This is a genomic window from Tropicimonas isoalkanivorans, from assembly GCF_900112335.1.
Classification (GTDB): domain Bacteria; phylum Pseudomonadota; class Alphaproteobacteria; order Rhodobacterales; family Rhodobacteraceae; genus Tropicimonas; species Tropicimonas isoalkanivorans.
This window is the reverse complement of record NZ_FOLG01000019.1, coordinates 1-57,671: the sequence shown is the minus strand read 5'-3', so window position 1 is coordinate 57,671 and position 57,671 is coordinate 1. Positions and strand designations below refer to the sequence as shown.

The following is a 57,671-nucleotide window of genomic DNA, read 5'->3' as shown; positions in this document are numbered from 1 at the left end:
CCACCTTCAGAAAGTCGTCGAAAGAAAGGTCGCTCACTTGCCCAGCTCCCGGCTTCTGTCCGCCGCGGCCCCGACCGCCCGGCACATCAGCACCGGCAGGCCGTCCTCCTCGCTCATCAGAACCTCCAGCGCCGCCGCCGTCGTCCCGCCCGGCGAGGTCACGTTGATCCGCAGCTGCTCGGCGTTCTCCTCCGAGGCATCGAGCAACGCCCCCGCCCCGGTCACCGTGGCCCGCGCTAGGTCCATCGCCAGCCCGCTCGGCAGACCCTGCGCCTCCCCGGCCAGCGCGAGCGCCTCCACCATGTGAAAGACATAGGCCGGCCCCGACCCCGAAACGCCCGTCACCGCGTCCATCTGGGTCTCGCTCTCGAGCCGCACCACCTGCCCCGTCGGCTCCAGCAGGCGCTCCGCAAGGTCCAGCTGCGCGTCGGAAACCCGCGCGCTGCCGATGATCGCCGTGATCCCGCGCCCCACCGCAGCCGGGGTGTTCGGCATGGCCCGGACGACCGGAGTTTCCGCCCCCAGCGCGTCCTCGAACCGTTTGATCGGAGTCCCAGCCGCCACGCTGACCACCAGCGTTTCCCCCCCGCCGAAGCGTGCGATGCGCGGCAAGGCCTCCTCCATCATCTGCGGCTTGACCGCCACCAGCACCACCGCCGGATCCGCCGGCATTTCCTCGTTCAGCCGGACGCCTTGTGCGTGCAGCCAGTCGGACGGGTGCGGGTCCAAAACGGTCACGGCCTCTGCCGGAAGTCCACCAGACAGCCACCCCTGCAACATGGCCGATCCCATCTTGCCACAGCCCAGAAGCATCAACCCGCGGCGGCGCACGTCTTCGTTGTTCATAAAGGTCCCCTGTCAGTTTCCGCCGGAGGGTATGTCCGCCCGGCGCAGGCTGCAACGGCCTGTTGCGATGGCAATCTCGCCCGCAGGATTGGCAACAGAGGAAAGAGGCGTGACCCTTCTTCTCAGCTCACGCGCGGCCGTAGGCTTCCGCGATGGCAACGTCGAGCGCCACCGCGGGATCCTGATCACCCCACACCACAAGTTGGAACGCCGGGTAATACCGCTCGGCGGCCATGACAGCCGTTCCGATCAGCCGGTCGATCTGGTCGGCGGAAGCGAGTTGCCCACCCGAGAGCAGCAACCCGTAGCGATAGGTCATCAGCTTCGAGTCACGCCAGTACGTGAAGGCGCCCGCCCAGCACTTGTCGTTTACGAGGTTCAGGATCTCGTAGAGACGCGGCAACTTCTCTTCGGCGGGCTCCATCTCGAACGTGCAGATCAGCCGCAGAGTTTCGTCGTAGGCCGACCACGCGAGGGTGATCGAATATGTCCGCCACTGCCCCTCGACGGCCATCGCGATCTGATCGTCGCCGATACGGTCGAAGTCCCAGGCATTGGTTTCAGCCAGGTCTTCCACGATGTCGATGGGATGTACGTCGTCTGTCAGAAACTCTTCGGAGAGTGACATGCCTGGCCTCATTTGTTGTCACCCTAGCCATCTTGCGTGCAACTAGGGCTTGCTGCCTGCTCTAGGTTCGGCGGACTGGGCCGCCGCCCTTACAATATATGGTGCGAGCAAAGCCCCGCCTGTGTAAAGAACATTTTTCGCAACCGCCAGCGAACCGTTGCAGCGGAACCGGCAGCATTTCGCTGCCGAACAAGTGCCGTTGCTGTTCAGGACACCATTCCGACCGTGGCGGCGTCGCATCGCATTCAAATGCCGGCTTGTGCGTTGTCGGCCGGCGACGTCGAACAGCTCGGCAGAAAACAAGCAGGGCGAATTGCCGCGCGATCAAGAAAAAGGCGCCCCGGACATGGCGCGCCTTCAACCCCGGTTGTGGCACAAAAAAACGAGAGAGGTCAGACCCCTTCGGGCGCCGATTTCGCCTGCGCCGCTTCCAGTGCTTCGATGCGGGCCTTCAGGGCCTCGTTTTCCTCGCGGGCCTTCTGCGCCATGGCGCGGGCGGCGTCGAACTCTTCTCTCGTGACGAAATCGCGATCCGCCAGCCAGCGGTCAATCATGGATTTGAAGGCGGTCTCGGCTTCGTCCTTCGCGCCCTGGGCCACACCCATTGCGTTGGTCATCAGCTGAGCCATATCGTCGAAGATCTTGTTCCGGCTTTGCATGGGGCACCCGTTTGTTAGCTATGACGTCTATATGGCCCGCGGGTGCCGCGGCCTCAAGGTTGACTTCGCCTCAAAACGACGGGCATGAGCGATACCGATGAAGGCACTCATTCCATTTCCCGAGCCGAGCCCGGAGCTGTTCTCCTTCACCCTGTTCGGGATGGAGTTCGCCTTGCGCTGGTACGCGCTGGCGTACATCGCAGGTCTTCTGATCGGCTGGCGGGCGATTGTGGCGCTGGTGAAACGCCCATCCCTCTGGGCGCAGGACACTCCGCCGATGACGCCCCGACAGGTCGAAGACCTGCTGACCTGGGTCATATTGGGAATCGTGATCGGCGGCCGATTGGGCTTCGTGCTGTTCTACCGCCCGGATTACTACCTTTCTTACCCGCTCGAGATCTTCGCGGTGTGGCAAGGAGGCATGTCCTTTCACGGTGGACTGCTCGGCGTGGTCATCGCGGCATGGCTGTTTACCGGCCGCAACGGAATCCCGAGGCTCTCTGCAGCGGATTCACTGGCCGTCGCCACGCCGCCGGGGCTCTTCTTCGGCAGGCTGGCCAATTTCATCAACGGAGAGCTGTGGGGGCGGCCGACAGACGTTCCCTGGGCGATGAAGTTTCCGACCATGTGCGCCGACCCTGCGCTTCAGGGCTGTCCTCAGGCGGGAGACTGGTTCTATTACGGGGACGAACTCGCCCGCCACCCCAGCCAGCTTTACGAGGCCACGCTGGAGGGGCTGGTGCTCGGAACGTTGCTCATCTGGCTGGCCACCCGATGCGGCGCGCTGAAGCGCCCCGGTCTGATAACGGGGGTGTTTTTTGCCGGGTATGGGACCGCGCGCTTCATCGTCGAGTATTTCCGGCAGCCGGATGCGCAGTTCGTTACGCCCGACAATCCCATGGGCTTCGTCATTGGAGAAGGGGCTGTGGGCGTCACGATGGGGCAACTCCTGTCGCTGCCGATGATCCTGCTGGGGGTAGCGCTGGCCATTCACGCGGCGCGGCGGAGACGCACGCCGGAATGACGCCGCTTGCGGATCTGCTCACACGGCGCATCCGGGAGGCCGGGCCGATCTCGGTGGCAGACTTCATGGCTGAATGCCTGCTGCATCCGGTCCACGGCTACTATACCACGTCCCCGGTTTTCGGGCAGGACGGCGATTTTACGACGGCGCCGGAGATCAGCCAGATGTTCGGGGAGGTGCTGGGGCTTGCCATCGCACAAAGCTGGCTGGACCAGGGCAGGCCGTCCGGCGCGGTGCTGGCGGAACTCGGCCCCGGGCGCGGCACCCTCATGGCGGATGCCTTGCGCGCAACGGCGTCCGTGCCCGGATTTACCGAGGCCGTCCGCCCGCACCTGGTTGAGGCCAGTCCGCGGTTGAGAGAGCTGCAGGCGCAAACCCTGGGCGACCGCGGGGCCGCGTGGCACACCCGTGCTTCGGAGCTGCCGGAGGGGCCACTCTTCCTTCTGGCAAACGAATTTCTCGACGCCCTGCCGATCCGGCAGTTTCTTCGTACCCCGGACGGGTGGCGGGAGCGAATGGTGCCGATCGTCGAGGGGAACCTGTCCTTTTCCTTCGCGGACCCCCTGCCGCCGGAGGCGCTGCCGCATCGGCGCGGCGATACCAGGCCGGGAGACATAGTCGAAATCTGCCCGGCGCTGCCGACGATCGTTTCGGACGTCGCCCGGCGAATTGCCGAGCACGGCGGCATGGCCATTTTCGTGGATTACGGCGGTTGGCGATCGCTGGGCGACACGTTGCAAGCCGTGCGGGATCACGCGCCGGTGGATCCGCTCGCCACTCCCGGTGCGGCTGACCTGACCGCGCATGTGGACTTCGAGGCCGTCGCCACCGCTGCCCTTGCCGCAGGTGCCGCCGTCACGCCGATGACCCCACAGGGGGTCATGCTGGAGCGGCTGGGACTCACATCGCGCGCGCAGGCGCTTGCCGCACGGATCACCGACGCGGCCCAGCAGCAGTCCCACATCGCTGCGCATCGGCGCTTGACGCACCCGCAGGAAATGGGTTCGCTCTTCAAAGCAATCGCCCTTTATCGCCCCGGTACCGCAGACCCCCCCGGATTTGTCACATGACACTTGAAATTCTGACCTCAGACAGCCTTTCGCCCCTGCGGCACGGGTTCTTCACCCGGCGCGGGGGCGCGTCGTCCGGCGTGTTCGAGGGACTGAACTGCGGCCCCGGCTCTTCGGACCAGGCAAACAGCGTCGCGATCAACCGCTTCCGCGTGGCCACGGCGTTGGGCGTGGACCCGAAGAACCTCGTCACCGTGAACCAGGTTCACTCGGCGGATGTCGCCGTCATCGACGAGCCGCCGGCGAGCCCTCCGGCCGCCGATGCCCTGGTGACGGACCGGCCCGGCCTTGCACTTGCGATCCTGACCGCTGACTGCCAACCGGTCCTCTTCGCCGACCACGCGGCCAACGTCATCGGCGCAGCACATGCCGGCTGGCGCGGTGCGCTCGGCGGGGTGCTGGAAGCCACATTGGAAGCAATGGAGCGGCTCGGGGCCGACCGGTCGCGGACCGCCGCCGTCATCGGCCCGTCCATCAGCCAGAGCGCCTACGAGGTCGACTGGGACTTCATGGACGATTTCATCGCGGACGACCCGGAGAACCAGCGGTTTTTCGCGGGAGGCGGCGAGAAGGTGAAGTTCGACCTGCCGGGCTACGGGCTGCACCGGTTACGACGCGCGGGCATCGGCGACGCGGTCTGGACGCGCCATTGCACATATTCGGACCCATCGCGATTCTATTCCTACCGCCGATCCGTGCACCAGAAAGAGGCCGACTACGGTCGCCTGATCTCTGCTATACGTCTGTGAACGCCCGCGGATTTTCACGCTGTTGCCGCAGAGGCGCCTCAATCGGTTCGCATTGTCCAGACAATAGGAACAATACGTTCCCCAGGATTGGAATAGCCCGGAAGGAAAGCCCATGCCGCACACCAGACGCTGGATGCAATCCGTCTTCGCAACCGTCGAGATGCTGGACACCCAACTGCCGTGGGAACGAGGGACCCGGCGGGCCGAGTGGATTGCGCGCCGCACTCATATGGAAGCGTCTTCCGACGCCATGAGCGCCTGACGCTCGGTCGCCTGGCGCCCGGACTGTCGTTCCACTCCAACGCCCGCCGCCGCAATTCGGCCGCGGGCGTCACGATTCCACGGGCGTCTCCACGGAATTGTGTCGGCCTTGATCAGGCAATGGAAACAAATACTTCTCTGGACCCGACATTGGCCCGGTCCCGTGATCCCAGCCGACGAACTCTTTGACAATTTCTGGACCGACTGCCAATTATCGAAGGCAAGGAAAGACCTTCTGCATGCGGTGGGGCCCGCAGAAGCGACCGGCCTAAAGGATCGATTGCTTGGAACGCCACCGCTATTCCGACGCAGATATTGCGTCGGCTTCTATGGGCCAGACGGCCACGGTCCCCGAAAGGGCCACTCGTTCGGATCGGCAACCTCGACGCGCGCTGCCTCTCACGCGTCGCTATGAGGTTGCCTTTCTGACTCCACAAGACACCGTCGAGGAATTTTCCCGGGTCGCGCCTGCGTTGCCGGCCTTCGAAGAAGCATTCTCTGCATTCGGGAGAGGCGCGCTTGTGTCTACGCCCGAGGGGTTTGTCGCCGTCGAGGACCTCGTGCCGGGAATGCAGGTCGAAACGGCCGACAACGGCCTTCAGACGCTGCTTTGGGTCGGCTCGATCACCATGGTTCCGCCTGCTGGCGACATCGATGGTGTGGAGGCGCCGCGGTTGACGCGCATTTCCACGGAGGCGTTCGGACCGGACAGACCCCTGCCCGACCTCATCCTCGGCCCGTATGCGCGGCTGCTCTACAAGAACGTCAGATGCATGGACGTGCTGGGCACGGCGTCCGCCTTCGTCCCGGCGGAGGCCTTCCGCGACGGGCTCAGCGTCATCGCAGTCAGCCCGATTGCTCCAGTGCGGGTGTATCACCTCGGTTTCGCGGGGCAGCAAACGCTTCGGGCGAATGGGCTCGATGTCGAAAGTTATCACCCGGGCCCGCAGTTCGGGGCGCGGATGGATCGTACGACGCTGCAGCTCTTCCTCAGCCTGTTCCCCCATGCCTCAGGTCGTGAGGGCTTTGGCCCGATGAAGATCCCGCGCATGACCAGCTACGAGTTCGAAACTCTCGGCGAGCTATAGAGCGTCCCGCAAGCCTTACTCGCTTTGCTCCAGCTCCAGTTTCGGGGATGGCGCCGCGAGATCCTGCGTGCCGAGCTGCGTCTTTGGCCGCCCCAGGCGATACCGTGTGACCCAGATCAGCCGCTCTTCGGCGCGCGTGATTGCCACATAGGCGAGCCTCTTCCACAGGGGAATGCCGGCCTCGGTCCGGCCCGCCCGAGCCGCTGCCCACAGGTCCGGTGCAAAAACTTGCACCGTCGGCCATTGCGAGCCCTGCGCCTTGTGGATCGTCACCGCTGCCCCATGCAGAAAGGCCGCGCCCATGTTGGCTGCGAAGGGTATGAACGGCTCTTGCTCGTCCGGTTTCTCGATCTTGATGATCGAGGCGGCGGACAGACGCGGGTCTTCCGCACCGATGACGTGCAGTGTTGAGAATCCGGCCTTTCGCCCGCGGCCCAGATAGATGACCTGCGCTCCTTTAATGAGGCCGCGCGCCTCCAGGTCGAGGCGTTTCTTGCGGTGCTTGAGCGGCAATTCGATGCCGTCGCAGATCAGCGGTTCGCCCGGCAGCAAGTCGTCCTCAGGCGCCCCGTGAGCGGCGCGGAAGGCGTGGATCAGGCGAATCCGGGTCACATTGCGCCAAACGAGCACGGGAGACCGCGCCATCAGATCGGAGTCCACCCGCTGGCCGATTTCCACCCGCGGATCGTCCCGCGCAGCGTCTTCCACCATCCGCTCAAATTGCTGGAAGTCGAGCGCCGGGTCGGCCAGAGCGTGGGCAAGATCGAGGATCGGGTTGTCACCCGCCTGCCGGTGGACCCGGTGAAGGACCATCTTTCGGCCGTCCGGCAAGCCGTCGAAGACCATTTCGCCGGGGCTGTTGACCGGGGCGAGTTGGGCCGGATCGCCGAACAGGATCAGGGTGGGAAAGATCTCTCGCAGGTCCTCGAACTGCCGCGCGTCGAGCATGGAGCTTTCGTCGACGAAGCCGATGTCCAGCGGCTCGTCGCGCCGCTTCCAGCCGCTGATGAAGTCCGATCCGCGCAAGCCGGCCGCCGCCAGCGCACCAGGGATCGACTTGTGAACCTGGTAGAACGCGTAAGCGCGGTCCAGCGCGGCCTCTGTCAATTCCTCGATCTCGGGCCGTTCGCCCTGCCCGGCGAGCCATTCCGCGATCCGCTCGTATTCCGGATCGTAAACCGGAGTATAAAGAATGCGGTGAATTGTTGTGGCCGGCACGCCGCGCCCGCGCAGCACGCTGGCCGCCTTGTTGGTGGGCGCCAGGATGGCGAGCGTTCGCCGCTCCCTGCGTCGCCGCCCTTCCCAATCGCCCGAGACAATGTCCACGCCAGCCGCCTCAAGCGCTTGCGCCAGGCGTGCCAGAAGCAGCGTCTTGCCGGAACCGGCCTTGCCGACGATCGCGAGTGTCGCCGACTTTCCTTCCGCGCGGGGCGTCAGATCTTCGCTCATCAGATCGACGCCGGCCGACGCCAGGACATCGGCAACCCGGTCCCAAGCGTCGGCCTGATCGTCCGACAGCGCTAGCGAGGAAGCATTCATGGCCCGACCCTATAGGCCGGGCCCGCAAGGTTCCAGAGACCGCAGGCCGATGGTCAGGCGATTGCGGCGAGCGGCATCGGATCCGGCACACGACGGTTGAACGAGAGGTCGAACCAGGTCTGCGAGGTGTGGCGGTCGATGCCGAGCCGCTTCAGGGTCGGCGCCCATGCATCCGGCTTCATCTCCCACAGGCCAACGCCGATGCGATCCTTGCCTTCGCCCGCAGTCCCGATGACATCCGGGTCGACGTGATAGAGACGGTAGATCCGTTCCATGCGCGGGTCGAAGACGCCACAGAAGTGCAAGAGCTTGAAGTTCGCCATGATCTCGCCGCCCCCGAGGACAAGCGCAGCAGCGGCACGCCGATCCGCACGCGGGGAGATACAGAATCGGGTGCACTCCCAGATCAGGGGCGACTCGATCTTCGTACCGCCGATCAGGTGGGAGAAGTGCTCGTTGATCATGGTCCGACCGACCGTCGGAAGAAATCGCATGGACCCGCCATGGGACCCGTCTTCCAGCTCCCAAATGACGTATAGCGGGTTCAAAACGTCGTATTGATCCCGTTCCTCGCCCTTTTCGTTGACTTTCACGTCCCAGCCGAGGCGGCGGCTGAATTGCTCAGCCCGATCCTCGAACATCGAGTCGCGCAGGATAGGAAAGCGATTGAGGTTGTTCCCGTAGACATAACGCAGCATGACGATTGGCTCCTTTCCGTCGAATAGGGAAAGGATTGGCGACATATGGTTAACAGAGTCCTACGATGATCCCTCTTTGTTGAATAAAAGGCGCAGAATTAATTTGTGGTCAACATTTAGACCACGATGAGTCCGCGACTTAGGGCACGGGCGACGGCGTGCGTGGTATTCATGGCACCGAGTTTATGCCGCGCGGCTTCGATGTAAACCCTGAGGGTATGCTCCGAAATGTCCATCTCCTGCGCGGCTTGGGCCCGGCTGAGGCCCTTGGCGAGGTATGTCATCGCGGCCAGTTCACGCGGTGACAGCATCGGTGAATGGGCCGAATCCCCGCCCCGTTCGAATTCCAGAGCCTTCTTGTTGAATTCATGAGAGATGATCATCAGGTCTCTCATGTTCTCGTCCACGAAGGCCGCCCAAGCGCAGTCTTTCGCATTGTCGGACGCGGTGAAGAGCGCGAACTGCCCTGCCGGACCGCGGATCGGGATGCTGAGGCCCTGGTTGCCGACCCCATATTCCACCGCTTCGCGCAAGAACGCCCGGGCGGCGCGGCTCGTCCAGTCCAGTTCCCTCCAGTCGACCGGATTGAACCGTTGAAGGCAGCCCAGAATCACCGGGTCCATCCGGAGGTAGTCCTTCTCGACATACCGATCGACCCACTCCTGGCTATAGGTGCCGGCGCCGAACCGTTCTCCCTTTGAGTTGACCCAATGGTAAACGATATGAGCGACCCCGTAGTGATCGCGCAGGCACTCGGTCGCAGTTTGCAAGTCGCTCACGTCAGCGGCGTCCTGGACGAACTCACAAAGCGCTTCGAGCTTCTCCTGCATCGGCTGCCGAATTCGGCTCCCTAAAATATCGTCTTGCGGGGTCTGTCACCGTTCCCCGCGCCCATTCCGCTCACGCGGCACATTTTGCGCCGTTCAGCCTCTCCGGCAGAGCCCCGGTATGATGCGCGGGCACATGCGCTCCGAGGTCATCCAACACATCCACAATACGCGTATGACTCATATCAGAATCTCACGGAGGTTCATTAGCGAAAAGTTAGGACAACCCTAGCACGAATAAACCCGTGCAAAATTTGCACAGTGTCGACCGGCCCACACGGCGACATAACCTACGCAAGTCATTATTTTTTAAAGATTATTTTTTTAATCGAACCGGTCAGCGGCTCCACCCACTCCGCCACCCGGCAGAATGTTTCTCGGGAGGATGCCAGACGTCGAAATCCTGCTGATTGAACGTCTTTTTGCGCACTCCTGCCGGCGAGATGGGTCCACGGAACGCCGGCAGGGCCAAAATCGCGGTCATCTCCGGAGAAAACCGGGGCAGACCGCCTGCGTCAATTCGTCCCTCAGCGCCGAACCGAAAGAGCGTCCTCAAGGGTGCGCAAACCGGTTGTCGGCGCCTGCACCAGAACGGCCATGTTGCCCGGCTTGTGCTCGTTGCGGAGCATCTTCATGTGCGCCGTCGGGATGTCATCCCACGGGAAGACCTCGGACATGCAAGGGTCGATCCGTCGCTCTACCATGAGCCGGTTCGCCGCGGCGGCCTGCTTGAGGTGCGCGAAGTGCGAGCCTTGCAGGCGCTTCTGGTGCATCCACATGTACCGCACGTCGAAGGTGCAGTTGAACCCGGACGTGCCGGCGCAGATCACGACCATCCCGCCCTTCTTGCAAACGAACGTCGACACGGGGAACGTGGCCTCGCCGGGGTGCTCGAAGACGATGTCGACATTCTTGCCCTTGCCGGTAATGTCCCAGATCGCCTTGCCGAACTTGCGCACTTCCTTGAACCAAGCGGCATATTCCGGCGTGTTCACCTTCGGAAGCTGACCCCAGCAATTGAAATCCTTGCGGTTGATGACTCCCTTGGCGCCGAGCGCCATGACGAACTCGCGTTTGTCCTCCTCGGAAATCACACCGATCGCGTTACCCCCTGCCGCGTTGATGAGCTGGATCGCGAAGGAGCCGAGCCCTCCGGAGGCCCCCCAGACGAGAACGTTCTGACCGGGCTTGAGCTCGTGGGGATGGTGACCGAAGAGCATCCGGTACGCCGTGGCCAGGGTAAGAGTGTAGCAAGCGCTCTCTTCCCAGGTCAGGTGCTGCGGGCGCGGCAGGAGCTGCTGCGCCTGGACACGGGTGAACTGGGCGAAGGAGCCGTCCGGCGTCTCATAGCCCCAGATCCGCTGGCTGGGCGAATACATCGGGTCGCCGCCATTGCATTCCTCGTCGTCGCCGTCGTCCTGGTTGCAGTGGATCACGACTTCGTCGCCGACCTTCCACGTCTTCACCTTGGAACCCACGGCCCACACGATGCCCGAGGCATCGGAGCCCGCGATGTGATAGGGCGCGCCGTGCCCGTCGAAGGGAGAAATCGGCACGCCAAGACCGGCCCAGACCCCGTTGTAGTTCACGCCGGCGGCCATAACCAGAACCAGCACATCATGGGTGTCGAGCTTCGGCGTGTCGACGACCTCGACCTGAAAGGACTTGTCGGGCTCGCCGTGGCGCTCGCGCCGAATCGCCCAAGCGTACATCTTGGGCGGCACGTAGCCCATCGGCGGTATCTCTCCGATCTCGTAGAGGTCCTTTTCCGGCGCCTCGTAGGTTGCGTGAGTCATGTCGTCCAGAGCCATCTGGGCCTCCCTACAGTTCTGTGCCGCATTGCAGAATCACCGCGGTTCAGAGGATTCAATACGTAAGCCTGCGCAACATTGCAATCCACATAGATTATCTTTTGAAACTTTATGTCCCTCCGGATTCCGAGGGATGTGGTTATTGCCTTAAATTCTTAACAAAGGTCCTCCCACGCAACTGCAGCAATATCAATGCTGCGCGCCGCGTCGCAGCGAATTGACACGGCCACAAAGTTTCCCATATGACACTTCAGATGGAATTTTGTTGCTGAACACTTCACTCGCGAGGCCCTCTATGACTGCCGCCAAGAAAGACCGCCCCTGGCTGTTCCGGACCTACGCCGGCCACTCGACGGCCAAGGCCTCCAATGCGCTCTACCGTTCCAATCTGAGCAAGGGACAGACCGGCCTATCCGTCGCTTTCGATCTGCCGACGCAGACCGGTTACGACAGCGATCACGTCCTCGTGCGTGGAGAGGTGGGCAAGGTGGGCGTCCCGGTCGCGCATCTCGGGGACATGCGGTCGCTGTTCGACCAGATTCCGCTGGAGCAGATGAACACCTCCATGACCATCAACGCGACAGCGCCCTGGCTGCTGGCGCTCTATGTCGCCGTCGCGGAGGAACAGGGAGCGGATGTCTCGAAGCTTCAGGGCACCGTCCAGAACGACATCATCAAGGAATACCTCTCCCGCGGCACCTATATCTGCCCGCCGAAGCCGTCGCTGAAACTGATCACCGACGTCGCCGAATATTGCTATCGCGAGATCCCCAAGTGGAACCCGATGAACGTCTGCTCCTACCACCTGCAGGAGGCGGGGGCGACGCCGGAGCAAGAACTCGCTTTCGCGCTCGCCACGGCCCAGGCGGTACTCGACGGGCTGAAGGACAAAGTCGCGGACGAGGATTTTCCGAAACTCGTTGGCCGTATCTCTTTCTTTGTGAACGCGGGGATCCGGTTCGTCACAGAGATGTGCAAGATGCGCGCCTTCGTCGATCTGTGGGACGAGATCTGCGTCGAGCGTTACGGCGTCGAAGATCCGAAGTACCGCCGCTTCCGCTATGGCGTGCAGGTCAATTCGCTGGGGCTGACCGAGCAGCAACCGGAGAACAACGTCTACCGCATCCTGATCGAAATGTTGGCCGTGACCCTCTCCAAGAAGGCCCGCGCCCGGGCGGTGCAACTGCCCGCGTGGAACGAAGCGCTCGGCCTGCCTCGCCCGTGGGACCAGCAATGGTCCCTCCGGATGCAGCAGATCATGGCTTACGAGACCGACTTGCTGGAATACGAAGATCTCTTCGACCACAACCCCGCCGTCGACGCAAAGGTGGAGGCGCTCAAGACCGGCGCGCGGGCGGAACTGGCCAACCTTGAAGGCATGGGCGGGGCCATCGAAGCGATCGAGTACATGAAGGCGCAACTCGTGAATTCCAATGCAGACCGGCTCAACAATATCGAACGCGGTGAGACGGTCGTGGTCGGGGTCAACCGGTGGACGGAGGGCGAAGCCTCCCCCTTGGTGGATGAAGAGGGCGGCATTCTTGTGATTGATCCGGCCGTGGAGCAGGACCAGGTCGACCGCCTCAACGCCTGGCGGGCGGAGCGTGACGACGCGGACGTGAAAGCCGCTTTGGAGGCGTTGCGCAGCGCGGCCGCGTCCGGCGCGAACGTCATGGAGCCGTCGATTGCGGCGGCGAAAGCCGGAGTAACGACCGGCGAATGGGCTGGCGTCATGAGAGATGTTTTCGGCCAGTACCGCGGTCCAACCGGCATCTCCCGCTCCGTGTCCAACAAGACCGAGGGCCTCGAAGACATTCGCACCGCCGTCGATGCCGCCTCTGACAGGCTCGGTCGGCGCCTGAAATTCCTGATGGGAAAGCCCGGCCTCGACGGCCATTCCAATGGTGCCGAACAGATCATGTTCCGCGCCCGCGACTGCGGGATGGACATCGATTACGAGGGCATTCGCCTCACGCCTGATGAAATCGTGGCCGCGGCAGAACGGGAGGCACCGCACGTGATCGGCCTGTCAATTCTCTCGGGCAGCCACATTCCCCTGGTGTCCGACCTGATGGAAAAGCTTCGGGCCGCAGGATTGGGAAGCATCCCCGTTATCGTCGGTGGAATCATTCCAGAAGAAGATGCCGAAAGATTGCGTCGGATGGGGGTCGCGAAAGTCTACACACCGAAAGACTTCGAACTGAACCGCATCATGTTCGAGATCGTGTCGCTGGCGGCTCCCGAGACGATAGCAGCACAATAGGCTTTTTGTACAAGTTTCGGTTATTCGCCTTACAGGCGAATTGCATTCTTCTGATTTCTATGTCTTTGAGGAATCTCAAGCCTTGAAATTGGAGACGAGATGTCCACCGATCTGTCAAAAATGTCACGAGAAGAATTGTTGCAGTTGGCCGAAGACGTGCAAACCGCGCTGGCAGATCTCGCCGATCGAGAACGGCGCGAAGCGTTGCAGGCACTTGAAGAGACTGCAAAAGCTCACGGATTCCAACTGGAGGAACTCACGGGCGGCGCTGCTGCGGGAGCAAGATCAGGTGGGCGCGCGAAGGGCAAGGCGAAAAATCCGCCGAAATACCGCAACCCCGAAAACCCGAAGCAGACTTGGACCGGGCGCGGCCGCAAGCCAGCCTGGATCAAGGATGCCGAGACCTCGGGCTCGGACCTGGCTGCATTCGAAATCTGACCGAGACGAAACGGCCAGTGAAATTAGACGGGTCGCGCTTCGCGGCCCGTTTGTCTTGGAGGACTGAATGACAATACATATTGGAGCCGCCCCCGGCGAGATCGCTGAAACGGTTCTTATGCCCGGTGACCCGTACCGTGCCAAATGGGCGGCCGACCGGTTTCTGGACGATCCCGTCTGCGTGAACGAGGTCCGGGGAATGCTGGGCTTTACCGGAACCTGGCGCGGGCAACGTGTGACCATTCAAGGTTCCGGAATGGGAATGCCGTCGCTGTCGATCTATGCGAATGAGTTGATCCGCGACTATGGCGCCCGCACGCTGATCCGAATTGGGTCCGCCGGTGCAATGCAGGACTCCGTCAATGTGCGCGATGTCATTCTGGCAATGACGGCCTCCAGCGTCTCCACGCCGTCGCGCGGCATCTTTCGCGACCTGAACTTTGCGCCTTGCGCCGACTGGTCCCTGCTGTCTGCCGCCGCTGCCGCCGCGGAGACGAAGGGCGTGACGGCCCACGTCGGCGGCATCTATTCTTCCGACGTCTTCTACGACGAACGACCGGACCTGAACGAGCAACTCACGCGCCACGGGGTACTGGCGGTGGAGATGGAGGCGGCAGAGCTCTATTCGGTCGCCGCGCGCCATGGGCGTCGCGCGCTGGCCGTGCTGACGGTCAGCGACCACCTTCTGACCGGAGAGGCGTTGCCGAGCGCCGATCGCGAGACGAGTTTCTCCGACATGGTCGAGATTGCGTTGGAGGCGGCGTTCGCCTGACGGTGCCGCACTCGCGATCCGCATCTTAATCCTGAAGCGGCGATCCGCTTAAAACAGACTGCCCCCTCGCGTAGGGGGCGGTCTCTTTCGTCTGGCCAGCCGCACGAGGTCGTCCGCAAGCGGGGCTTCGGGCGAACGGCGACGCCCATCCGAGTGACCATCCGCACACATGACTGGCGCGCATTTCTGCAGCGATTGCCCCGCAAACGTTCCAAATGTGCGGCAGCACGCCCACACGGTCGGTTTTTACGACTGTGAGCGCATGCAACGCTCCGAGAGAAACAACTCTGCCGGGTAAAAATATTGGAACAAACTGCCGGTTCGCGAAAATGGGCGTCGCGGTGGACGCCACAGTCCGATGCAGCGCCCCGCCTCCGGATCGGCTTGAACAAAAAAGACATAGGGGACAGCTCATGTTTTCAGCGTTCTGGCGCGGTGCACCGCCCATCCGAATGATAGCAACCGTCGCGACACTGTTGGGGACCGTGCCGGCATTGGCGCAGGACGGCCCCTGCGCGCGGCTGGACGCCGAAGCAGAAGCCGCAACCGACCTGCAGCGCTTCTTCGATTTGATGGCGCAGGCTTGTGACGCGGCAATGTCGGAGAAGGCCATGTCCGAAGACACGGATTTCGTCCGGTCAGCCACTGCGCTGGTGGACCGCCTCGATGCCTACACCGACGCGGTGGACGCATACGGTGGGCCGTCAGAGTTCGGTGAAGTGTCGCGCTATCTGATCGCGGACGAAGTCGGTGTCATGGATGCAATGAAAAGCTGGGTCCTCGCCCATCGGTATGCCGAAGATGCAACGCGGCGCGTCGATGGTTAATCCGAACCGCCCTTGAGGTTGCGTGCAGGCCGGACGCGCACCCTGTCTGAACTCTCGCCTTGAAGGACGGCGCCCTGCGGCACGTGGAGTCTCAGACTTCGGGATCGAAAAGGACCCGCAGGAAACTGTCTTAAAGGGCCCGATGGAGCGGGTAGACGGAATCGAACCGACATAGCCTGCTTGGAAGGCAGGGGCTTTACCATTAAGCTATACCCGCAGTGGAGATCGGATTAGTCGAAGGCTCCCCGGTCGTCAACATGGATTGCATTGGGGCCCGGTGAAACGCTCTTTTCCGCCGGGGCCGCGTGGCCACGCCCCTACCTTATTTGGGGACGAGACGTTCGAAGATCGCCTGACACGTACTCGCCGCAGTCTGCCAATTCATCGAACCGAGGACCTTGCTGCGCGCTTTGACACCGAGTTTTTCCGACGCCACCGGATCTTCCACCAATCGCAGCATGCTCTGTGCGAACCCCTCCAAATCTCCGTTCTCGACGATCAAGCCGGTCTTCTCGTGTTCAAGCACTTTTGCGGAGCCTCGGTATGCGACAATGGGCATCCCGGCGGCCATGTAATTGAGCAGCTTCTGGGGAATTCCGTCGCAAACCGAACGCGGCAGGACGGCGATTGCCCCGCGGGCGAGTCGGTTCGGTAGATCTTCGAAAGTATCGGGTTCGACGTCGATGGCTCCCCGTATGCCGAGCGCTTCGGCCTGCCGGCCCAAAGGCCCGAAATCAGCGTTCGTATACACCTTGAGCCTGAGCTGCGGGCAGGTTCGGATCGCGATGAAGACCGACTTCAACAGATCGTCGAAGCCCTGATACTGGGACAAGGTGCCGGTGTAGACGACCGTGTAAGGCTCAACCGCGTTCCTGACGATCGGCGTGAACGCCTCGACCTCGACGCCATTCATCGCGACGGAAACGCCATTCGGATCGAATCCGTGACGCTCGATCAGCGCGCTTCGAATATCTTCCGTTACCGTCACCACGTGTTCGGCGCGGGCCGGTATGGCCCGGTCGAGGTATGAGCCCAAGCGACGCGACGCGGCCTTCAGCGGACCGGATTGGTAGGTCGGCAGTTCGCTCGCCAACATCGTATGAGCGTCGTAGATTATGGGAATGGGGCGACGGCCGCGCGCGGCCAGAGCAACGAGCAGCCCCTCGAAATGGTGGGCGTAAATGACTTCCGGCGTTCGCTCCCGCAGGCGCCGGCGCAAAAGCCTCACCAGTGACGGATCATACCACAGCAGCTTCGCCGGTTTCGGTCCCGGCGTGAGAGTTCCCTTATCGAGCCTGCCAAACGTCCTGTGGATCGGGAAGTCCATCGGATAGTCCGCCTCTCCGATGTGATATGTCACCAGTTCCACATCGTTCCCTAAGGCCTGGAACGCGTCGGTCAGACGCTCCACGCGAATGGGCGTGCCCCTGCGCGCCGGAAAGGGGCACGCAGCGACGACAGTAATCCTGAAACGACGGCCCGTGACCACCTCCCCCGAAGCAGCGATCTGCTGCGCCCCGAACATGTCCGTCATCGCTTCGTGAAATGACCGGGTGCGGCGCCGAACGCGCGCACCTTGACGTTCTCGGCAACGGTGGTGATGCCGGGGAAAACGTTAGAGAAGCCATCGACGGCCACGCGCACCATATTCCAGTTGGTGAACCACCACTTAGCGAGGACCGTGTTGCACCGTCTCCTTTCCTCCGGCGCCAGAGACGCCTCCCGCGCGACAATCTCCTGGTATTTCCGGTAGAGAATCAAGGATGGCACCTCGAAGCGCCGCCCGCGCTCGCCGTCGTGCCACGTCTGGCGGGCTTGCACCGAAAGGTTCTGCCGCGTGTACCGGTTGGGATGCTCCCGCATCTCCACGAGAGGTTCTGCCAGATGGACGAAACCTCCGCGAAGCGCCATCTGGGCGAGAAACGCCCGGTCGGCCCCGTGGAAGGTCCCATGCAGCAGCGAGTTTTCCATTGCGGAGCGCCGCACGAGGCCGAAGAAATCGACGCAGGAATGGGATTTGAGAACGATTGCCGCGAAGCGGTCGGACGGGCGAACGTGGTCGGCCTCGGCGAGAATGCCGTCATACTGGTCAAACACGTGCCCCTCGGCATCGATGTAGTCCACACGGCTGTTGCACAGCACGACCTCCGGACGGTCGTCGAGCACGGCAACCATCCGTTCCAGGTACTCCGGCTTCATCCGGTCGTCATGGGCGAGCCACTTGAAGTACCGGCCACGTCCCGCATCCCAGACACGATTGTAGTTCCGCGCCGCGCCGATGTTCGTCTCGTTCCGGAGGTAGGTGACGCGCGGGTCACTCGCGGCCAAATCCCGGACAATCTCAGGGGTTCGATCGGTCGACGCGTTATCACAGACCAGGACTTCGAGGTCGCCGGCTGTTTGGCGGAGCGCTGATGTGATCGCTTCCTCCAGATAGTTTTCCCCGTTGTAGACCGGGATTCCAATGCTCACGGCAGGTGCCGCTCTTGCTTCCGCCGAAGCTTTTGCAGGATACTCGTCAAGGGCGCTCATCTTGGTTTCCCCGATGACAAATGACGAACCGCGACCCGGCAATAATTCCGCCTCTGGGAGGGTGGGTTCACTTTTCAGGTATAAGCCAGTAGTTACGATTCTTTATGCTTCTGCAATGAATCCGCGTTAATAATCGTAAAATTCTTCCTCCATCGACCACTAACTTCGATGCGGGGCGAACTTGGCGCGCAGCCAGCCCAGAATCCGCGCCCTTGGCAGGAGGCCCGTGGCAATCGCAACGAGGCTGTAGAGCACGCCGCCGAGCAGAAAGCCTAGCCACCAGAGGCCGGTCGCCCGCGCCAGACTGGCCATCGCCAACGCACCCGCGACACCGGCCACCGCCGTCGCGAAGAGCGTGCCCGCAACCGGAAACCGGATACCAGCGCGATGGGCCAAGAGGCCCATACCGGCGAGCGTGAACGCCTCCACCGCCGTTCGGGCGACCGCCGCACCCACCCCGGAATAAATCGGGATCAGTAGCAAAAAAAGACCAAAGGCGATGGCGGCAGCGGCAACATCGAGCATGAGCAGGTGCCGTTGCCGTTCCAAGGCAGCCAACGCGAAACGGAGAACGCTCGCGACCGCCGAAAAGGCCATTGCCGGGCCGATCACGACCATGGCGTCGCGGGCGCCGGAAAAAGCGCGACCGCCGATTAGAACCACGATCTCCTCGGCAAACACCGTGGTCGTCAGCACCACACCGATGCCGAACCACAGCATGACCGACAAGGCCTCGCTCAGGTTTCGCGAGAGTTGCGCGACGTCCCGCCGCGCGGCGGCTTCCGTGAAGCTCGACATCAGCAGGCCGGAGAATTGCGGCGGCATGGAGGTCACGATCTCGAAGATCTTGGTGGGGATCCCGTAGAGCCCAAGGGCCCGTGACGGTTGCGTCAATGCCATCACCAGCATGTCGCCCCGGATGATGACGATCAGGAGAATGCGCGAACCCGCAAACGGAAGACCTTCGGCCACGAGGTGCCGCCAGTATGCGGGGTCGACAAGCGGGCGGAACGGTTCGAGCAACGCCGCCCACCGCCACGCAAGCGCCAGCGTAACCGCAGCGGACCCCGCCAGCGCCGCCAGCATCCCCACCGCGCCGCCGCCGAGCGCCACGACCAGCACGGTAAGGGCGACGAGCGCGATGCTACCGAAAATCTCCGCCATGACCTGCCGGTCCTGGCGCAGATGTCGCTGGAACACCGCAATGAGCAATTCGCTTGCCTGGTAGGCGGTGAAATAGACAGCGCCGACGAACATGCCCGTGCGAACCACCGGGTCCTCAAGCAGAAACAGCCCCGCGAGGGACGCCGCGAAGAGCGCCGCCCCGGTCGCGAGGAGGCGCAGAGCCATCGCGGCGCCGAGGTAGCGGGAGTGATCGCCCGGCTTTCCGAGTTCCCGCAACAGGATCATGTAGAGCCCGAGATCCACGAACACGGAACCGAAGATCACGTAGTTCAGGACCTCACGATACCGTCCGTAGTCCGCTGGCCCGAGATGGCGCGTCGTCAGGACCGTTGCCGCGACCCCGGCGACCACGGCGATCGCCTTGCCGGCGACCACGATGGCCATGTTCTTCGCGACCGACTGGTTCAGTACCGACGCCTCGGCCTGCACTGGTTCGCCGGGGGTCTCGGTATCCGCCATGCCGGTCGTCGCCATTCCGTACCCTTTTGCCACTCTCCGCGCCGCTAGACGGCAACCATTTCCGGCGAGAGGCCCATCCCGGCAAGACTACGCCCGATTTCGTCGAGATAGACAGGGTTCATTACGATGACCGTATCCGGCGGGCTCTCTGCCAGCGCCTCCGGTGCACGCACCTGTATGCCGGCGCCGGGCAGAAAGCGGTTCTGTTTGAAGGGATTTATGTCGATCACCTGGGCGATTTCCGGGCCGAGGCCGAGCGAGGTCAGGAAGCTCACGCACTTCGATCCCCCTCCCCAGACGGCGATGCGCTTGCCGTCGCGGTGTCGGCTGGTGACGAACTCCCGCCAGTAGGTCATGACCTCGGCAACCTTGGCCGGGAAGGCCGCCGCAAGCGCGGAAAGCTCATGCATCGGTTCCTCCGCGGGCAATGCCGCCGTCTGCGCGCCGTTGGCCGGGCGGGCGTGCTGGATGATGTACTGCTCCCCATAGTCCAGCCGCAGCGCCGTCACGTCGAAGCCCGCGGCGCGGAAAAGGCGGGCATGGGAGCCGGGGGTAAAATAGGAGCAATGCTCGAAGTAGATGTCCCAAAAGGCCCCTTCACGCAGCACCCGCCCAACGTCGGGCGTTTCAAAGAAGATCCCTGCATCGGGCCGGCCGGCGACGAGCGGCAGAATATCGTCCACAATGCCGCGCACCTCGCCGATATGCTCCAGCGTATGCCGGCAAATTACCAGGTCTGGGCACATCTCCACCATTGCGGTTTCGAAGTATTCCCGCTGGAACCGGAGGGAGCCGCCGTCGACCGTCTTCAACCGTTCCTCGATGAACCCGGGGTCGATGCCAAGCGCCTCGCAGGGGACCGCGAGGCACAGCTCACGCAGGAAATCGCCCTTGCCGCAACCAATCTCCAGCACCTTGCGCCCTTGCAGTTTCCAGGTGGCAAGGATCTCTTCCACCAGTTTCTTGGCGAAGGCGTTGAACGTGTCGGAGAAATGCTGCGACTCCTCAGTGGTCGAAGCGTAGTCGATCAACCGCTCGTCGAAGGCGGCGTTGAAGATGAAACCGCAGTCCTCGCAGAAGGTCAGCCGCATCTCATGCCGCGGAAAGGCTGCTCCCTCCTCAACGCTGTCCAGCAGGATGCAGCTCTGGACCGGGATGGCGGGGAGATGCAGCAGGCTTTTTAACGCACCGCCGCCGCAGGCCGGACAATCCGACCTGGGCTTGGCCGTCGCGATAGGCGCATCGATCACCGGGAGACGACCTCCAGATCGGGGATGGGTACGATGAAGCGGCCGCCGCCGGCAAGATACGCATCCTGCTGGCGGATGATCTCGTCACGGAAGTTCCATGGAAGGATCATTACGTAATCCGGTTTGTCCTCCAGGAGGCGTTCGGGCGGGCCAATCTCGATTGTAACGCCGGGCATGTACTTGCCTTGCTTGTGGGGGTTCTTGTCCACCACGTAATCCAGCACCCGCTCATCCAGGCCCAAATAGTTCAGCAGGATCGTTCCCTTGGCCGCGGCACCGTAGCCGGCGATCCGCATGCCGGATTGCTTGAGGTCCAGCACCAGCTTCCGCGCCTGTTCGCGGAAGGCGCGGACCTTCTCGCCGAAATCGCGGTAATACTCGAAGCTGTCGATCCCTAGCGCAGCCTCCTCCGCAAGGATCTCGGCCACGGCGGGCGTTGGGTGAGCCTCCGTTCCGAACGTCAGCCGCAGCGAGCCACCGTGAATCGGCACACGCTTCACGTCGTTCAGCATCAGACCGTGGCGCTCGAACAAGTTTTTCGCGCCGGTGACGGAGAAGTAACAGCGATGCTCGTGGTAGATCGTGTCGAACTCGCTCTTTTCCACCAGGTCGCGCACGTATGGAAACTCGACCACGACGTTTCCGCCGTCTTTAAGCAGCGCCCGCATCCCGGCGACGAAATCGTTCTGGTCCTGAACATGGGCAACGACGTTATTGGCCAGTATCAGGCTGGCCTGCTTCCCCTGCCCGGCCAAAGACCGAGCGAGGTCCAGCCCGAAGAATTCCGAGAGTGTGTCCACGCCGATCGCGCGGGCGGCTTCGGCCTGCTTGTCGGCCGGATCGATCCCCAGAACGGGCACACCCGCCTCGACGAAATTGCGCAGCATATAGCCGTCGTTGCTGGCGAGTTCGACAACGAGGTCGTCCGCACCCAAACCGTGCCGGGAAATCAGATCCCGAGCATGTTCGCGGGAGTGTTTCAGCAGATCTTCGGAATAGGAGGAGAAGTAGAGGTAGTCGGAGCCGAACATATCCTGCGGCGGCAGCGTCTCCAGAAGTTGAAGCAATGCGCATTCGGGGCAGAATGCGGCGCGCAGCGGCTGCATCCCAACTTGATTGCCGGCGGCAGCGGCATCAAGAAGTCCGTCCGAACGCGGCATCAGGCCGAGGTCCACCACCGGCATCAGCCCTTTGCTCTCACAGGAGACGCATGGCGTTTCCGCCGCGCGGGCAGCGAAACTCTCTGCCGCGATGGCCTCCGGTGCGGTATGGCGGAGGTCATCTTTGAGGATGCCCTCCCAGGTCAGCATCCGGAGGTGACCGATGCGCTGATAGGGAACGCCCTCGAAATCCTCCCGGGTCAACCCCGCCGCGAGACAGGCGGCAAAGACCTCTTCGGCACCCTTGACCGCATCCCATTGCGGCTCGAACCAAGGCATCGCGGCGCGGATCTTGTCGCAGGACACGCGGTAGCAGCGTAGGTCCGGGCCCGCGTCCTCCGCGTAGGTAATGCGGGCGTTGGGAACGACGTCGGCCACGATCTCCGCCAGTTCGGAAATGCGGTAGTTCTGCTCCGTTATGCCGACGTTGAACGCCTCGTTGCGGATGACGTCCTCGTCCGCTTCAAGCGTCGCGCAGAACGCCCGGGCGATGTCCTCGATATGAACGATCGGCCGCCAGGGCGTCCCATCCGATTTCATGAAGATTTCGCCCGCGGTCACTGCGTGAGCCACCAGGTTGTTCAGCACGAGGTCGAACCGCAGACGTGGTGACACGCCATAGGCGGTGGCACTGCGCAGGAACGTCGGGCAGAAGCGCTCGTCCGCAAGCGTCGCAAGATCCCGCTCGGAGCGGACCTTCGACTCGCCGTAGGGCGTCACGGGATTGAGCGCCGCCGTTTCGTCCAGCATGTCGTCGCCGGCAGCCCCGTAATTGCTGCACGACGAGGAAAACACGAAGCGGCGGACGCCCGCGGTCTTCGCCGCTTCCGCCACCCGCATCGTGCCTGCATGGTTGATGTCGTAGGTCGCCTCCGGGCGGAAGTTCCCCAGTGGGTCGTTGGACAATGCCGCGAGGTGCAGCACGGCATCGATACCGATGAAGTCCTCCGGCACGACGTCCCGGATATCCTTCCGCAATGTCGGAATGCTTGGCACGGCGCCGCCGGGCGCAAAGGTGCAGCGTTCGAATATATCGCTGTCGAGGCCGAAGACGCGATGCCCCCGCGCCTCGAGCATGGGGGTCAGGATTGTTCCGATGTACCCCCGATTGCCGGTTACGAGAACGCGCACGTCACTTCTCCCAGGTTGCCCACGGCCTGTCGCCGGCTTCCCACATGTTTTGCAGCACCTGCTTTTCGCGCAGCGTATCGACGGCGGCCCAGAATCCGGTGTGCTTGTACGCCATGAGCTGACCATCGGCGGCCAAGCGTTGCAACGGCGCATGCTCGAACATGACGTCGTCGCCGTCGATATAGTCGAGAACGGCAGGCTCCAGGACGAAGAAGGCGCCGTTGATCCAGCCCTCCGCGGTCTGAGGCTTCTCTTCGAAGCTGGCCACCCGGTCGCCATTGAACTTCATATGTCCGTACCGCGCCGGTGGGCGCACGGCCGTGATCGTTGCCAATTTCCCATGCGCGCGGTGGAACGTCAGAAGCGCGTCGAAATCGACGTTGGAGAGGCCATCCCCCCAGGTCAGCATGAAGGTCTCGTTGCCGAGGTAGTCCTTCAACCGCTTGATCCGACCGCCGGTGAGAGTTTCCATCCCGGTCTCGACCAGGTCGATCATCCAGGGTTCATGCAACTCTTCCTGCCGCGTCACGACGGACGGCTTTCCTGGCTCCATCTCGATGGTGAGGTTGCCGGTCAGCGTGGCATAGTCGGCGAAGTATTTCTTGATGTAATCACCCAGATAGCCAAGCGCGATCACGAACTCGTGGTGGCCGTACTGCGTGTAGTGCATCATGATGTGCCACAGGAGCGGACGCCCACCGATCTCGACCATTGGCTTGGGGCGGATGGATGTTTCTTCGGCAAGGCGCGTTCCCTTGCCACCGGCAAGCAAAGCAACTTTCAATCGTTACAACTCCAGAATCTCAAAACCATAATGCCCATCCGGCTTACTGTGCCCCTTGGACTCGGCGCGAAAAAACCGACGCAGATCCAAGCGCTATGGCAAGTAGTACTTTCTGTCCACACGTTTGTTCCGATTGTACTTGACGGCATGAAAATCGGGAAATTTGCCCGAAACTTGGGTCACGTTAAGAAATAATCCCGAGCACTCGGACGCCCTATTAATAGGCAAGTGACGGCTTCCCGGTGCGCGCCCACTTCTGGGATCGGTTTGGCCCGATCCAATGCGCGTGTGCTACACTGGTCGATACTTTCGATTCCAAGTTTTTTGCCGAAAAGGAGAATAGTCATGGGGAGGACTCATGTTCTGATACTAACCCTCAGCCTGCTGGGGCTCGCGGCGCCATCCGTGGCGCAGGAGCAAGAAAAGCGGCCGAACATCCTCGTCATCTGGGGGGATGATATCGGATGGCAGAACGTGTCGGCCTACGGGATGGGCACGATGGGCTACACCACGCCTAACATCGACCGGATCGCCGAGGAGGGCATTCGCTTCACTGACCACTATGCGCAGCCGAGCTGTACCGCCGGTCGCGCCGCCTTCATCACAGGCCAGTACCCGATCCGCTCTGGCATGACGACCGTCGGTCAGCCCGGCTCCCCGCTCGGGTTGCAGTCGGCATCGCCGACGCTGGCCGAGGAGCTGAAAGAGATCGGCTACCGCACCGGGCAGTTCGGCAAGAACCACCTTGGCGACCGAAACGAACACCTGCCGACTGTCCACGGCTTCGACGAGTTCTTCGGCAACCTATACCACCTGAACACACAGGAAGAGGCCGAGCAGCGTGACTACCAGAACTTCGGCGAGGCGTTCTCCGGCAGTCTTGAGGAATATGAAGCACAGTTCGGCACCCGCGGCGTGCTGCACACCTTCGCCACTGAGGAAGACGACCCGACGGAGATGCCGCGCTTCGGCAGGGTCGGCAAGCAGACCATCGAGGATACCGGGCCCCTGACACAGGAGCGCATGAAGGATTTCGACGCGGGCGAGATGATCCCGATGGCCGTCGACTTCATGGCGAGGGCCAATGAAGCGGGCGAGCCGTTCTTCGTCTGGCTGAACACAAGCCGGATGCATCTCTACACGCGGCTTAATGACGAATGGCGCTATGCGGCCGAGGAATACACGTCGGAGGCCGACCTCTACGGGTCCGGCATGCTCCAGCATGACCACGACATCGGGCTGGTCCTTGACTGGCTGGACGAGCATGGCCTCGCCGACAACACCATCGTCTGGTACTCGACCGACAACGGGCCGGAGCACAATTCCTGGCCGCACGGTGGCACCACGCCGTTCCGCGGCGAAAAGATGACCACCTACGAAGGCGGCGTGCGCGTGCCGTCGATGATCCGTTGGCCGGGACGTTTCCCTGAAGGTGAGGTCCTGAACGGCATCCAGCAGCACCAGGACATGTTCACGACTCTGGCCGCCGCGGCCGGCATCGAGGATGTCAACGCAGAGGTGTTGGAAGAGAAGCAACAGTATATCGACGGCGTGGACAACCTCGCCTACTGGGAGGGCGAGCAGGAGCGTTCGAGCCGCAACAGCCTCTTCTACTACTACGAGAGCAAGCTGATGGCGGTGCGGATGGGGCCGTGGAAGTTCCACTTCTCAACCAAGGAGGACTACTACGACACCATCGAGGCGCGCACGGCGCCGATGGTCTTTAACATCCGCATGGACCCGTTCGAGAGCTATGACAGCACGGACGCCTATGGCCACCTCATGCAGAAGGTGTCCTGGCTGATCCAACCGATGAACGTGCTGATGGGTCAGCACCTGCAGTCGCTTGCCGACTACCCGCCGGTACAGGGCGGCGCATCCTTCGACATGTCGAACATCGTCGAGGACTTCATGAGCAAGGCAATGCAGTGACCCTGACAAAGAATGGAAGCGGGCCAACACCCCGTCTCCAACCAGGCCTCGGAGAGCTAGCCGGGTCGCCCTTTGCGACGGGGAACGAGGCCGTCTGAAGCGTCAGTCTCGGGAAACGGGTGACCTGTGGTAAACTCCCCGGATCGGCCATCATCAGGCCGGTTTTTCGGAAGGGGGGACTCATGAAGCTCATTCAGGTTGCCGTGATCGTTCTTGTGGGGTTTGGCACACCCGCAGTGGCCGAGACATTCGACGTATCGGGAACGGGGCAAGGAACCGCGGCGAACACGCCAATGTCGGTTCGTGACGACCTCGTGGTCGTCCACGCCACCACGCAATACTCCGGCTTCGAAGGCGGGAACCCGGACAATCCGATGGAGTCGTTCAAGGGAGACTGCTTCGGCTCGATCCTGGTCAATGCTGGCACCGTCTCGGGTGGCGGCAATTGCCATTACACGGATCAGGACGGCGAGATGGCCGTTATCGGCTGGACGGCGGACGGAATGAGTTCCGAGGGCCGCACCCAGGGAACCTGGGAGATCGTCGGTGGCTCCGGAAAGTGGGAATCCGCCACCGGCGGCGGACGCTTCGACGCGGGCAGCGACGATCAGGGGGTCTACACCAATAACGTGACCGGCGAGGTGACGCTCCCCTGATGGGGCCGCGTCATGCCAGAAGAAAGTCGGACCGCTGGATTATTTACATTGGAGTTTCATAGGGGGGAGGCCCGCATGCTTAGAATGTTACATCGCACAGCCTTTTTCGCGGCAGGCTCGCTGGTGACAATTGTTGGCGTAGCCAGCAGCAGTGCTCAATCGGCGAACGACGCCAACCAGATGTCGTTCTTCGTCAGCAGCCGAGGGTCCGGCGACGGCGCCAATTTCGGCGGCTTGGAGGGCGCCGACGCGCACTGCACCGCTCTTGCTGAGGCCGCCGGCTCCACACGCACGTGGGCAGCCTATCTCAGCACGAGCATGTTCATAGACCGCAGCGGCGAAACGCCCACGATCGTCAACGGCGTCAGCGCGCGGGACCGGATCGGGACCGGCCCATGGCACAACGCCAAAGGGGTGATGATCGCAAAGGACGTGGAGGACCTGCATTCGGAGAACAACAACATCAACCTCGAAACCGCGCTGGACGAGACCGGCAATCCGATCAACGGGCGCGGAGGAGATGAGCCGCTGGAACACGACATCCTGACCGGATCGGACTTCAATGGCCATTACTCAACGGCCGGCCAACTGACGTCCGAAGGCGCCGACACCACCTGCAAAAACTGGACCAGCAATGGCGAAGGCTCTGCCATCGTCGGCCACCATGACCGCGCTGGCCTGAACGAGTCCAAGAGCATGGTGTCATGGAATTCGTCTCACGGCACAGCCGGATGCGGCGAGGCGGATTTGCCGAAGACGGGCGGCGTCGGCCTGATCTACTGCTTCGCGACGGACTGAGGTCGCCCCGAAAAATCCAAGTCCTCGGGACGGCGTGCGCTTGCCCAAGCGTTTGCTATGACGGCTGCGAACGGCGAAGGGCGTCCGTGCGGTGAGCCGCGAGTCATTGCACGGGCGATGGCCTCATTTGCAGACAGGCAGTTCAAGCGGAGGCTGCTTCGGCAGGGAGCGCCTCCATTCGTTGATGATGGGCTGCAGCGTTTTCTTGGGCCAGAAGATCGGCGCACCGATTGCCTTCAGGCAGGATGCGTTCCAGTAGAGCCCGGCCTGCGAAAGGGAGGCCCCCGTCTTGACTGCGGTGGCGACGGCGCTGATGTCGCGGGACTCCGGGTAGATGTAAAGAGTCGTCGGATTTCCCTTCACCAATTTGAGGATTTCCTCGGACGCGGACTGCGACCATGTCGTGCAACCATTGCTGCGCCCGCCGGTGTAGTTCACCAGCGCTCCATAGGGAACGTACCCCTCCTCGTCAGCGTGGGAACTGCTCGGATCCTTGTAGCGGCACTGCCATTTTACGAAAACGGCCGGGTGCCCGCCGATGGCCCGCTCTCGCGCATTCTCCGTCTCGCCTTCTCCGTCAAACAAAAGAAACGTGCGTTGGAGTGGCCTCCTCTGGCCCGACTGACGGTAATAGCCCTTGAACGACGTTCGCGTCTCCGCCGTCACATAGGGCCCTCCCATCGTCAGCTTCGACCCTTCGGCATTGGAGAAGTTCCTCGCGCACTGCCGACCATTGGAAAAGTCCGCGCGTTTGAGTTTCCGCCCGTTTCCGTAGCCGGATGACACCGCGCGAAACGATTTCGCCTGCTCGCAGATCACGTAGAACCGCTGCCCCGGATCGCCGTTCGGCGCTGTGCTCGGCCGGGTCGCATCCATGGCCAGATAACAGGGGTTCCTGACCTCACGCTGACTCACCTTTTGCCGGTAGAGTTCCCGTGCCCTTTGCAGAACAACCGGCGCGATCTGTCCGTCGCCGGTGCCGACATGTTTCTGCAGCCAGGGCGGAACGCCGGAGGTTTGCGCTTTCGCGGGAATTGGTACTGCGCCCGACACGGCGGCCACGAGCGTGGCGGCCAAAATGAGGCGTAGCGACTTTGTTTGCATCGCTTTGTTCTCCTGCCCGAGTATCCTCGACGCGAACATAGCATAAATCGCGGACGCGGACGCGATATTCCAGTCAAGTCCGGCCGATGCGGACTGGGCCAAGGTTCACACCGTTTTGGGGATCATCTACGGGCAAATGATGTCGCCGCAGCGCAACCGGCCAGCCACCCCCCAAGGTGCGCTTCCCATGCCAATCCGCCGTTCAGGAAAACGAACAGCACGACGTTCCCGATCACCAGGGCCAGAACGGATCGCACCACAGGCTGGAGCGGCCGGTGCGCCCGTCGACGTCTGAGGAAATCCCACGTTTGCCAGACGCCGATCAGGCCGAAGACGGCCCCCGATGCTCCAATCATGGGAAGACCGCTGGACGAGATCAGTCCAAATGCCAGACCGCCGCCAAGCGCCGCGAACAGGAGGACCAGAAGGGTCCTGCCCGGACCGATGCTTGCGGACACGAACTTTCCGAGCGCGAGCAGGACGACGCTGTTCAAGACCAGGTGCATCAGTCCCCCATGCAGGAACGCGTAGGTGCCAAACATCGTAACCGACTGGCCGGGAAAGACCGGAATGACCTCCCCGGACAGAAGCGGTTGCCAAAAGGCCCCGACGCGGTAGGCGCCCCAACGCCACCCGGGCGATCCAACAATGCCGGCATCGGCGGCACTAAGGATCAGTTCGATCAGGGCCATCGCGCCGACAAGCACCCAGAGAAACGCCGGTGCGCCAACCTCCTGGCTGCGGTGAGAACGGGGGGGCGTCGGTGGGGTCGGGGAACGCATGGTCTGGTGCTAGTCCAACGCCGCGGCGGGGGGAACGATTATCTGACCCGACCTATGGCGCCGGACACGAGGCGCAACCCGTTAGAACAAGAAATCTTGCTGGTCGAGTTGCCCCGGACGAATGTCCTGCAACGTGATCGACACGTCGGAGAATTCGATGACGGTATCGGACCCAACCCTCGTGATCTCCAGTTGGCCGAACCGCGAGGCGCCTCCGTCGATGTCGATTTTGTCGATCCCGGCGGAAAAATCGCCGATGACATCGTCGCCGTCGCCTCGATGGAAAACAAACCGGTCAGCCCCGCTTCCGCCGACCAGTCTATCGTTGCCATGACCGCCAATCATCTTGTCCCTGCCGGCCCCGCCTTTCAGAACGTCCGCGCCACCGTTTCCGATGAGCCTGTCATTGCCACCGTCGCCGGTCAGTCGATCCCTGCCGGCCCCGCCCTTCAGCAGATCCTCGCCCCAACCGCCGCGCAGCCTGTCGTGGCCTCCCCCGCCGAGCAGCGTGTCTGCATGGCCGTTGCCAAAGAGCCGGTCGGCGCCGCTTTGCCCTTCAAGGCGGTCATTCCCCCGGCCGCCGCGAAGTTCGTCCGCCCCCTGGCCACCCTCGAGCTTGTCCGCTCCGTTGCCACCCAGAAGCGTGTCGGCATTCTGGCCGCCGAAAAGGCTGTCGCGCCCGCCCTGCCCCCGCAGCAGGTCATTGCCCTTGGCGCCGTGCAGCCTGTCAGCGCCGGTTCCGCCCCTCAGGACGTCCGCGCCCCATCCGCCATACAGTTTGTCGTTGTCGGCCCCACCCAGCAGAGTGTCGGAATGGCCGTTGCCGTAGAGCGTGTCGTTGCCCCTCTGGCCCATTAGTCGGTCCTGGCCACTGCCGCCATGCAACTCGTCCCAGCCCTGACCGCCGTCGAGCTTGTCCGCCCCGTTGCCGCCCAGAAGCGTGTCCGCGTTCAGGTCGCCGTAAAGTGTGTCGCGCCCGCCCTGGCCTTTCAGGAGGTCGTTTCCCTTGCCGCCGTGCAACTGGTCGGCGCCGCCTCCGCCCTTCAGGACATCAGCGCCGGCCCGGCCAAAGATCTCGTCCGCCGAGTCACTGCCGCTTATCACGTCGTCGCCGGGCCCCGTATTGAAGGTGGAGTTCGAGCCTCCCGAATCCAGCGCCACATTCGCGGAGGTGGAGGCGAAGTTCTGCGTCACCATTACCGCGTCCCAACCCTCGAAGTTGCCCCGCTCGACGCCGATACCCACATAGTCGAACTTCGGCGAGAGAATGTTCGCCCGGTGCCCGGAGCTGTTCATCAAACTGGTGAACAGGTCCTGCACGTCGTCGGCGATACCGGTGGCTCCCCGTTCGCTCTGCCAGGCAATGTTCTCTCCCCAACTCCAGCTTCCGCTGAAATCGAACCCCGCGGCCTTCATCCGGTCTCCAGCCGAGGAACCACCGGCGCCGGTATGCGAAAAGACATCCGCCCCGAGCATCCAGCGGCTATGAGTCTCCGACGACTGGTTGAGATCGAGCGCCAGCTTCAGCGGGTTCAGGCCTTCCTTAGCCCGCGCCGCGTTGATCAGGTCGAGCATCTGCCGCTCTACCGAGGTTGCGGTTGACATGATTGGCGTCTCTTCTGCTTACGGAACCGTTCTTCCAGTGCATCCGGGAATTTCGCGCAGAGTTAGGCAAAAGGAAGTCGATAGTTGAGTTTTCGCCAAGTTCGGCAGGATGTCGCCGCCGCGCCGCCCGCTTCGGCCCCCGCATCGGACAACCGGTCGCCGGCCCTCGTTCCCGTCGCCGTCGTCCGGAAAATACTGCGCTACTCCTCGTCGAATGCGTTGCGGCGGACCGGGGGAAGTGGGACATTTCCCGCATCGGGCAATGTGTCCGATGGAGGCGGCCATGCGGAGCGACACGGACTATCTACGTCTCGCGGTGGAGATCGCGGCCCAGAGCCGGGCCAGCGGCAACCACCCCTTCGGAGCGCTCCTGGTCGGACCGGACGGCGATGTTCTCATTTCGTCAGGCAACACCTTCGCGCAGGACCGCGGGGTCGGCCACGCGGAGACCAACGTGGCCCGGGCGGCCGCGCGGCAATACGAACCGGCGTTCCTCGAACGGTGCACGCTCGTGACCTCGGTTGAACCTTGCTGCATGTGTGCCGGGGCGTGCTACTGGGCCGGGATCGGCACGCTTGTCTATGGCCTCAGCGAAAAGCGGCTGGCAGAATTGACGGGCGACAATCCGGAGAACCTGACGCTCGATCTGAGCTGTCGCGAGGTGTTCGCGGCCGGACGACGCAAGGTGGCAGTCCGCGGCCCGTTTCCCGAACTCGAGGAAGAAATCGTCGAGGATCACCGGGGCTTCTGGTGAACGCCCGAATCGCAAGCGCGAACGGAGACCGCAACCTGAGACGCGACACCACTTCTCCGTGCGCGAGGTGCGCCCGTGAGAATTTGCCCGAGAATGCTGGCCCATCGACCACCAGCTGCGTGACGAGGTTACCGCGCCACGACACTATATGTCTCAAATCTGCCACAAGCCGCAGGTAACGGAAATATTTTTCATCCAGTTTAACATTTTTAATTCGCCGATTCCGCCGTTCCCCGGAGGCTGTATCGACTGACTCGATTCATTTTCAGGGGGGTGAGAGATGTCTTTTCCGGTCCCGCGGCGCGTTTTCCTTGCCACACTCTTTTCCACCACAGCGCTTGCCCATCCGATCTACGCAGGATGTACGTTCAGCGGTTCGGTCGCAACGTGCACAGGCGACGTCCAATACGGCGCTGTCGTCGTGAACCTGCAGGAACTGATCTTCAAGTCCCTGACCTCCAACATCGAATTGTCGGGGAACGACCCGTCGATCCAACTCTCCAACACAGGGAATAACGGTCAAAACGGAAAGCCTCCGACCAACGGCAAGTCGCCGCTCAGCGCGAAGATCACCTACGATGGCACGGACTCCTCCATCATCAACGGCGGCCCTGCCATCCGCAGCGAGACGAAGGGTGGCAAGGGAGGCAACGGTAAGGAGCGAGACGCCCTCTGTTGCGTCAAAAGCTATAATGGCGGGGCGGGTGGCGCCAGCTCCACCGCCACCACCATCGTCAATGATGCCTCCATCGCCTGGGCGTTGGCCGGGGTTTCCAGCATGACAACGGGTGGCAATGGCGGCACCGGCGGCGCCCTTTCCGCGGGTGGGGGGGACGTGACCGGCGGAAGAGGCGGAAACGGCGGCAACGGACAAGCAGCGACGACGACGGTCGAGGAGGCTGCGATCTACCTGTCAGGCCCCGGGCCGGCCGTAGCCGCGCTTTCGGTGGGCGGAAACGGGGGCCTGGGGGGCCTGGGTGTATCGCTGGTCACCAAGACGAAAAAGAACGCAGGCGGAGCGATCGGTGGCGCAGGCGGGACCGGCGGCGCCGGCGGCAATGTGAGCGTCCAGATCAACCAGGGCGGCGGCGAAGCAACCTTCTCCACGAGCGGCGCGCTGTCTCACGGGGTTCGCGCCTCGAGCACGGCCGGCTCCGGTGGCGACGGGGGACCCGGCACATCGAGGTTTATCGGCAACGGCAAGGGCGGCAACGGCGGCGCGGGAGGATCGGGTGGAACGGCGAGCGTCTCCGTCTCCAATACGAAAATCACGACCAAGGGCATGGACGCGCAGGGCATCCTCGCGGAGAGCTATGGCGGAGCGGGGGGCGACGGTGGCTCCGGCGATGCCTTCGCGGGCAAGGGCAAAGGCGGCGCAGGCGCCGGCAGCGGGCCGGGTGGCACAGTGAACGTGACTACAGATGCCACGATCTCCACCACCGGCATCAACGGCAGCGGCATCCTCGCGCAGAGCGTCGGCGGTTTCGCAGGTGCCGGCGGCATTGCGGTCGGCTTCGTCGCCTACAGCGCTGGCGACCAGAGCGCCGGGCGCGGCGGCGCAGTCAATGTGACCACGACCGATGGGGCCAGCATCGCGACGCAAGGCCTCGCGGCAGACGGGATCTCGGCGCTCTCGATAGGCGGGGGCGGTGGCAAGGCGTCCGCCGCCATCGGGGTCGAGGCGCTCGGCAGCACCGGCTCGGCCGGCGGGAACGGCGGCGCTGTGAAAGTCGACAACGCGGCTGACATCACCGTTTCCGGCATCGTGGCAAACGGCCTTTACGCCCACTCGGTCGGTGGCGGCGGTGGATCCGGCGGCAGCGCGGACGCGATCAAGGCGCTTGGCGGCAGCGGTGGCTCCGGCGGCAGCGGTGGCGCGGTCACCGTCACCAACTCGGGCGACATCACGGCGGGCGGACTGGCCGCAGCGGGCGTTGTTGCGGCCAGCACTGGCGGCGGCGGTGGCGCAACCCACTCCACGAACGGTCTCGTTGCGATGGGCGGTTCTGGCGGCGGAGGCGGCACCGGTGGTGCGGCGGCAATCGTCAACACCGGATCGGTCGCAACAACAGGCGACTTCGCTGACGCATTCCACGCGATGTCCCTCGGCGGCGGGGGTGGGCGCGGATCGTCGGCCGTCTCCGTCTCGCTCGGCGCTTCCGTGGCCATCGGCGGGACTGGCGGCAGCGGCGGCAACGCGTCGAGTGCCGCCTATTGCGATACCTTCGAAGGCAATGCCGGCAGCGATGCCTGCTATGGCAAAAACAGCCCTGTGACGGTGTCGACCGCCGGCCACACCTCCCGCGGGATTCTCGTCAGTTCCATTGGCGGCGGCGGCGGTACCGGCGGCGCGGCGATCTCCGTCAGCGCCAACCCGGCCATCTCCATCGGCTACGGCGCCGCGGGCGCCGGCGGTCACGGCAGCAGCGGCGGCGAGGTGTACCTGGCGACCGCTGCCGATGTCACAACCAAGGGCGACAACTCCCAGGGCGTCTTCGGCCACTCAGTCGGCGGCGGTGGCGGCGTTGGGGGTGCCGCGATCACCGTGGACGAGGGCGGCGGGCTATCTCTCAGCATCGCCAAGGGCGGCTCCGGTGGGAACGGGGGGGCGTCCGGTGCGGTGAACGTCACCTCGCTCGGTTCGGTGAGCACGGCAGGCGACCACTCCGATGGGGTGGCGGCGCTCTCCATCGCGGGCGGCGGCGGCGCATCCGGGACGACCATCGCCGGCGGTGGCGTCTCCGCAGTGTCCGTGGATGTTGCCTTGGGCTCGTCCGCGGGCAAGGGCGGTTCCGCCGGGGCCGTGACGGTCGCTGCCGACGGCACCATCTCCACCTCCGGCAAGATCTCGACCGGCATTCACGCGGCAAGCGTCGCCGGAGGCGGCGGTGCGGCCGGAGCAACCATCGCGGCAGACGTGGCCGCGGGCCTGTCGGTTAATGCGTCGCTCGGCGGGTCTGGTGGCGCAGGCGGCAACGCGAGCGCCGTTTCCGTAACGTCGGGCGCGGCCATCACGACGCTGGGCGAGGTGAGCGAGGGCATCTACGCGGCCTCCATCGGCGGCGGTGGGGGCAAGTCGGGCTTCAACCTGGCCACAGGCGCCATTCAGGCGGGCGCGGTCAACATTGCGGTCGGCGGGTCCGGCGGCAGCGGCGGCCAGAGCTCTGACGTTTATGTCTACAGCGGAGGGCGGATCAAGACAGAGGGCGCGCTCTCGGACGGCATCGAGGCGGTCAGCACCGGCGGCTCCGGCGGTGCGGCAAAAGCCACGGCGACGGTCGGCGGCCTTTCGATGGGCGCGATTCAGGTCGGCGTCGGCGGGAAGGGCGGCGCAGGCGGCAGTGCGGGCGATGTTTCCGTCACGTCTGACGGCGCCATCACGACCGTCGGCCCCTTCGCGGACGGTATCGGCGCGCGGTCCGTGGGCGGCGCAGGAGGGCGCGGTGGCCTTGTCATCGAGGGGGCGTTGACGGCGGGCGAGCTTACGGGCGAGCTCGGTGTCTCAATCGGCGGCGCCGGCGGTGGCGGCGGGATTGCCGGCACCGTATCGGTGACCAGCAACAACGCGATCTCCACGTTCGGGCTGGGCGCGAGCGCCATCCGGGCGCAATCCATCGGCGGCAATGGCGGCACCGGCGGTTCGGTTTATACCGGCAACGTATCGGTCTCCAGCGACGGCTCGGTCCAGGCCAACGTCGACGTGGGTGGCGGCGGCGGAAGCGGCGGCACCGGAAAGGCGGTCACGGTCAAGAACAGCGGCAACCTCCTGACTGACAGCTACATGGCCGACGCCATTTCTGCCATGTCGATCGGCGGCAATGGCGGCAGTGGCGGCAACGTGGGCTCGGTTCAAGGGGCGCTCACCACCGGCAGCAGCGTGAACATCGGTGTTTCCGTCGGGGGCGGCGGCGGCAAGGGCAACGTCGGCGGGGCGGTGACGGTCAACAACTCCGGCTCCATCGACACATGGCTCGGCGGCTCCCGCGGCATCTTCGCAGGCTCCGTCGGCGGCGGCGGCGGAAACGGCGGCAACGCCGCCAACGTCGCGGCACGGCTGATCGGCAGCAGTGACGAGGAGACCCTCAAGTTCAACCTCGCGGTCGATGTCGGCGGCGGGGGCGGCTCAGGCAACAATGCCAACGCGGTGAACGTGACGAACAGCGGCGCAATCACCACATTGGGAGTCACATCATCCGGCATCCGCGCGTTCTCGGTCGGCGGAGGCGGCGGCTCGGGCGGCGAGGCGTCCAGTGCCAACATCAACGTCAATGGCCTCTGCAGGCTCACCCCCAACAAGACGAGCTATGCCTGCAAGGCGACCAAGGACGACACCGAAAAGCCCGTCACCGCAAATCTCGACGTCAATGTCGGTGGCAAGGCCGGCGCGGGCGGCAATGGAGATACCGTCACGGTTACGAACACGGCGGACATCGTGACCAGCGGCAACACCTCCTACGCTATTGACGCCTATTCGATCGGTGGCGGCGGGGGCACCGGCGGCGAGGGCGCCGGCGGATACGGCGCCTGGACCACCAAGAAGACGAATAGCGCCTTCAAGAAGTACTTCGGCGGCGCGAACATCACCTTCTGGACGACTGCCGAGATCGGCATCGGCGGAAGCGGCGGCGCGGCCGGCGACGGCGAGGATCTGACGATAACCAACACCGCCGACCTCAGTACCAACGGCGACACCTCCTTCGCCATCAAGGCGCAATCCATCGGCGGCGGCGGAGGAACCGGCGGCGTCGGCGGCAGCGGGCTTTTCGGCCCGGTGTCGGTGGGCGGCCTCGGCAGCGGCGGCGGCGATGGACACGCGGTCAGCGTCACCAACACCGGCGGCTCGATCAAGACCATCGGCAATGGCAGCGGCGGCATCTTCGCCCAATCCGTCGGCGGGGGCGGCGGCGCGGCCGGAGACGTGACCAAGGCGCTGAATTTCGAATGGGGCGACCTCAACTTCGGCGTCGGCGTGGGCATACAGCGCGCCTCGGGCGCCGGTGGCGACAGCGGCGACGTGACCATCGCGACCGGCAGCATCCTGACGTTCGGCGAAACCGCCCATGGCGTCTTTGCCCAGTCCGTCGCAGGCTCCGGCGGCGCGGTCGGGATCAGCGGCATCCTGCAGGAGGGCTGGAACCCGTTTGTCGGAAATGCCGGCGACAGTGGCAATGCGGGTGCGGTCGACGTGACGGTCGACGGCTCGATCGTGGTCAAAGGCGATTACGCCGCGGGCGTCTTTGCCCAGTCCGTCGGCGGCACCGGTGCCAAGGATACCTCCGGTGGCGTCACGGTCACCGTAAAGAACAAGATCTCCGCGCTTGGCGAGGGCGGCCGCGGCATCCTCGCGCAGAGTGAAACCGCCGTCCCCACCGTCACCCCGCTGCCACCAAGCGGCACGGCTCTCGCAGTTACGGGGGCCACGACCCCGCCGCAGCAGGGCAACGTGGTCATCACCGTTGCCGAGAGCGGCAACGTCAGCACAGGGGAGGACGGCGCGGAGACCATCGGCATCTTCGGCGGGACCAACAACACCCTTACGAACGACGGGTTCATCGAGCAGAACAACCTCTCGGGTTACGTGATCCGAACCGACGGTCTCGGCGCGCTCGCAGTCGCCAATGATGGCTACATCACTGGATCGGTCCTGACCGACGAGCCGGGGTCCGGCGCTCCGGGCAGCATCGATTTCGTGAACCAGTCGGGCCATTTCGGCTCCGGCACCACGATTGATCTCGGCAACGGCGGCTTCACGAACGTGTCGGGATGGCTCTCGGCGGCGGGCTCCGGCGTCATCGGCACCTCGACCTTCGACGTGGCGAGTTTTCAGGTGCTCAGCGGCAGCACGACGGACGTGGACCTGAACTTCTCGGATACCTCGGTCGAAAGCGATCTGCTGATCATCAAGAGCGCCAGCGAGATCGAATATGCCGGCGTCGTGGCACCCAACGTCATCGGGGGGCTCCCAGAGAGCGGCGACAAGGGCTCGGTGCAGATCATCTCCGCCACCGGAGCCGCATTGAGGGCGGCCGCGCTCGACGTGTCGCCCTCCCCGATCATGGGCTACGGGCTGATGACCAACCCGGGTTCGGCAACGCTCACCTACGATATCGACTACGTCGCGTGGATGCAGGGCGACGCCTCGCCGGTGGGAGACAACGTCACCGCCAACCACCTGAGCTTCGGGCGCCACGTCGACGACCTGATCGGGCAGCGTAAGTCCGAACTTGCCTTGGGTGGCGAACAGTTCGATTTCGTCGAGGATCTGGCGCTCTTCCTCGTGAACGCCTCTGACGCCGGGGATCTTCTGGACATCTACGCCTCCTTCGCGCCGGGCGAGGTGTTCGTGCCGGCCGATGCGGCGGCGATGGCCGCGCGACGCTTCTCCAACGACCTTTTCGGCTGCGGCTCGCCAGTCAATGACGGCATGGTCACGATGACCGGCGACGAGGGCTGCGCCTGGGTCCGGCTCTCCGGAACCGGAGCCTACCGGGACGAGGACGGTCTCACCTCCTCCTACCACGAGTCGATCTTCGGCGCGGCGGCGGGCGCGGAATGGGAGATGGGCGAGCGATGGACCCTCGGTTTCGGCGCCGCTTACGATCGCTCCTCGATTGACAGCGACGCTTTCGACGGCTCCGGCGACCGGTTCATGCTGGGCGTTTTCGGCGAAGGCCAGTTCGGCGCGACGACGCTCTCGGCCTCTCTTTCGGGGGGCTGGCAGTCCTACGACTTCGATCGGGGCCTGCTCACGCCGGACGGCAAGGTCACTGCCAGCAGCGATCCCGACACGTCCTGGATCGCCGGTCACGCTAGGCTGACCCAAACCGTGCCAGTCAGCGCGCAAGTGTCACTCGCGCCTTATGTCGATCTCGGAGTCGCTCAATTCTGGAACGACGGTTTCCGCGAAAGCGATGCGGGAACCTTCGGGCTCGATGTCTCGTCCAACGACGAAACGCTCGTGACCCTCAACCCTGCCTTGGTCGTGAATGCGGACATGACCGCAAACGGGCGCGAGATGACGATCAGCGGGCGAGCTGGGGTCTACGGCATCCTCTCCGATACGACGCGCTTGACCACGGCTCGGCTGACCGGCGCAAACGGCCTCGGGCCCGCTTTCGAGATCCGGGACGAAAGTGATCGGTATTTCGCGGATCTGGGGGTCGGCATCGACGCGGCGTTCTCCGAGAGAGTGACGCTCGGCGCGAGCGTCGACACGCTTTTCTCCGAGAACTGGGCCGAGGCGACCGGAACGCTGCGGCTGGAGATCCGCTTCTAGGGCGCGAGCATCCCTGCCCGGGTCAAATGTGTGGAAAAAACCTGGGGGCCACGGCGTGCCGTGGCTCCCATTTCGCGTTTGGACGCGTCGCGCCCCTCCCATCACGCTCGAAACCTCGCCGAATTTTAGGGCCGTTGGCGGAACCGGATTGACGCGGGAGACGCCAAGTGGCTTTTGTCCCGACGAAACAACTTGAGGGCCCGTATATGCCGCACTCCTCGACGTCGAACCTCGTGAAAATTCTGGAGGAAGACTTCACCGGAATCGTTGAAGAATGGCTTGGAACGCAGGTCGAAGAGGGTGTGAAACGCTCGGATCTGTTCTCCGATGCCGAAAGCCGCGCCCAGAACGCGGAGTTGCTGAAAAACTTCGCCGCCGTGATCCGCGGCGGAATGGTGGACGGTGATTTCAACCTCGACGATGCAGCGTGGGAAGACCTGCGCGCCGTCCTGGCCGACGTCACGAAGGAACGGGTAAGCCGCGGCGTGACGCCGACGGAAATGGCCACGTTCGTCCTTGCCCTGAAGTCCCCTCTCTTCTCGCGCCTGCAGGACAAGCTTGCCGACGATCCCGACGCTCTGATCGAAGACGTCATGCTGGTGACCCGACTGGTCGACGCCTTCGCCATCCACACCAACGAGATCTTCATCGAAGAGCGCGAACAGATCATCGAGCGTCAGCGCGAAGAGATGATGGAACTGTCGACCCCGGTGGTTGAGCTGTGGGATCGGGTCCTGACGCTGCCGCTGATCGGCACGCTGGACTCCGCCCGTGCCCAGGAGGTCATGGAAAACCTCCTCCAGACGATTCTCGAGCGGCAGGCGGAGGTCGTCATTCTCGACATTACGGGCGTGGGGACAGTGGACACGCAGGTTGCGCAACACCTTCTCCGGGCCGCCGCTGCCGTGCGTTTGATGGGGGCAGATTGCATCATCAGCGGCATCAGCCCGATGATTGCGCAGACGATGGTGCAATTGGGCATCGACGTCGGAACCGTGAAGACCCGCTCCAGCATCCGCACCGCCCTGGCCGACGCCTTGACGGCGGTCGGTTACCGGATCGAGACGGTGAAGGACTGAGACCGTGTCAGGGAAGTCCTCGATACACTTGGTCGAAAACGCGCTCCTCGTGTCGCTCCATGACGACGTGACCGATACCGAGATCATGGACCTTCAAGACACGCTGTCCGGCCGCATTGCGAAGGAGGACGTCCGCGGTGTCGTTCTCGACATCAGCGCGCTGGAAATCGTGGATACCTTCGTAGGACGTGTAATCGCGCAGATCGCGGGGATGTCCCGGCTGCTCGCGGCGGAAACCTATGTCGTCGGAATGCGCCCAGCGGTGGCGGTCACGCTCGTGGAGTTGGGGATGTACCTGCCCGAAACGCGCACCGCGCTCAGCCTGACCCACGCCCTGTCTCAGCTTCGGCGTGGGTGAGCCACCGCAACCGGCGAGGCGGCTGGCACGACTGAAGCTTGCAGCGAGCGGCGACGTCGTCCGCGCGCGTCAGGCGGTCATGCGTGAGATGAAGTCGAGACGCGCCTCGGCCCTGCGGATGACGCGCTTCGCGACGGCGGTAAGCGAAATTGCGAGGAACGCGGTGGTGCACGGGGGCGGCGGTGAAATTTCCGTTTCCATTACGGCGGACGAGCAATATCTGGTGGTGAGATGCCAGGATCACGGACCGGGCATCGGGAACCTGGAGCAAGCGATGCAGGACGGATACACCAGCCGGGACGGGCTAGGCCGCGGGCTAGGCGGGGCAAAGCGGCTGTCGGACACGTTCGATATCCGCTCAGCGCCGGGCGAGGGCACGGTCGTGACGATGAGCTGCCGGGTGTGATGCGCTGGATCGACATCGAAGACCGCAGCGCCGTCGCTGCGATGAGACGGATTGCCCGCCGGTGTGCCTCCTCCATGGGGATGACCGAAAGGCGGCAGGAGGAGTTGGCGATCGTCGTCACGGAGGCGGCGACCAACATCCTGCGCCACGCCGGTCGAGGCCGGGCGCTGGTCGAGGTGATCCAAAAACCCGGCGTGCATAAGCTCGTCGTTCTTTTCGCGGACAATGGGCCGGGGATCGGCGATCTCGACCGGATGATGAACGACGGGCAGAGCACGCTCGCGTCCGCCGGTCTCGGTCTGGGCGCGCTTCGCCGGCTTTCCGACAGTTTCGACGTTTTCACCTCCGCCGACGCCGGCACGACGATCGTTTGCGCATTCGATCAGGACAAGGGCGCGACGAAACCACCGATCGAGGTGGCGGGCCTGTGTGTCTGCCACCCTGCCGAGAGCGTATGCGGGGACGCCTGGACCCTGCGTCAGGGCCCGCAGGAGACAGGTATCGTGCTTTGCGACGGTCTCGGTCATGGCCCACTCGCCGCGCGGGCCGCCGCAGAGGTTCTCGAGGGCGCGGAAGCTTCGCCCATGGACCCGGGCGCTTTGATCGAGGAGGTGTCGCGCCGTCTTGTCGGCAAACGGGGAGCGGTCGCCTCCGCCATCCGCATCGACCACGAAGCGATGACCATGACCTATTCGGGACTGGGAAACATCTCGACGCTCCATGTCGGGCCGTCCGGGTTCCGGCGTCTGGCGGTGCGTGATGGGCGTATCGGCGGCCCTGCCACGCGAGGGTACGAGGAGACAATCGCCCTCGCACCCGGGGACACCGTCATCCTACACAGTGACGGGCTGAAGACCCTTCGGGAGGCCAATATTCCGCCGGGTCTGATGTATCGAAGCCCCCTCCTGATTGCAGGGTACTTTCTCGACAGGATGTTCAGGGGCCGAGACGACGCATCGATTGTGTTGGCACGCGTGAAAGTCGAACGAGAGTAATGAAGACAGGGCATCTGACATCCGTTCGCCTGGAGCAGGGTTCGGACATCGTCCACTTGCGTGAGGTCGCGCTTGCGCTCACCTCGGTACTCGGTTTCGGAACGTTCGAGCGGACCCGGATCGTAACCGCTGTCGTCGAACTTGGCCGCAACGCGATTGAACACGGGAAACGCGGGCGGGCGGGCTTCAAGCTTGCGGAAAACGATGGGCGGCCGGTTCTTGCGGTGACCGTTCTGGATCAGGGGAATGGCATCCCGGCAAACTGGCTCGACGGGACAAACCCGGTCGCTGCGTCGGATGGCATGGGCCTGGGCTTGCGGGGGGTCGAACGTATCGCGACCGGATTCAACGTCGATACCGGCAGCGAAGGGACACGGATCCAGGTCACCTTTCGCGCATCACAGCCCTGCGACGCGAACGAAAGCCCGTGGCACACGGCCATGGATGCCCTCGAAAAACTCGAGACGTCCGACCCAATGAAAGCGCTGACGGCGCAGAACCGCGAACTCATGAGCAGCCTCGATGAGCGCGACCTGCTCATGCGGGAACTGCATCACCGGACGGGCAACAACCTTACCCTGATCGTCGCCTTGATCCGCATGAGCAAATCGCAGGCCACGCAAGAGGAGACGGAACGGGTTCTGAGCGAATTGGAAACCCGGGTCGCCGCGCTGTCGAAGGCCCACGAGCTGATGCAGAAGTCGGCACAGGGCGGGATTATCGCCGCGCGGGATCTCCTTCAGGCAGTCGCGTCCAACGCGAAGCAGGCCTTCAACGCGCCGGACCTCAACGTCACCATCGACGTGGAGTGCAACACACTGGAGATGGATGGACGGTTGGCGGTTGATATCGGGCTGATCGTCGGGGAAATCATCACGAATGCCTACAAACACGCCTTCCGCGGCCGGAAGGAGGGTGCAATCCGGGTCGAGTTTACGACCGATGCGGAAGGAGCCATGGCGCTCACCGTGTCGGACAACGGATGTGGGCTGTCCGATGACGCAGATCGGCCGGAGCGGTCGAACTCATTGGGCTGGCGGCTGATCCGAACGTTGACGTTCCAAAACGGCGGCAAACTCTCGGTCGACGGAAGTGATGGCCTGACGGTGGAGATTCACCTGCCGCCGCCGGAGTGATTGCGGCAGGCGGTGGGCTCGACCAGTCAGCGGTTAGGTCCGATACCCAAGGCCACCCGGGGGCCAGAAAAAGGTTCGGCCCCCGGGCATTCGACGGTTACGCATCCAGATTTTCGACGCTCAGCGCGTTCGATTGGATGAAATCGCGACGCGGTTCCACGACATCTCCCATCAGTTTGGTGAAGATGTCGTCCGCCTCGGACATGTCCTCCACCCGGACCTGAAGCAGCGTGCGCGCTTCCGGGTCGAGCGTCGTCTCCCAGAGCTGCTCGGGGTTCATCTCGCCCAGCCCCTTGTAGCGCTGCAGGCTCAGGCCCCTTTCGCCCTCCTCCAGAATGGCGCGGAGCAGCCCGATGGGGCCGTGCAGCGGGATCTCCTTGTCCTTCCGCAGAAGGTAAGCGGTCTGCCCGTAGATCTCCGTCAGCGCATCGGTGTGAGTGCCGAGCCTGCGGGCCTCGCCGGAGCGCAGGACCGGGCCGTCGAGACGGCGGACTTCTTCCACACCCCGCACCGAACGTGAGAGCCGGATGCCTTTGTCCTGAGTCGGACGGCCCTGCCAGCCGCGCTCGTATTCCAAGGAGACGAGGTCGAGCCGTTCAGCGATACGGTTGGCCGTGCCCTGAAGGTCCGCGTCGACCTGGCCGGGAACGAATGCGCCGGCGATCGCGGATTGCTCGAGAATATGCTGCGGGTAGTGCGTCGGGAAGGCGCGCAGCATCCCGCGGATCTGCCGTGCCTCTTCGACCACGCGCTTGAGGTCCTGACCGACAAGTTCCTCGCCCGAGCCGAGCCGCAGCCGCGCGCCCTCGACCCCCATCTCGATGAGGTAGTCGTCCAGCGCGGCCTCGTCCTTCAGGTAGACCTCCGACTTGCCGCGCGCGACCTTGTAGAGCGGCGGCTGCGCGATGAAGAGGTGCCCCTCCTCAATGATATCCGGCATCTGGCGGAAGAAGAACGTCAGCAGGAGCGTCCGGATATGGGCGCCGTCCACGTCCGCGTCCGTCATGATGATGATCTTGTGGTAGCGCAGCTTGGAGATGTCGAACTCGTCCCGTCCGATACCGGTGCCCATGGCCGTGATGAGGGTGCCGATCTCCTGGCTCGACAGCATCCGGTCAAAGCGGGCCCTCTCCACGTTCAGGATCTTGCCCCTGAGCGGAAGCACGGCCTGGTTGGACCGGTGGCGGCCCTGCTTGGCGGAGCCGCCGGCGGAATCACCCTCCACCAGGAAAAGTTCCGACTTCGCCGGGTCCTTTTCCTGGCAATCGGCCAGTTTGCCCGGCAGCGAGGCCACGTCCATCGCCGTCTTTCGGCGGGTCAACTCGCGCGCCTTCCGCGCCGCTTCCCGTGCCAGAGCGGCCTCGATGATCTTGCCGACGATGGTCCTGGCCTCGGTCGGGTTTTCCTCGAACCACTCGCCGAGCTTTTCGTTCACCAGGCCCTCCACTGCCGGGCGGACCTCGGAACTCACCAGCTTGTCCTTGGTCTGGGAGGAAAATTTTGGGTCGGGCACCTTGACCGAAAGAACGCAGGTCAGCCCCTCGCGCGCATCGTCTCCGGTGAAGTTCACCTTCTCCCTCCGGGCGATGCCGGACGAACTCGCGTAGAGGTTGATCGTTCGGGTCAGGGCGCCGCGGAACCCTGCCATATGGGTGCCGCCGTCCCGCTGGGGGATGTTATTGGTGAAGGGCAGGACATTTTCGTGGTAGCTGTCATTCCACCACATCGCCACTTCCACACCGATGCCGTCCCGCTCACCGCTCATGTAGATCGGTTCGGGCATGGCGGAGGTTTTCGACCGGTCGAGGTATTTCACGAACTCGCGGACGCCGCCCTGGTAGCACATGTCCACCTCCAGCGGCTCGGCGGGGCGTTCATCCCTCAACACGATGCGTACTCCGGAATTCAGGAACGCAAGTTCACGCAGGCGTGTCTCGAGCGTCTTGAAGACATAGTCGAGGTTCGAGAACGTGTCCGTCGACGCCATGAAGGTCACTTCGGTGCCCTTCTCGCCTTCGGAATCGCCCACGACGCGCAGATGCTCGACACATTCGCCGCGCTCGAAGCGGGCATAGTGTTCCTTGCCGTCGCGCCAGATGCGCAGGTCCAGCCAGTCAGACAGCGCGTTCACCACCGACACACCGACGCCGTGCAGACCGCCGGAAACCTTGTAGGAATTCTGGTCGAATTTCCCACCGGCGTGAAGCTGCGTCATGATCACTTCGGCCGCGCTCACCCCCTCCTCGGAGTGGATGTCCACGGGAATGCCGCGCCCGTTGTCGCGCACCGAAACCGAGTTGTCCGCATGGATCGTGACGGTCACCGCGTCTGCGTGACCAGCCAAGGCCTCGTCGATGCCGTTGTCCACGACCTCGTAAACCATGTGGTGCAGGCCGGAGCCGTCATCGGTATCGCCGATGTACATCCCGGGGCGTTTCCGGACCGCTTCCAAGCCCTTGAGAACCTTGATGGATTCTGCGCCGTATTCTTCTGTCCGGTTCGCTTCGTCTGCCATGCGGCCCTTCCTTTGAAATCTTGCCGGTTTATACGGTTTCAACTGGAGTTTGTCACGCAGCAGACACAAGATTTGGTATCATGTGACCCACTGCGTGCTGACTCCTGCGCCGGGTAGAACGTTGAGCTCAGGCGGGGGCTGGGGTGAGGGTGGAACCGGACCCGTCGTCCGCGATCGGATAACGGTTGGCGCCTGACCCAAGGTCTTCAAACAGCTCCGGCCCGGTGCCTGTCATCCACGCCTGAGCGCCGAGCGCCGCGATTTCCTCGTAGAGCGCCGCACGCCTCCCGGCATCGAGATGCGCGGCCACCTCGTCCAGCAGCAGGAGAGGCGGGGCGCCCGTGTCGGCAGCCAGCGCACGGGCGTTCGACAGGATGAGAGACAGCAACAGCGCCTTCTGCTCCCCCGTAGAGCTTTGCCGCGCCTCGATGCCCTTTTCTGCGTATCGTGCGAACAGGTCCGCCCGATGTGGCCCCTTCAACGTCCGGCCCGCGGCAAGGTCCTCCCGGCGACCCGATCCGAAAGCATCCCGCAGGGCCTGTTCGGTTGTGAGTGTCTCCGGCCCGTCCGGCCCTACCAACTCGAGCGTCGCCGCCGGAAAGACGGTCGCGGCTTCTTCCTGCGCGGCCGCAATACGCTCAAGCGCGGCCAGCCGGTTCGCCTGGATTTCCGCACCCCGCGCCGCCATCTGGGCCTCGAGCGCGTCATACCACGCCGGGTCGCGCACCTGGTCTTTCAGTAAGCGATTTCGCTCCCTCATCGCTTTCTCATAGCCGAGCACGGCCTCGCCGTGTCCCGGCTCGAAACTCAGCACCAAGCGGTCCAGGAACCGCCGCCGCCCGTCCGCCCCTTCGATCCAGAGCCGGTCCATCGCGGGAATGAGCCAGACGACGCGCACGATCCGCCCGAGCGCAAGCTGCGTGGCGGCCTTTCCGTCGATCCGGACCTGCCGGGAGGCAGCGCCCTCGGACCACGTCTCGATCTCGTGAACCTGTCCGCGATGGTCGATTTCCGCCCGGATTTTCCAGCCGAGCGCATCCGGCCGCCGCCCCATCTCCTCCGCCGGGGCGCGCCTCAATCCGCGGCCGGGCGACAGCAGGGACACCGCTTCCAGGAGATTCGTCTTGCCGGAGCCGTTCGGGCCGAAGAGGGCAATGGGCCCTGGGCCGGGGGCGAGACGCGCCGACCGATAGGACCGGAAATGCGACAGGGTCAGAGAGGTGACTGCGAGGCCAGGCATTCAAGCTCTACTGAGATTGGCTCCGCCCGCCCGGTGGGGTTCGCTCATTCCTGTCTCGTGGCGGGGATCTGCCGCCGTCATACCCGCATCGGCATCACGACGTAGACTGCGCTGGTATCCGACCCTTCGCGCATGAGGGTGGGATCGCCGGAGGAGTTAAACATGAAAACTGCGTTCTCGCGGTCGACCTGGCTCGCGATTTCCAGCAGGTATTTTGCGTTGAAGCCGATCTCAAGCCGTTCGTCGGCATAAGCCACGGAGAGCTCCTCTTCGGCCGCGCCGCTCTCCGGCGCATTCACCGACAGCACCAGCCGGTCCTCGTCCAACGACAGCTTCACCGCGCGGGACCGCTCCGATGAGACGGTTGCGACGCGATCCACCGCCTTCGCGAATTCGCTGGCGTCGACCTCCATCTTCCGCGGGTTGCCCACCGGAATGACCCGGGCGTAATCCGGGAACGTCCCGTCGATGACTTTAGAGGTCAGCGTGATTTCGGGCGTCGCGAAGCGGACTTTGGTCTCCGAAACGGACACGGCAATCTCCATGTCGTCATCGTCCAGCAGCTTGCGCAACTCTCCCACCGTCTTGCGGGGAACGATCACGCCCGGCATGGTCTCGGCGCCCGGCGGCAAATCGGCATCGATCCGCGCCAACCGGTGACCGTCCGTGGCCACGCAGCGAAGGACCTTGCCACCCTCACCGTCGGCAACGTGCATATAGACACCGTTGAGGTAGTACCGCGTTTCCTCGGTTGAGATCGCGAACTTCGACTTGTCGAAGAGCCGCCGCAAGACGGGCGCGGGCGCAGCGAAGTTCGAGGTGTATTCCGAACTCGCCATGACCGGGAAATCTTCCTTCGGCAGTGTGGCCAGCGTAAAATGAGACCGCCCCGCCTCCACGGTCATGCGGCCGGCGGCGCCATCGTCCGTCAACCGCACAAGTGCGCCGTCGGGGAGCTTGCGGACGATCTCGTGTAGCGTGACCGCCGAGACCGTGGTTGCCCCTGCGCGCTCAACCTGCGCCGGAACCTTGTCGACAACCTCGATGTCGAGATCGGTTGCCCGGAAGCTGACGTTCTCGCCTTCCGCCTCTATCAGGACATTGGCGAGAATCGGTATCGTGTTGCGGCGCTCGACAACCGATTGCGCCTGGGCCACTGCCTTTAGCAGGGTACCGCGTTCGATGCTGATCTTCATGCCAACGCTCCCAATTCAGCCGGGAACCGCACCCTATCGCTTTCGGAAGGCCGCACAAGTGCCTATTCGCCACAGCGCGGCCCTTTGAAAGCGCTTTCGGTGCGGTGGAGTCAGGCTTCCAGCATCCGACGAAGCAGTTCGAGGTCTTCGGCGATCTGGTTGTCCACCGCCTTCAGCTCCTCGATCCGCTTCACCGCGTGCATCACGGTCGTATGGTCCCGCCCGCCGAAGCGCTTCCCGATCTCCGGAAGGGAGCGTGAGGTGAGCTTCTTGGAAAGGTACATCGCCATCTGGCGCGGCCGCGCAATGGTGCGGTGACGTTTCGGTCCGATCATGTCGGAGAGACGCATGTTGTAGTGTTCCGAAACCTTGCGCTGAATCTCCTCCACGGTCACCTTGCGGTCGGAGGCGCGCAGCACGTCGGCAAGGCAATCCTGCGTCAGGTCCAGCGTGATTTCCCGCCCGACAAGGGAGCCAAAGGCGAACAGCTTGGTCAGCGCCCCTTCGAGCACGCGCACATTGGTGGAGATCCGGTGTGCAAGGAATTCCAGCACGCCGTCCTGGATCTTCAGCCCGGGGTAGCTCTCGCGGTACTGTTCCACCTTGTGCTGCAGGATGCCTAGGCGCAGTTCGTAATCCGTCGGGTGCAGGTCCACCACGAGCCCCGATTGCAGGCGGCTCGCGATGCGCTCCTCCAGTTTCTTGATCTCCACTGGCGCGCGATCCGCCGAAATGACGATCTGGCGGTGTTGGTCGATCAGGGCGTTGAAGGTGTGAAAGAACTCTTCCTGCGTGCTGTCCTTGCCGGCGATGAACTGAACGTCGTCCACCATCAGCACGTCGACGGAGCGGAACATCTCCTTGAATTGCATGGAGCTGTTCTCGCGCAACGCTTGCACGAAGCGATACATGAACTGCTCCGCAGACAGGTACATGACCCGCAGATCGGGGCGTGTCCGATGAAGGTGCCAGGCGATCGCATGCATCAGATGCGTCTTGCCCAGCCCCACGCCGCCATAGAGAAACAGCGGATTGAAGCTGACAGGCCCCCCTTCCGCGACCCGGCGGGCGGCGGCATGGGCGAGCTCGTTGGGCTTGCCGACGACAAACGTGTCGAACGTGAAGCGCTTGTCGAGCGGCGCTCCCGGCAGATCGATATTCGAGCCATTCGCAGAGGCGGTCCGAACCACCGGCGCGGCCGGCGCGGGCGCCTCCGTCTTCGTGCGAAATTCCTTGGCGCTGACGGCGTCCTTCCGGGCGCCGTTCTTCGGCGCAACGGAAAACTCGATACGCTCCACCTCCGCGCCGGCACGCGTCAGGTGCATGAGGATCTGCTGCCCGAAATTCCGGGAGACCCAGTTGCCGATGAAAGTGGTCGGTACATGAAACCGGGCAACGCCGTTTTCGACCGTATTGAACTCGAGAGGCTCGATCCACGTCGTGTAGTTGTTCTTGCCTACTGCCTCCAGAAGATCTCGCTGCACACGTCCCCAGGTGTCGTTTGTCATTGTGCCCTTATCCGTTTTTCATTCTTGCCCCGCGGGCCGGCCGATTTCGAAGAATCGGTTAGGCTTGGCGCTGCCTGCACGAGTCGCCCGCCACGAGGTCGGCACTAAAGACTCCGGTGCCTGAGCACCGGATCATGAGAGCAGCAGTGCCCCCATAGGAACACCCTCCACCGCTGAAAGGCGATGGTCGGGCGTGACTAGTACTTTGGACATGGGGCCCGGTAAGGTGCGACAGTCACGCACTTTTCCTGACGCCCTCCCGATTGGCCGACGGCAGCGCCGACCTTGCGGGTGTTCGATCTTTCTGCAAACCGGCAAAGGATACTTCCCCAAGACCTCTGCCAGCCGCGACCGATCCATGTCCCCCCGGACGATGTGAATCGCAGATGCAAGCTAGCAACTGGGGCGGAGCAGGCGCAACTGAACTTCGACCTTGACTCAAGCTTTGCCGGAACGAATCCGAAACAGGATCTAAGCCCTTGAAATGTAAGAAAAAACCCAAAAAACGCAAACGGACGCACCCGATGGGCGCGTCCGTTCGTATCAATATCGATGGTGGTTCAGGCGCTGATGGCCTTCACCCGCGACGACAGGCGGGACATCTTCCGCGCCGCGGTGTTCTTGTGCAGAACACCCTTGGTCACGCCACGCATCAGCTCGGGCTGAGCGTCGCGGAGAGCGGCGGCAGCGGCCTCCTTGTCCCCCGAACTGATCGCTTCCTCGACTTTCCGAAGGAAAGTCCGGATACGCGACCGACGCGCCTTGTTGACGGCATAGCGCCGTTCATTCTGGCGGGCGCGCTTCTTGGACTGGGGCGTGTTAGCCATGTGATCGGATTCCGAATTTCGGTGGTTGGTTATCTGAAGCCGCGTCTCTAGGGAGGTCTCCGCAATGAGTCAACCGGAAAAACGCGATCACTTGTCCCGGAACTGCGCTTCGCGCTTGTCGAGAAACGCGCCCATCCCTTCCTTCTGGTCTTCGGTCGCGAAAAGCGCGTGGAACAGGCGCCGCTCGAACAACAGGCCCTCGCGCAGCGGCATCTCGTAGCTGCGGTTCACCGCCTCCTTCACGGCCATCACCGTGAGCGCGGACTTTCGCGCGATCTTGTTGGCGGCGTTCGTCGCCTCCTCCACCAGCTTCTTGGCGGGAACCACCCTGGAGACCAGACCGGCGCGCTCGGCCTCCTCGGCGTCCATGAAGCGTCCAGTCAGGTGCATGTCCATCGACTTCGACTTGCCGACGAGGCGGGTCAGCCGCTGGGTGCCGCCCATGCCCGCAATAACGCCAAGGTTGATCTCGGGTTGGCCGAACTTGGCCGTATCCGCGGCAATGATGAAATCACACATCATCGCCAATTCGCAGCCGCCCCCGAGAGCGTACCCTGCAACCGCCGCGATAATGGGTTTGCGGCAGCGCTGGATCGCTTCCACCTGCGGCGCGAACAGGTCTGAGCCAAAGGCATCCACGAACGATTTCTCGGACATTTCCGCGATGTCGGCCCCGGCAGCGAAAGCCTTTTCGGACCCGGTCAGGACAATGCAGCGGACCTTTTCATTCTCTTCGGCCTCGCGCAGTGCTTGACCGAGTTCGTCGAGAAGTTGGGTGTTGAGCGCGTTCAGCGCGTCGGGGCGGTTCAGCCTGATGAGGCAGATATGATCATTTATTTCGACGATCAGCGTCTCGAAAGCCATGCGGCCGAGCCTTTCTGTGATTTCACAGGTCGCAAGGGTTACCACCCTGAGAGCGGCAATCAAGCTATCTTTGGCATGCCGGGCAGTAGAAGGTGGAGCGGCCCGCCTGGACGATCCGCCGTATGGTTCCACCGCACCCCGGGCGCAGGCAGGGCTGCCCCGCGCGCCCGTACACGCGGAAACTGTGCTGGAAATACCCGAGGTCCCCGTTGGCCTGGCGGTGATCGCGCAGGCTCGAGCCGCCGGCTGCGATCGCTTCCGTCAGGACCGTCCGGATTGCGGGAACCAGCGCCGCCACGCGTGCGGCGGCAATTCGGTCCGACCGGCGGGTGGGCGCTATGCCTGCCCGATGCAGGACTTCGCACACGTAGATGTTGCCCAGTCCGGCCACGAGTTTCTGATCCAGCAGCGCACTCTTGATAGGGGTTTTGCGGCCGCGCAGCGCCGTTACCAGGTACGTTTCATCGAACACATTCCCGAGCGGCTCGGGACCGAGCGCCACCAGCAGGGGATGTGCATCCGCGGAAGCCGTCGCGACCAGGTCCATCGCACCGAAACGGCGCGCGTCGTTGAAGGTGATCCGGGCACCTCCGTCCATATCCAGCACGACGTGATCGTGTTTCTCCATCGGTACGATCGGTTGGAAGAAGTGCCCCGGCGCCTCGCCGGAAATCACCATTCGCCCCGACATGCCGAGGTGAATCAACAATGATTCGCTGCTGGAGAGATCTGCGAGAATGTACTTCGAGCGCCGGCGCAGATTGAGCACCCGCGCGCCCGTCAGGCGGCTGGCCATTCCTTCCGGCAGCGGCCACCGCAGGTCCGGTCGGCGCACGTCTGCATGGGTGATGACATGGCCGACCATTGCCGGCTCCAGCCCGCGCCGCACCGTCTCAACCTCCGGAAGTTCGGGCATCCTGTTCCCCTTCGCCGCAGCCCCCGGCAGGGTCCATTGTAACCCCCCGGCAGCGCCCTATAAGGAGGGGGGAAAATGACCGGGAGCAAGTCCCCATGGGCGACGACAAAACCAGAACCACCCATTTCGGCGACCGCACAGTGGCGGAGGACGAGAAGAAGGGCCTCGTGCACGAGGTCTTCTCGTCGGTGGCGTCGCGCTACGATTTGATGAACGACCTGATGAGCGGCGGGGTCCATCGCCTCTGGAAAGACGCCATGATGGACTGGCTTGCCCCGCGCGACGGGCAACGCCTGCTGGACGTGGCCGGCGGAACGGGCGATATCGCGTTCCGCTTCCTCACCCGGGCGCCGGGGGCGTCGGCCGTCGTGTGCGACATGACCGCGGACATGCTGGAAGAAGGGCGCAAGCGCGCCGAGGCCGCACAACTCGCCGACAAGCTTGACTGGGTCGTGGGCGATGCCATGGACCTGCCTTTCGCCGACAATTCCTTCGACGTCGTCACCAACAGCTTCGGCACTCGCAACGTGACCCGGATCGAAGACGCACTCTCAGAGGCATTCCGCGTGCTCAAACCGGGCGGCCGGCTGATGACGCTGGAATTCTCTCAGCTTCCTAACCCCGCGTTGCAATGGGCCTATGACCGCTACTCCTATAACGTAATCCCGACCTTGGGTCAGGTGGTCACGCAGGATCGCGACAGTTACCAATACCTCGTCGAATCCATCCGCAAGTTCCCCGATCAGGAACGCTTCGCGGAGATGATCCGCGCCGCCGGCTTCGAGCAGGTGAAATACCGCAACATGTCGATGGGCATCGTTGCCCTGCACTCCGGCTGGAAGTTCTGATCCCTTGCGCGGCCCTCACAATATCTGGCGCCTGATCCGAACCGGCGCCACGTTCCAGCGTACCGGCGCCATGGGCGTGGTGCTGGAAGCCTTCAGCGCCCCCCCGGCAATCCGGGTGGTCTCCCGCTCCATCGGCTGGACCTTTGCGTGGCTTGGCCGCGCCGGGGATCCGAGCCTGCCGCCGTTGCTCCGGGCGCTCCAGGCGATGGGGCCCGCCTATGTCAAGCTGGGTCAGATCCTCTCGACCCGTCCTGACGTGGTGGGAGACGACCTGTCCCGGCAGCTGAAAATCCTGCAGGACCGGATGCCGCCCTTCCCGCGGGACGTGGCCATCGCGTCGATCGAACGGGAACTGGACATTAAGGTCGACGAGGTTTTCTCGAGCTTTTCGGAACCGATCGCGGCCGCATCCATCGCCCAGGTTCACCGCGCGACGATCGCCGAAACGGGCGCAGACGTGGCCGTGAAGGTCCTTCGCCCGCACATCGAGCGGGATTTCCGCCGCGACTTCGACGCCTTTTACCTGGCCGCCTGGCTGATCGAAACGCTCTCGCCGTCCTCCCGCCGGCTCAATCCCCGGGGTGTCATCACCCATTTCGAAGGGTCCGTTCGGGGCGAGTTAGACTTGCGGCTCGAGTCCGCCTCTGCCTCCGAATTTGAGGCCAGCACGCGCGACGATCCGGGGTTTCAGGTGCCCAAGATGCACTGGGCTTTGTCGGACCGGCGCATCATGACGATGGACTGGGCCGAGGGCATCTCCGCAAACGATCTGGAGCGGATCGACGCGGCCGGCCATGACCGGAAGGCCATCGGCGAGCGCGTGCTGTCCTATTTCCTCCAACACGCTCTTCGAGACGGCTTTTTCCACGCCGACATGCACCAGGGCAACCTGAAGATCGCTCCGAATGGCGATATCATCGCGCTGGATTTCGGGATCATGGGGCGGCTGGATGCCTATACTCGCAGGGTTTACGCAGAGATCATCTATGGCTTTATCAAGAAGGACTACCGCCGGGTGGCGGAGGTGCACTTCGAGGCGGGATACGTGCCGCCCGATCGCGATATCGACGAATTCGCCAGCGCCCTGCGGGTCGTGGGCGAGCCGATCTTCGGCATGTCGGCGGGCGATATCTCCATGGGTCGGGTGCTCGCCTACCTATTCGAAGTAACCGAGCGTTTCGGCATGGAGACGCGCATCGAGCTCATTCACCTTCAACGCACGATGGTCGTCGTCGAAGGCGTGTCCCGGTCCCTGTATCCGAATATCAACATGTGGGACGTGGCTCGGCCCGTGGTGGAAGAGTACATCAAGGACAGCATTGGCCCGAAGGCGCTTCTGCGTGACCTCGCCAGGACGGCCGTCGTGTTGGCGCGCTTCACGCCCCGGCTGCCACAACTCGCCGAGAACGCGCTTGCCGAACAGTCGGCGCAGCACCTCGTCGTGGTGGAGAAATCCCGCTCCAAGGGGAGACTGGCATGGTTCCTTGCCGGTGCCGCCGTTGCGGTTGCAGCCGGTTGGGTGCAGTCGCTCCTCTAAGCTAATCCAGCGTTACCGAACGCCACGGACTGCGGTGACACTGTCCGATGAAACTTCCTGTCCACCCTTCAGCACCAGCAGGGTGGACGCACCGTCGCTCCGCGCCTCGATTACGTCGGCATAGATCTGCGCCGGTTCCGTCGCGAGAAGATCCCCGTCCTTATCGTAACTCTCGACATCAAAGGTGTAGTTTCCCCAGGCGACATTCGCCCCCTTGGAGTCAACGCCGGTCCATTCCAGCGGTCCCTCGGCCATTGATAATGCGATTCGGTTTCGTTCTTTTCCTTGCCCGTCCTTGATGACGAGCTGCGCATGGTCTGCAATCTCGAGCGGTTTTACCCACAAATCGACCGGCTCGCCCTCGAAGGCGGCATCTGCGGGTACCCGAACGCTGGTGCCGACCCAGTCCGCCAACCGCGAGAGATCCATTGCTCCGGAGTCCTGACGCAGGGCGCTGAGCAGTTCGTTTGTCTTCACCTGCTGCTCCACGCCCGAGAAGGTCGCGAGTTGGGTGGCGAAGTCCGTTGCATCGAGCGGATTGAGCGGATCCTGATTCTCTATCTGGGCCGTCATCATCTTCAGAAACGTCTCGAAGTCGGAGGATACCACGCCCTTGTCGGAGGCCGTGGACGACGTCTTGCTGGAAGCGGATGGGGAAACACTCGTGGCGTCGGATATGGCGTCCATGGTGGCCTCAAAGTCTCATGTCCAACCCGGCAGACCGGGAGGCGTGGGTGGGAAGGGGCGTCGCTGGCTGGTCGCCTTCTTGCGCATCACCAGCGAGTGGGATCACTTCTGTCGGACCTTCGCCCATGCTGGAAAAGCCTTCGCCCTGTGAGGATCCTACGTCGACAGAAAGATTCTGGAAGCCAAGGTCGCGAAGGTCCTGCAGGAACTCCCCCATTGAGCGCCGGACCAGTTCTATCGTATCGGGCCGATCCGCGAGTATGGTCACGGTGAGAGCGGCATCGCGGGAAGAGAACGATATGCTGAGACGGCCGAGTTCCTCGGGATCGAGACGCACTTCAACGGCTCCGCTCGCCGCATCCCGGGTGACCTCGGCGACCTGGTTGGATGCCGTCCGCAGAGCATGCATAGCGCTTACGGGGGTCAGGTGAGAGCGGGCGGTAGGCGGGACCGTCAAGGGCCGCTCGCCCGATGCGAGATGGACGAACTCCCGCGGCTCGGACTTACCTAAGGCCTCCTCAAGATCCAGGACCTTCACTTCGGGAGGATTCGATAGCGGATCGGGCGCGGATCTCGCCTTAGCGACAACATCGATCGTGGGGCGGCTCGTCGTGGCAGGGGCGGTCGACGTCTCCGAAGCAAATTTTGTCTCCGTTCGTGCTGTGTTCGCATGGGCCTGTGTCCGATGAGGGGTTCGCTCGGAGAGGTGCTGTGCGATATTTTTTTCCTCAGTTGTTACTTCAGTCTCCGGTGGTTCGGTCCTCGCTATGGACTGACACTCCGTTTCGCCGGGGGGCGTCACGCTGGGCTTTAGGTCGTCCAAAACTACCCGCGAATTCTCCAAAGACGCGGGGCGTGAGGGTTCCCGTTTGAAGGCTGGCAGCTCCTCTTGCCCGGGAGGCAAACCTTGGAGTTGTTCATTCTGTTTTGGTACCGTCGCGGGCTGGCCGACGAGAAATGGATTGATGCTCGGCCTTTCCTCACGGTCTGCATGTGAGTCGACGTCCCCCCTCGCTGGCGGGTCTTTCGCCGCGACCTGTCCCAACATCGGCGCATCCCGACCATTCCATGTCGCTTGCACCTGCGCTTCGCGAGCATCGACCCGGCTAGCCTCCGGCATCGCGACCACGCCGGTATCCATATCCTTCGCGTCAGTTTTCGAGAGCGCTCGGTCATCATGTGAGCCAACGAGACTAGGCTGCGCGATGTGTCGTGGTTCGAGCGGAAGCTCGTCCACGAGGTGACGCACTGTTTCAATGCCGTGCACATCGTCGGCTTGCACGTCCACGTCCCAATCGGACGCGCCTTCCGCGACCATTTCCGGCAACGGAACGACGGCCCGTCCGGACGGATTGGCCAAGAATGCGACGACGTCCCCTGGCGGGTCCGGATCATTCACGTTCTGTATCAGTTCGCCGAACGACTCACCCTCGACAACCTCCGCTGGCGTCTCACCGGACCGCGATGGAACCGCCTTTGCTCCCGAAAGGAGGCTTGCGGAGTGGTGAAGTACGTATTGCATGGCTTTTTCGGACGTCTTCCTGCGACTTGGAGAACCATGCACGTGCCGGGTTACCGATCCTTTACCAGCATCGGCCTAATTTCGCCGAAAGTCGTGCAAATTGGATAGATCGACATATGAAGATTTCGCCTCTCGCGCAAATCCCGATCGAACGCCCGATGGGCGCCAGAGAACGGGCCAAGGACCAACCGCTCATGAAGGTGGCTCGAGATATGGAGGCCGCGTTTCTCTCTGAAATGCTGGACTACGCGGGTGTGGGAAAGTCCTCCGACTCTTTTGGAGGGGGCATAGGGGAAGAACAATACGCGAGTTTTCTTCGGGATGCCCAGGCCAAGGAAATGGTGAAGAACGGTGGAATAGGACTGGCTGAGATGATTTTCGAATCCCTCAAGGAAAGAACCAATGACCCATAAAACTACCTCAACCCTGACCGCCATTTTGGAACGGGAGCGAAATATGCTGCTGGAGGGCGACTTCGCGGAACTGGAACGCATCGCGAAACAGAAAGAGGGCCTTCTGTCCGACACGGCAGTGGTATCGCATGAGCCTGCCGACCTCGCAAAAATACGGCAGCTATCCGAGCGAAACGAGAAACTTTTGCAGGCATCGCTCGAGGGGGTCAAGGCGGCGCGATCGAGACTTTCGGACATTCGTCGTGCGTCCAATCAGCTGGAAACCTACACGAACGCTGGAAAGGTTCGGGACCTTGCACACCCGCGCCGTCAAGTGGAGCGCCGGGCCTGAATGGATGGTTTTCGTAAAATCCGAGAAATACGACCTCTGACGCTTAGGACTCTTTTAGGGTCAGGACCCATTGATTTCCGGGTAGGGGCGTGATTCACGGTCCGAAAACCGAGCGGTGAACATGTCTGATCTTTTCTGGCTGACGGATGCGCAGATGGCGCGTCTTGAGCCTTTCTTCCCAAAGTCCCATGGCAAGCCTCGCGTCGATGACAAGCGTGTTTTGAGCGGGATTATCTTCATCAATCGCAATGGCTTACGATGGCGAGATGCGCCGAGGGAATATGGCCCGCACAAAACGCTCTACAACCGTTGGAAGCGTTGGAGCGATAAAGGCATCTTTGCCCAGATGATGGTCGGCTTGGCCGCTGATCACGGCGAGCAGACG

General features: G+C 63.3%; 50 protein-coding genes and 1 tRNA gene (1 of these 51 running past the window's edge). 24 read left to right on the top strand and 27 right to left on the bottom strand.

Annotation, left to right across the window (positions count from 1 at the left end):
- The 4 genes from BM075_RS21480 to BM075_RS21465 form a co-directional block, all read right to left on the bottom strand.
- Positions 1 to 37, bottom strand: partial view of a tRNA-binding protein gene (locus BM075_RS21480; protein ID WP_093362759.1) — the start only. 302 nt of this gene lie to the left of the window's left edge; the window shows 37 of its 339 coding nt (coding positions 1-37); the start codon lies at positions 35 to 37; its stop codon lies off the left edge, out of view.
- On the bottom strand, positions 34 to 846 hold the full coding sequence (proC, locus tag BM075_RS21475; RefSeq protein WP_093362758.1) for a pyrroline-5-carboxylate reductase: 813 nt from the start codon (positions 844 to 846) through the stop codon (positions 34 to 36). Before proC ends, BM075_RS21480 begins: the two co-directional genes overlap by 4 nt.
- Positions 847 to 973: 127 nt before the next feature.
- Positions 974 to 1,474 (bottom strand): type III secretion system chaperone family protein, encoded by a 501-nt coding sequence (locus BM075_RS21470; protein WP_093362757.1) that lies wholly within the window; start codon positions 1,472 to 1,474, stop codon positions 974 to 976.
- A gap of 392 nt (positions 1,475 to 1,866) precedes the next feature.
- A complete protein-coding gene (locus tag BM075_RS21465; RefSeq protein WP_093362756.1) occupies positions 1,867 to 2,133 on the bottom strand; it encodes an accessory factor UbiK family protein in 267 nt (88 codons plus the stop codon).
- 97 nt (positions 2,134 to 2,230) lie between these two features.
- Here BM075_RS21465 and lgt point away from each other — a divergent pair, with 97 nt between their 5' ends.
- The 5 genes from lgt (at position 2,231) to BM075_RS21445 (ending at position 6,325) form a co-directional block, all read left to right on the top strand.
- Entirely contained in the window at positions 2,231 to 3,157 is a 927-nt protein-coding gene (lgt, locus tag BM075_RS21460; RefSeq protein WP_093362755.1) for a prolipoprotein diacylglyceryl transferase, read from the top strand.
- Positions 3,154 to 4,227, top strand: coding sequence for a class I SAM-dependent methyltransferase (locus BM075_RS21455; RefSeq protein ID WP_093362754.1), 1,074 nt, complete (start codon positions 3,154 to 3,156; stop codon positions 4,225 to 4,227). Before lgt ends, BM075_RS21455 begins: the two co-directional genes overlap by 4 nt.
- The gene (pgeF, locus tag BM075_RS21450) at positions 4,224 to 4,976 is read left to right on the top strand and encodes a peptidoglycan editing factor PgeF (protein ID WP_093362753.1); all 753 of its coding nucleotides are present in this window, start codon (positions 4,224 to 4,226) and stop codon (positions 4,974 to 4,976) included. Before BM075_RS21455 ends, pgeF begins: the two co-directional genes overlap by 4 nt.
- 112 nt (positions 4,977 to 5,088) lie before the next feature.
- A complete protein-coding gene (locus tag BM075_RS24530) occupies positions 5,089 to 5,238 on the top strand; it encodes a hypothetical protein (protein ID WP_177208447.1) in 150 nt (49 codons plus the stop codon).
- Positions 5,239 to 5,566: 328 nt separating this feature from the next.
- Positions 5,567 to 6,325, top strand: coding sequence for a Hint domain-containing protein (locus BM075_RS21445; protein WP_093362752.1), 759 nt, complete (start codon positions 5,567 to 5,569; stop codon positions 6,323 to 6,325).
- Positions 6,326 to 6,340: 15 nt separating this feature from the next.
- Here BM075_RS21445 and BM075_RS21440 read toward each other — a convergent pair whose 3' ends face one another.
- The 4 genes from BM075_RS21440 to ccrA form a co-directional block, all read right to left on the bottom strand.
- Positions 6,341 to 7,864 (bottom strand): AAA family ATPase, encoded by a 1,524-nt coding sequence (locus BM075_RS21440; protein ID WP_093362751.1) that lies wholly within the window; start codon positions 7,862 to 7,864, stop codon positions 6,341 to 6,343.
- 53 nt (positions 7,865 to 7,917) lie between these two features.
- Entirely contained in the window at positions 7,918 to 8,562 is a 645-nt protein-coding gene (locus BM075_RS21435) for an acyl-homoserine-lactone synthase (protein ID WP_093362767.1), read from the bottom strand.
- 116 nt (positions 8,563 to 8,678) lie between these two features.
- A complete protein-coding gene (locus BM075_RS21430; protein ID WP_093362750.1) occupies positions 8,679 to 9,392 on the bottom strand; it encodes a helix-turn-helix transcriptional regulator in 714 nt (237 codons plus the stop codon).
- 524 nt (positions 9,393 to 9,916) lie between these two features.
- Entirely contained in the window at positions 9,917 to 11,200 is a 1,284-nt protein-coding gene (gene ccrA, locus BM075_RS21425) for a crotonyl-CoA carboxylase/reductase (RefSeq protein WP_093362749.1), read from the bottom strand.
- A gap of 295 nt (positions 11,201 to 11,495) precedes the next feature.
- Between ccrA and BM075_RS21420 the strand changes: the two genes are divergently transcribed.
- The 4 genes from BM075_RS21420 (at position 11,496) to BM075_RS21405 (ending at position 15,500) form a co-directional block, all read left to right on the top strand.
- Positions 11,496 to 13,463, top strand: coding sequence for a protein meaA (locus BM075_RS21420; RefSeq protein ID WP_093362748.1), 1,968 nt, complete (start codon positions 11,496 to 11,498; stop codon positions 13,461 to 13,463).
- A 99-nt stretch (positions 13,464 to 13,562) separates the two neighbouring features.
- Positions 13,563 to 13,901 carry an H-NS histone family protein gene (locus BM075_RS21415; RefSeq protein ID WP_093362747.1) on the top strand — a complete coding sequence of 113 codons (339 nt, stop codon included), beginning with the start codon at positions 13,563 to 13,565 and terminating at the stop codon, positions 13,899 to 13,901.
- A gap of 67 nt (positions 13,902 to 13,968) precedes the next feature.
- Positions 13,969 to 14,673, top strand: coding sequence for a purine-nucleoside phosphorylase (deoD, locus tag BM075_RS21410; RefSeq protein ID WP_093362746.1), 705 nt, complete (start codon positions 13,969 to 13,971; stop codon positions 14,671 to 14,673).
- A 413-nt stretch (positions 14,674 to 15,086) separates the two neighbouring features.
- Positions 15,087 to 15,500, top strand: coding sequence for a hypothetical protein (locus BM075_RS21405; RefSeq protein ID WP_093362745.1), 414 nt, complete (start codon positions 15,087 to 15,089; stop codon positions 15,498 to 15,500).
- Positions 15,501 to 15,643: 143 nt separating this feature from the next.
- Here BM075_RS21405 and BM075_RS21400 read toward each other — a convergent pair.
- From BM075_RS21400 to rfbF, 7 genes are all read right to left on the bottom strand, one after another.
- Positions 15,644 to 15,717 (bottom strand) — tRNA-Gly (locus tag BM075_RS21400).
- Between the two features lie 105 nt (positions 15,718 to 15,822).
- Positions 15,823 to 17,034 (bottom strand): glycosyltransferase family 4 protein, encoded by a 1,212-nt coding sequence (locus tag BM075_RS21395; protein WP_093362744.1) that lies wholly within the window; start codon positions 17,032 to 17,034, stop codon positions 15,823 to 15,825.
- Positions 17,031 to 18,032, bottom strand: coding sequence for a glycosyltransferase family 2 protein (locus BM075_RS21390; RefSeq protein ID WP_093362743.1), 1,002 nt, complete (start codon positions 18,030 to 18,032; stop codon positions 17,031 to 17,033). Before BM075_RS21390 ends, BM075_RS21395 begins: the two co-directional genes overlap by 4 nt.
- A 159-nt stretch (positions 18,033 to 18,191) precedes the next feature.
- Positions 18,192 to 19,691 carry an oligosaccharide flippase family protein gene (locus BM075_RS21385; RefSeq protein WP_093362742.1) on the bottom strand — a complete coding sequence of 500 codons (1,500 nt, stop codon included), beginning with the start codon at positions 19,689 to 19,691 and terminating at the stop codon, positions 18,192 to 18,194.
- A gap of 29 nt (positions 19,692 to 19,720) precedes the next feature.
- On the bottom strand, positions 19,721 to 20,926 hold the full coding sequence (locus BM075_RS21380) for a class I SAM-dependent methyltransferase (protein WP_245758943.1): 1,206 nt from the start codon (positions 20,924 to 20,926) through the stop codon (positions 19,721 to 19,723).
- Entirely contained in the window at positions 20,923 to 23,217 is a 2,295-nt protein-coding gene (locus tag BM075_RS21375; protein ID WP_093362741.1) for an NAD-dependent epimerase/dehydratase family protein, read from the bottom strand. Before BM075_RS21375 ends, BM075_RS21380 begins: the two co-directional genes overlap by 4 nt.
- Position 23,218: 1 nt before the next feature.
- On the bottom strand, positions 23,219 to 24,001 hold the full coding sequence (gene rfbF / locus BM075_RS21370) for a glucose-1-phosphate cytidylyltransferase (protein WP_093362740.1): 783 nt from the start codon (positions 23,999 to 24,001) through the stop codon (positions 23,219 to 23,221).
- A 345-nt stretch (positions 24,002 to 24,346) separates the two neighbouring features.
- Here rfbF and BM075_RS21365 point away from each other — a divergent pair, with 345 nt between their 5' ends.
- From BM075_RS21365 to BM075_RS21355, 3 genes are all read left to right on the top strand, one after another.
- The gene (locus BM075_RS21365; protein ID WP_093362739.1) at positions 24,347 to 25,933 is read left to right on the top strand and encodes an arylsulfatase; all 1,587 of its coding nucleotides are present in this window, start codon (positions 24,347 to 24,349) and stop codon (positions 25,931 to 25,933) included.
- Positions 25,934 to 26,115: 182 nt separating this feature from the next.
- The gene (locus BM075_RS21360; protein WP_093362738.1) at positions 26,116 to 26,589 is read left to right on the top strand and encodes a hypothetical protein; all 474 of its coding nucleotides are present in this window, start codon (positions 26,116 to 26,118) and stop codon (positions 26,587 to 26,589) included.
- Between the two features lie 75 nt (positions 26,590 to 26,664).
- The gene (locus tag BM075_RS21355; protein ID WP_218152895.1) at positions 26,665 to 27,387 is read left to right on the top strand and encodes a hypothetical protein; all 723 of its coding nucleotides are present in this window, start codon (positions 26,665 to 26,667) and stop codon (positions 27,385 to 27,387) included.
- Between the two features lie 123 nt (positions 27,388 to 27,510).
- Here BM075_RS21355 and BM075_RS21350 read toward each other — a convergent pair whose 3' ends face one another.
- From BM075_RS21350 to BM075_RS24245, 3 genes are all read right to left on the bottom strand, one after another.
- Positions 27,511 to 28,491, bottom strand: a complete 981-nt coding sequence (locus tag BM075_RS21350) for a murein L,D-transpeptidase catalytic domain-containing protein (protein WP_093362736.1) — start codon at positions 28,489 to 28,491, stop codon at positions 27,511 to 27,513.
- A gap of 122 nt (positions 28,492 to 28,613) precedes the next feature.
- Positions 28,614 to 29,273, bottom strand: coding sequence for a rhomboid family intramembrane serine protease (locus BM075_RS21345; protein ID WP_093362735.1), 660 nt, complete (start codon positions 29,271 to 29,273; stop codon positions 28,614 to 28,616).
- Between the two features lie 81 nt (positions 29,274 to 29,354).
- Positions 29,355 to 30,878 carry a CAP domain-containing protein gene (locus BM075_RS24245; protein WP_143089924.1) on the bottom strand — a complete coding sequence of 508 codons (1,524 nt, stop codon included), beginning with the start codon at positions 30,876 to 30,878 and terminating at the stop codon, positions 29,355 to 29,357.
- Between the two features lie 283 nt (positions 30,879 to 31,161).
- On the opposite strand from BM075_RS24245, the gene BM075_RS21335 reads away from it, so the two are divergent.
- The 7 genes from BM075_RS21335 (at position 31,162) to BM075_RS21305 (ending at position 42,882) form a co-directional block, all read left to right on the top strand.
- Positions 31,162 to 31,632, top strand: a complete 471-nt coding sequence (locus BM075_RS21335; RefSeq protein WP_093362765.1) for a nucleoside deaminase — start codon at positions 31,162 to 31,164, stop codon at positions 31,630 to 31,632.
- A 280-nt stretch (positions 31,633 to 31,912) separates the two neighbouring features.
- Positions 31,913 to 38,908: an autotransporter outer membrane beta-barrel domain-containing protein gene (locus BM075_RS21330; protein ID WP_093362734.1), complete on the top strand. Its 6,996-nt coding sequence runs from the start codon at positions 31,913 to 31,915 to the stop codon at positions 38,906 to 38,908.
- A gap of 167 nt (positions 38,909 to 39,075) precedes the next feature.
- Positions 39,076 to 39,987, top strand: coding sequence for an STAS domain-containing protein (locus tag BM075_RS21325; protein ID WP_245758941.1), 912 nt, complete (start codon positions 39,076 to 39,078; stop codon positions 39,985 to 39,987).
- Positions 39,988 to 39,991: 4 nt separating this feature from the next.
- Complete coding sequence (locus BM075_RS21320; RefSeq protein ID WP_177208445.1) at positions 39,992 to 40,345, top strand: STAS domain-containing protein; 354 nt, start codon at positions 39,992 to 39,994, stop codon at positions 40,343 to 40,345.
- Positions 40,338 to 40,751: an ATP-binding protein gene (locus tag BM075_RS21315; protein WP_281244971.1), complete on the top strand. Its 414-nt coding sequence runs from the start codon at positions 40,338 to 40,340 to the stop codon at positions 40,749 to 40,751. The genes BM075_RS21320 and BM075_RS21315 overlap by 8 nt, the downstream gene beginning before the upstream one ends.
- Positions 40,751 to 41,746 (top strand): ATP-binding protein, encoded by a 996-nt coding sequence (locus BM075_RS21310; protein WP_093362731.1) that lies wholly within the window; start codon positions 40,751 to 40,753, stop codon positions 41,744 to 41,746. Before BM075_RS21315 ends, BM075_RS21310 begins: the two co-directional genes overlap by 1 nt.
- Positions 41,746 to 42,882 carry an ATP-binding protein gene (locus BM075_RS21305; RefSeq protein ID WP_093362730.1) on the top strand — a complete coding sequence of 379 codons (1,137 nt, stop codon included), beginning with the start codon at positions 41,746 to 41,748 and terminating at the stop codon, positions 42,880 to 42,882. The genes BM075_RS21310 and BM075_RS21305 overlap by 1 nt, the downstream gene beginning before the upstream one ends.
- 97 nt (positions 42,883 to 42,979) lie before the next feature.
- Here BM075_RS21305 and gyrB read toward each other — a convergent pair whose 3' ends face one another.
- From gyrB to mutM, 7 genes are all read right to left on the bottom strand, one after another.
- Complete coding sequence (gene gyrB, locus BM075_RS21300; RefSeq protein WP_093362729.1) at positions 42,980 to 45,397, bottom strand: DNA topoisomerase (ATP-hydrolyzing) subunit B; 2,418 nt, start codon at positions 45,395 to 45,397, stop codon at positions 42,980 to 42,982.
- Between the two features lie 127 nt (positions 45,398 to 45,524).
- On the bottom strand, positions 45,525 to 46,637 hold the full coding sequence (recF, locus tag BM075_RS21295; RefSeq protein WP_093362728.1) for a DNA replication/repair protein RecF: 1,113 nt from the start codon (positions 46,635 to 46,637) through the stop codon (positions 45,525 to 45,527).
- A gap of 77 nt (positions 46,638 to 46,714) precedes the next feature.
- Positions 46,715 to 47,833, bottom strand: a complete 1,119-nt coding sequence (gene dnaN / locus BM075_RS21290) for a DNA polymerase III subunit beta (RefSeq protein ID WP_093362727.1) — start codon at positions 47,831 to 47,833, stop codon at positions 46,715 to 46,717.
- A 110-nt stretch (positions 47,834 to 47,943) separates the two neighbouring features.
- Entirely contained in the window at positions 47,944 to 49,341 is a 1,398-nt protein-coding gene (gene dnaA, locus BM075_RS21285) for a chromosomal replication initiator protein DnaA (protein ID WP_093362726.1), read from the bottom strand.
- A gap of 560 nt (positions 49,342 to 49,901) precedes the next feature.
- Complete coding sequence (gene rpsT, locus BM075_RS21280; RefSeq protein ID WP_093362725.1) at positions 49,902 to 50,168, bottom strand: 30S ribosomal protein S20; 267 nt, start codon at positions 50,166 to 50,168, stop codon at positions 49,902 to 49,904.
- 87 nt (positions 50,169 to 50,255) lie between these two features.
- Positions 50,256 to 51,032: an enoyl-CoA hydratase gene (locus BM075_RS21275; RefSeq protein WP_093362724.1), complete on the bottom strand. Its 777-nt coding sequence runs from the start codon at positions 51,030 to 51,032 to the stop codon at positions 50,256 to 50,258.
- Between the two features lie 64 nt (positions 51,033 to 51,096).
- Positions 51,097 to 51,948: a bifunctional DNA-formamidopyrimidine glycosylase/DNA-(apurinic or apyrimidinic site) lyase gene (gene mutM / locus BM075_RS21270; RefSeq protein ID WP_093362723.1), complete on the bottom strand. Its 852-nt coding sequence runs from the start codon at positions 51,946 to 51,948 to the stop codon at positions 51,097 to 51,099.
- A 95-nt stretch (positions 51,949 to 52,043) separates the two neighbouring features.
- Here mutM and ubiE point away from each other — a divergent pair, with 95 nt between their 5' ends.
- Positions 52,044 to 52,796, top strand: a complete 753-nt coding sequence (gene ubiE / locus BM075_RS21265; protein WP_093362722.1) for a bifunctional demethylmenaquinone methyltransferase/2-methoxy-6-polyprenyl-1,4-benzoquinol methylase UbiE — start codon at positions 52,044 to 52,046, stop codon at positions 52,794 to 52,796.
- A 4-nt stretch (positions 52,797 to 52,800) separates the two neighbouring features.
- Positions 52,801 to 54,333, top strand: coding sequence for a 2-polyprenylphenol 6-hydroxylase (ubiB, locus tag BM075_RS21260; RefSeq protein ID WP_093362721.1), 1,533 nt, complete (start codon positions 52,801 to 52,803; stop codon positions 54,331 to 54,333).
- 12 nt (positions 54,334 to 54,345) lie between these two features.
- On the opposite strand, the gene BM075_RS21255 is transcribed toward ubiB, so the two are convergent.
- Together BM075_RS21255 and BM075_RS21250 are read right to left on the bottom strand one after the other, a co-directional pair.
- On the bottom strand, positions 54,346 to 55,020 hold the full coding sequence (locus BM075_RS21255; protein WP_093362720.1) for a flagellar hook capping FlgD N-terminal domain-containing protein: 675 nt from the start codon (positions 55,018 to 55,020) through the stop codon (positions 54,346 to 54,348).
- 7 nt (positions 55,021 to 55,027) lie between these two features.
- A complete protein-coding gene (locus tag BM075_RS21250) occupies positions 55,028 to 56,542 on the bottom strand; it encodes a flagellar hook-length control protein FliK (RefSeq protein WP_093362719.1) in 1,515 nt (504 codons plus the stop codon).
- 158 nt (positions 56,543 to 56,700) lie between these two features.
- Between BM075_RS21250 and BM075_RS21245 the strand changes: the two genes are divergently transcribed.
- From BM075_RS21245 to BM075_RS21235, 3 genes are all read left to right on the top strand, one after another.
- Positions 56,701 to 56,955 carry a rod-binding protein gene (locus BM075_RS21245; protein ID WP_245758944.1) on the top strand — a complete coding sequence of 85 codons (255 nt, stop codon included), beginning with the start codon at positions 56,701 to 56,703 and terminating at the stop codon, positions 56,953 to 56,955.
- Positions 56,956 to 56,998: 43 nt separating this feature from the next.
- The gene (locus tag BM075_RS21240) at positions 56,999 to 57,286 is read left to right on the top strand and encodes a hypothetical protein (RefSeq protein ID WP_093362717.1); all 288 of its coding nucleotides are present in this window, start codon (positions 56,999 to 57,001) and stop codon (positions 57,284 to 57,286) included.
- 121 nt (positions 57,287 to 57,407) lie between these two features.
- Positions 57,408 to 57,671: transposase (locus BM075_RS21235; RefSeq protein WP_143089922.1), on the top strand; the 264-nt coding region annotated here is incomplete at its 3' end.

Bases quoted from the DNA above. Each gene is read 5' to 3' on its own strand.
- proC (WP_093362758.1), bottom strand. From the start codon at position 846: ATGAACAACGAAGACGTGCGCCGCCGCGGGTTGATGCTTCTGGGCTGT.
- BM075_RS21470 (WP_093362757.1), bottom strand. From the start codon at position 1,474: ATGTCACTCTCCGAAGAGTTTCTGACAGACGACGTACATCCCATCGAC.
- BM075_RS21465 (WP_093362756.1), bottom strand. From the start codon at position 2,133: ATGCAAAGCCGGAACAAGATCTTCGACGATATGGCTCAGCTGATGACC.
- lgt (WP_093362755.1), top strand. From the start codon at position 2,231: ATGAAGGCACTCATTCCATTTCCCGAGCCGAGCCCGGAGCTGTTCTCC.
- BM075_RS21455 (WP_093362754.1), top strand. From the start codon at position 3,154: ATGACGCCGCTTGCGGATCTGCTCACACGGCGCATCCGGGAGGCCGGG.
- pgeF (WP_093362753.1), top strand. From the start codon at position 4,224: ATGACACTTGAAATTCTGACCTCAGACAGCCTTTCGCCCCTGCGGCAC.
- BM075_RS24530 (WP_177208447.1), top strand. From the start codon at position 5,089: ATGCCGCACACCAGACGCTGGATGCAATCCGTCTTCGCAACCGTCGAG.
- BM075_RS21445 (WP_093362752.1), top strand. From the start codon at position 5,567: ATGGGCCAGACGGCCACGGTCCCCGAAAGGGCCACTCGTTCGGATCGG.
- BM075_RS21440 (WP_093362751.1), bottom strand. From the start codon at position 7,864: ATGAATGCTTCCTCGCTAGCGCTGTCGGACGATCAGGCCGACGCTTGG.
- BM075_RS21435 (WP_093362767.1), bottom strand. From the start codon at position 8,562: ATGCTGCGTTATGTCTACGGGAACAACCTCAATCGCTTTCCTATCCTG.
- BM075_RS21430 (WP_093362750.1), bottom strand. From the start codon at position 9,392: ATGCAGGAGAAGCTCGAAGCGCTTTGTGAGTTCGTCCAGGACGCCGCT.
- ccrA (WP_093362749.1), bottom strand. From the start codon at position 11,200: ATGGCTCTGGACGACATGACTCACGCAACCTACGAGGCGCCGGAAAAG.
- BM075_RS21420 (WP_093362748.1), top strand. From the start codon at position 11,496: ATGACTGCCGCCAAGAAAGACCGCCCCTGGCTGTTCCGGACCTACGCC.
- BM075_RS21415 (WP_093362747.1), top strand. From the start codon at position 13,563: ATGTCCACCGATCTGTCAAAAATGTCACGAGAAGAATTGTTGCAGTTG.
- deoD (WP_093362746.1), top strand. From the start codon at position 13,969: ATGACAATACATATTGGAGCCGCCCCCGGCGAGATCGCTGAAACGGTT.
- BM075_RS21405 (WP_093362745.1), top strand. From the start codon at position 15,087: ATGTTTTCAGCGTTCTGGCGCGGTGCACCGCCCATCCGAATGATAGCA.
- BM075_RS21395 (WP_093362744.1), bottom strand. From the start codon at position 17,034: ATGACGGACATGTTCGGGGCGCAGCAGATCGCTGCTTCGGGGGAGGTG.
- BM075_RS21390 (WP_093362743.1), bottom strand. From the start codon at position 18,032: ATGAGCGCCCTTGACGAGTATCCTGCAAAAGCTTCGGCGGAAGCAAGA.
- BM075_RS21385 (WP_093362742.1), bottom strand. From the start codon at position 19,691: ATGGCGACGACCGGCATGGCGGATACCGAGACCCCCGGCGAACCAGTG.
- BM075_RS21365 (WP_093362739.1), top strand. From the start codon at position 24,347: ATGGGGAGGACTCATGTTCTGATACTAACCCTCAGCCTGCTGGGGCTC.
- BM075_RS21360 (WP_093362738.1), top strand. From the start codon at position 26,116: ATGAAGCTCATTCAGGTTGCCGTGATCGTTCTTGTGGGGTTTGGCACA.
- BM075_RS21355 (WP_218152895.1), top strand. From the start codon at position 26,665: ATGCTTAGAATGTTACATCGCACAGCCTTTTTCGCGGCAGGCTCGCTG.
- BM075_RS21350 (WP_093362736.1), bottom strand. From the start codon at position 28,491: ATGCAAACAAAGTCGCTACGCCTCATTTTGGCCGCCACGCTCGTGGCC.
- BM075_RS21345 (WP_093362735.1), bottom strand. From the start codon at position 29,273: ATGCGTTCCCCGACCCCACCGACGCCCCCCCGTTCTCACCGCAGCCAG.
- BM075_RS24245 (WP_143089924.1), bottom strand. From the start codon at position 30,878: ATGTCAACCGCAACCTCGGTAGAGCGGCAGATGCTCGACCTGATCAAC.
- BM075_RS21335 (WP_093362765.1), top strand. From the start codon at position 31,162: ATGCGGAGCGACACGGACTATCTACGTCTCGCGGTGGAGATCGCGGCC.
- BM075_RS21330 (WP_093362734.1), top strand. From the start codon at position 31,913: ATGTCTTTTCCGGTCCCGCGGCGCGTTTTCCTTGCCACACTCTTTTCC.
- BM075_RS21310 (WP_093362731.1), top strand. From the start codon at position 40,751: ATGCGCTGGATCGACATCGAAGACCGCAGCGCCGTCGCTGCGATGAGA.
- BM075_RS21305 (WP_093362730.1), top strand. From the start codon at position 41,746: ATGAAGACAGGGCATCTGACATCCGTTCGCCTGGAGCAGGGTTCGGAC.
- gyrB (WP_093362729.1), bottom strand. From the start codon at position 45,397: ATGGCAGACGAAGCGAACCGGACAGAAGAATACGGCGCAGAATCCATC.
- recF (WP_093362728.1), bottom strand. From the start codon at position 46,637: ATGCCTGGCCTCGCAGTCACCTCTCTGACCCTGTCGCATTTCCGGTCC.
- dnaN (WP_093362727.1), bottom strand. From the start codon at position 47,833: ATGAAGATCAGCATCGAACGCGGTACCCTGCTAAAGGCAGTGGCCCAG.
- dnaA (WP_093362726.1), bottom strand. From the start codon at position 49,341: ATGACAAACGACACCTGGGGACGTGTGCAGCGAGATCTTCTGGAGGCA.
- rpsT (WP_093362725.1), bottom strand. From the start codon at position 50,168: ATGGCTAACACGCCCCAGTCCAAGAAGCGCGCCCGCCAGAATGAACGG.
- BM075_RS21275 (WP_093362724.1), bottom strand. From the start codon at position 51,032: ATGGCTTTCGAGACGCTGATCGTCGAAATAAATGATCATATCTGCCTC.
- mutM (WP_093362723.1), bottom strand. From the start codon at position 51,948: ATGCCCGAACTTCCGGAGGTTGAGACGGTGCGGCGCGGGCTGGAGCCG.
- ubiE (WP_093362722.1), top strand. From the start codon at position 52,044: ATGGGCGACGACAAAACCAGAACCACCCATTTCGGCGACCGCACAGTG.
- BM075_RS21255 (WP_093362720.1), bottom strand. From the start codon at position 55,020: ATGGACGCCATATCCGACGCCACGAGTGTTTCCCCATCCGCTTCCAGC.
- BM075_RS21250 (WP_093362719.1), bottom strand. From the start codon at position 56,542: ATGCAATACGTACTTCACCACTCCGCAAGCCTCCTTTCGGGAGCAAAG.
- BM075_RS21245 (WP_245758944.1), top strand. From the start codon at position 56,701: ATGGGCGCCAGAGAACGGGCCAAGGACCAACCGCTCATGAAGGTGGCT.
- BM075_RS21240 (WP_093362717.1), top strand. From the start codon at position 56,999: ATGCTGCTGGAGGGCGACTTCGCGGAACTGGAACGCATCGCGAAACAG.